This window comes from Caulobacter sp. FG7 (assembly GCF_057808875.1).
Genome location: NZ_JBMDIW010000032.1, coordinates 1 through 55,032, shown reverse-complemented (window position 1 = coordinate 55,032; position 55,032 = coordinate 1). Strand labels below are relative to the sequence as shown.

At 69.2% G+C, this 55,032-nt stretch carries 54 protein-coding genes (1 of these 54 only partly in view); 20 read left to right on the top strand and 34 right to left on the bottom strand.

Features of this window, described 5'->3' with window-relative positions; translation table 11 throughout:
• Positions 1–346, bottom strand: partial view of a LacI family DNA-binding transcriptional regulator gene (locus ACODR1_RS21200; protein WP_488882206.1) — the start only. 707 nt of this gene lie to the left of the window's left edge; 346 of the gene's 1,053 nt are visible here — the first part of the coding sequence; it begins with the start codon at positions 344–346; its stop codon lies off the left edge, out of view.
• Positions 347–1,013: 667 nt separating this feature from the next.
• Here ACODR1_RS21200 and ACODR1_RS21195 point away from each other — a divergent pair.
• The 3 genes from ACODR1_RS21195 to ACODR1_RS21185 all read left to right on the top strand — a co-directional run bounded on the left by ACODR1_RS21195 (position 1,014) and on the right by ACODR1_RS21185 (position 7,445).
• Positions 1,014–4,157, top strand: coding sequence for a TonB-dependent receptor (locus tag ACODR1_RS21195; protein WP_488882205.1), 3,144 nt, complete (start codon positions 1,014–1,016; stop codon positions 4,155–4,157).
• A gap of 166 nt (positions 4,158–4,323) precedes the next feature.
• Positions 4,324–5,877: a tryptophan halogenase family protein gene (locus ACODR1_RS21190; RefSeq protein ID WP_488882204.1), complete on the top strand. Its 1,554-nt coding sequence runs from the start codon at positions 4,324–4,326 to the stop codon at positions 5,875–5,877.
• Between the two features lie 38 nt (positions 5,878–5,915).
• Positions 5,916–7,445 carry a tryptophan halogenase family protein gene (locus tag ACODR1_RS21185; protein WP_488882203.1) on the top strand — a complete coding sequence of 510 codons (1,530 nt, stop codon included), beginning with the start codon at positions 5,916–5,918 and terminating at the stop codon, positions 7,443–7,445.
• A 31-nt stretch (positions 7,446–7,476) separates the two neighbouring features.
• Here ACODR1_RS21185 and ACODR1_RS21180 read toward each other — a convergent pair whose 3' ends face one another.
• From ACODR1_RS21180 to groES, 5 genes are all read right to left on the bottom strand, one after another.
• On the bottom strand, positions 7,477–8,160 hold the full coding sequence (locus tag ACODR1_RS21180; protein ID WP_101718209.1) for a Fe2+-dependent dioxygenase: 684 nt from the start codon (positions 8,158–8,160) through the stop codon (positions 7,477–7,479).
• A 235-nt stretch (positions 8,161–8,395) separates the two neighbouring features.
• Entirely contained in the window at positions 8,396–8,707 is a 312-nt protein-coding gene (locus ACODR1_RS21175) for a hypothetical protein (RefSeq protein ID WP_101715081.1), read from the bottom strand.
• 31 nt (positions 8,708–8,738) lie between these two features.
• On the bottom strand, positions 8,739–9,572 hold the full coding sequence (locus ACODR1_RS21170) for a TonB family protein (protein ID WP_488882202.1): 834 nt from the start codon (positions 9,570–9,572) through the stop codon (positions 8,739–8,741).
• Between the two features lie 163 nt (positions 9,573–9,735).
• Positions 9,736–11,379, bottom strand: coding sequence for a chaperonin GroEL (groL, locus tag ACODR1_RS21165; protein ID WP_488882201.1), 1,644 nt, complete (start codon positions 11,377–11,379; stop codon positions 9,736–9,738).
• 63 nt (positions 11,380–11,442) lie between these two features.
• Entirely contained in the window at positions 11,443–11,733 is a 291-nt protein-coding gene (groES, locus tag ACODR1_RS21160) for a co-chaperone GroES (protein ID WP_058347663.1), read from the bottom strand.
• Positions 11,734–11,950: 217 nt separating this feature from the next.
• Here groES and ACODR1_RS21155 point away from each other — a divergent pair, with 217 nt between their 5' ends.
• The 3 genes from ACODR1_RS21155 (at position 11,951) to ACODR1_RS21145 (ending at position 13,614) form a co-directional block, all read left to right on the top strand.
• On the top strand, positions 11,951–12,334 hold the full coding sequence (locus ACODR1_RS21155) for a VOC family protein (protein WP_488882200.1): 384 nt from the start codon (positions 11,951–11,953) through the stop codon (positions 12,332–12,334).
• 9 nt (positions 12,335–12,343) lie between these two features.
• On the top strand, positions 12,344–12,781 hold the full coding sequence (locus ACODR1_RS21150) for a DUF4345 family protein (RefSeq protein ID WP_101718204.1): 438 nt from the start codon (positions 12,344–12,346) through the stop codon (positions 12,779–12,781).
• 68 nt (positions 12,782–12,849) lie between these two features.
• A complete protein-coding gene (locus ACODR1_RS21145; protein ID WP_488882199.1) occupies positions 12,850–13,614 on the top strand; it encodes a TlpA family protein disulfide reductase in 765 nt (254 codons plus the stop codon).
• Here the strand turns inward: ACODR1_RS21145 and ACODR1_RS21140 are convergent.
• On the bottom strand, positions 13,582–14,109 hold the full coding sequence (locus tag ACODR1_RS21140) for a methylated-DNA--[protein]-cysteine S-methyltransferase (RefSeq protein ID WP_488882198.1): 528 nt from the start codon (positions 14,107–14,109) through the stop codon (positions 13,582–13,584). The two genes, ACODR1_RS21145 and ACODR1_RS21140, sit on opposite strands and share 33 nt — an antisense overlap.
• Positions 14,110–14,410: 301 nt before the next feature.
• Between ACODR1_RS21140 and ACODR1_RS21135 the strand changes: the two genes are divergently transcribed.
• Positions 14,411–15,433 carry a hypothetical protein gene (locus ACODR1_RS21135; RefSeq protein ID WP_488882197.1) on the top strand — a complete coding sequence of 341 codons (1,023 nt, stop codon included), beginning with the start codon at positions 14,411–14,413 and terminating at the stop codon, positions 15,431–15,433.
• A gap of 79 nt (positions 15,434–15,512) precedes the next feature.
• Positions 15,513–16,592, top strand: a complete 1,080-nt coding sequence (locus ACODR1_RS21130; RefSeq protein WP_488882196.1) for a S1C family serine protease — start codon at positions 15,513–15,515, stop codon at positions 16,590–16,592.
• Positions 16,593–16,602: 10 nt separating this feature from the next.
• On the opposite strand, the gene ACODR1_RS21125 is transcribed toward ACODR1_RS21130, so the two are convergent.
• Together ACODR1_RS21125 and ACODR1_RS21120 are read right to left on the bottom strand one after the other, a co-directional pair.
• On the bottom strand, positions 16,603–17,568 hold the full coding sequence (locus ACODR1_RS21125) for a TraB/GumN family protein (protein ID WP_488882195.1): 966 nt from the start codon (positions 17,566–17,568) through the stop codon (positions 16,603–16,605).
• Positions 17,569–17,594: 26 nt separating this feature from the next.
• Positions 17,595–18,593: a TraB/GumN family protein gene (locus ACODR1_RS21120; protein WP_488882194.1), complete on the bottom strand. Its 999-nt coding sequence runs from the start codon at positions 18,591–18,593 to the stop codon at positions 17,595–17,597.
• Between the two features lie 145 nt (positions 18,594–18,738).
• Here ACODR1_RS21120 and mutL point away from each other — a divergent pair, with 145 nt between their 5' ends.
• A complete protein-coding gene (gene mutL, locus ACODR1_RS21115) occupies positions 18,739–20,676 on the top strand; it encodes a DNA mismatch repair endonuclease MutL (RefSeq protein WP_488882193.1) in 1,938 nt (645 codons plus the stop codon).
• 146 nt (positions 20,677–20,822) lie between these two features.
• Here the strand turns inward: mutL and ACODR1_RS21110 are convergent, their stop codons facing one another.
• The 3 genes from ACODR1_RS21110 to ACODR1_RS21100 form a co-directional block, all read right to left on the bottom strand.
• A complete protein-coding gene (locus ACODR1_RS21110) occupies positions 20,823–22,019 on the bottom strand; it encodes a hypothetical protein (protein ID WP_488882192.1) in 1,197 nt (398 codons plus the stop codon).
• Between the two features lie 138 nt (positions 22,020–22,157).
• Complete coding sequence (locus ACODR1_RS21105; RefSeq protein ID WP_488882191.1) at positions 22,158–23,423, bottom strand: hypothetical protein; 1,266 nt, start codon at positions 23,421–23,423, stop codon at positions 22,158–22,160.
• Between the two features lie 157 nt (positions 23,424–23,580).
• Positions 23,581–24,171: a GNAT family N-acetyltransferase gene (locus ACODR1_RS21100; protein ID WP_488882190.1), complete on the bottom strand. Its 591-nt coding sequence runs from the start codon at positions 24,169–24,171 to the stop codon at positions 23,581–23,583.
• A 167-nt stretch (positions 24,172–24,338) separates the two neighbouring features.
• On the opposite strand from ACODR1_RS21100, the gene ACODR1_RS21095 reads away from it, so the two are divergent.
• Positions 24,339–25,643 carry an acyl-CoA dehydrogenase family protein gene (locus ACODR1_RS21095; protein WP_488882189.1) on the top strand — a complete coding sequence of 435 codons (1,305 nt, stop codon included), beginning with the start codon at positions 24,339–24,341 and terminating at the stop codon, positions 25,641–25,643.
• A gap of 139 nt (positions 25,644–25,782) precedes the next feature.
• Here the strand turns inward: ACODR1_RS21095 and ACODR1_RS21090 are convergent, their stop codons facing one another.
• The 6 genes from ACODR1_RS21090 to tipF form a co-directional block, all read right to left on the bottom strand.
• Positions 25,783–26,724 (bottom strand): bifunctional riboflavin kinase/FAD synthetase, encoded by a 942-nt coding sequence (locus ACODR1_RS21090; RefSeq protein WP_488882210.1) that lies wholly within the window; start codon positions 26,722–26,724, stop codon positions 25,783–25,785.
• Between the two features lie 14 nt (positions 26,725–26,738).
• Positions 26,739–27,164: a MaoC family dehydratase gene (locus tag ACODR1_RS21085; protein ID WP_488882209.1), complete on the bottom strand. Its 426-nt coding sequence runs from the start codon at positions 27,162–27,164 to the stop codon at positions 26,739–26,741.
• 57 nt (positions 27,165–27,221) lie between these two features.
• The gene (locus tag ACODR1_RS21080) at positions 27,222–28,082 is read right to left on the bottom strand and encodes a TIGR01459 family HAD-type hydrolase (protein ID WP_488882188.1); all 861 of its coding nucleotides are present in this window, start codon (positions 28,080–28,082) and stop codon (positions 27,222–27,224) included.
• Between the two features lie 117 nt (positions 28,083–28,199).
• Positions 28,200–28,886, bottom strand: coding sequence for a 2OG-Fe(II) oxygenase (locus ACODR1_RS21075; RefSeq protein ID WP_488882187.1), 687 nt, complete (start codon positions 28,884–28,886; stop codon positions 28,200–28,202).
• On the bottom strand, positions 28,883–29,605 hold the full coding sequence (locus ACODR1_RS21070; protein ID WP_488882186.1) for a methylated-DNA--[protein]-cysteine S-methyltransferase: 723 nt from the start codon (positions 29,603–29,605) through the stop codon (positions 28,883–28,885). The genes ACODR1_RS21075 and ACODR1_RS21070 overlap by 4 nt, the downstream gene beginning before the upstream one ends.
• A 134-nt stretch (positions 29,606–29,739) precedes the next feature.
• Positions 29,740–31,008: a flagella assembly cyclic-di-GMP phosphodiesterase TipF gene (gene tipF / locus ACODR1_RS21065; protein WP_488882185.1), complete on the bottom strand. Its 1,269-nt coding sequence runs from the start codon at positions 31,006–31,008 to the stop codon at positions 29,740–29,742.
• A 198-nt stretch (positions 31,009–31,206) separates the two neighbouring features.
• Between tipF and ACODR1_RS21060 the strand changes: the two genes are divergently transcribed.
• From ACODR1_RS21060 to ACODR1_RS21045, 4 genes are all read left to right on the top strand, one after another.
• Positions 31,207–31,518: a FeoA family protein gene (locus ACODR1_RS21060; RefSeq protein ID WP_488882184.1), complete on the top strand. Its 312-nt coding sequence runs from the start codon at positions 31,207–31,209 to the stop codon at positions 31,516–31,518.
• Positions 31,515–33,398, top strand: a complete 1,884-nt coding sequence (gene feoB / locus ACODR1_RS21055) for a ferrous iron transport protein B (protein ID WP_488882208.1) — start codon at positions 31,515–31,517, stop codon at positions 33,396–33,398. Before ACODR1_RS21060 ends, feoB begins: the two co-directional genes overlap by 4 nt.
• A gap of 36 nt (positions 33,399–33,434) precedes the next feature.
• Entirely contained in the window at positions 33,435–33,707 is a 273-nt protein-coding gene (locus tag ACODR1_RS21050; protein ID WP_488882183.1) for a hypothetical protein, read from the top strand.
• A gap of 111 nt (positions 33,708–33,818) precedes the next feature.
• The gene (locus ACODR1_RS21045) at positions 33,819–34,205 is read left to right on the top strand and encodes a type II toxin-antitoxin system VapC family toxin (RefSeq protein WP_488882182.1); all 387 of its coding nucleotides are present in this window, start codon (positions 33,819–33,821) and stop codon (positions 34,203–34,205) included.
• A 10-nt stretch (positions 34,206–34,215) separates the two neighbouring features.
• Here the strand turns inward: ACODR1_RS21045 and ACODR1_RS21040 are convergent, their stop codons facing one another.
• From ACODR1_RS21040 to ACODR1_RS20995, 10 genes are all read right to left on the bottom strand, one after another.
• A complete protein-coding gene (locus ACODR1_RS21040; RefSeq protein WP_488882181.1) occupies positions 34,216–35,094 on the bottom strand; it encodes a 3-hydroxybutyryl-CoA dehydrogenase in 879 nt (292 codons plus the stop codon).
• A gap of 172 nt (positions 35,095–35,266) precedes the next feature.
• Positions 35,267–35,539: a GNAT family N-acetyltransferase gene (locus tag ACODR1_RS21035; RefSeq protein WP_198574062.1), complete on the bottom strand. Its 273-nt coding sequence runs from the start codon at positions 35,537–35,539 to the stop codon at positions 35,267–35,269.
• 155 nt (positions 35,540–35,694) lie between these two features.
• Positions 35,695–38,133 carry a phenylalanine--tRNA ligase subunit beta gene (pheT, locus tag ACODR1_RS21030; protein WP_488882180.1) on the bottom strand — a complete coding sequence of 813 codons (2,439 nt, stop codon included), beginning with the start codon at positions 38,131–38,133 and terminating at the stop codon, positions 35,695–35,697.
• The gene (locus ACODR1_RS21025; RefSeq protein WP_488882179.1) at positions 38,130–38,501 is read right to left on the bottom strand and encodes a hypothetical protein; all 372 of its coding nucleotides are present in this window, start codon (positions 38,499–38,501) and stop codon (positions 38,130–38,132) included. The genes pheT and ACODR1_RS21025 overlap by 4 nt, the downstream gene beginning before the upstream one ends.
• The gene (gene pheS / locus ACODR1_RS21020) at positions 38,501–39,574 is read right to left on the bottom strand and encodes a phenylalanine--tRNA ligase subunit alpha (RefSeq protein WP_488882178.1); all 1,074 of its coding nucleotides are present in this window, start codon (positions 39,572–39,574) and stop codon (positions 38,501–38,503) included. Before pheS ends, ACODR1_RS21025 begins: the two co-directional genes overlap by 1 nt.
• 232 nt (positions 39,575–39,806) lie before the next feature.
• Positions 39,807–40,163, bottom strand: coding sequence for a 50S ribosomal protein L20 (gene rplT / locus ACODR1_RS21015; protein ID WP_101718180.1), 357 nt, complete (start codon positions 40,161–40,163; stop codon positions 39,807–39,809).
• A 15-nt stretch (positions 40,164–40,178) separates the two neighbouring features.
• Positions 40,179–40,379, bottom strand: coding sequence for a 50S ribosomal protein L35 (rpmI, locus tag ACODR1_RS21010; protein WP_058347693.1), 201 nt, complete (start codon positions 40,377–40,379; stop codon positions 40,179–40,181).
• A gap of 147 nt (positions 40,380–40,526) precedes the next feature.
• Positions 40,527–41,747 carry an MFS transporter gene (locus ACODR1_RS21005; RefSeq protein ID WP_488882177.1) on the bottom strand — a complete coding sequence of 407 codons (1,221 nt, stop codon included), beginning with the start codon at positions 41,745–41,747 and terminating at the stop codon, positions 40,527–40,529.
• Between the two features lie 59 nt (positions 41,748–41,806).
• Positions 41,807–42,613 carry a transglutaminase-like domain-containing protein gene (locus ACODR1_RS21000; protein WP_488882176.1) on the bottom strand — a complete coding sequence of 269 codons (807 nt, stop codon included), beginning with the start codon at positions 42,611–42,613 and terminating at the stop codon, positions 41,807–41,809.
• Positions 42,614–42,653: 40 nt separating this feature from the next.
• Positions 42,654–42,842, bottom strand: a complete 189-nt coding sequence (locus ACODR1_RS20995) for a hypothetical protein (RefSeq protein ID WP_488882175.1) — start codon at positions 42,840–42,842, stop codon at positions 42,654–42,656.
• A 216-nt stretch (positions 42,843–43,058) separates the two neighbouring features.
• Between ACODR1_RS20995 and ACODR1_RS20990 the strand changes: the two genes are divergently transcribed.
• Positions 43,059–43,604 carry a cysteine hydrolase family protein gene (locus tag ACODR1_RS20990; RefSeq protein ID WP_488882174.1) on the top strand — a complete coding sequence of 182 codons (546 nt, stop codon included), beginning with the start codon at positions 43,059–43,061 and terminating at the stop codon, positions 43,602–43,604.
• A gap of 12 nt (positions 43,605–43,616) precedes the next feature.
• A complete protein-coding gene (locus ACODR1_RS20985) occupies positions 43,617–44,609 on the top strand; it encodes a GlxA family transcriptional regulator (RefSeq protein WP_488882173.1) in 993 nt (330 codons plus the stop codon).
• Between the two features lie 2 nt (positions 44,610–44,611).
• Here the strand turns inward: ACODR1_RS20985 and ACODR1_RS20980 are convergent, their stop codons facing one another.
• Positions 44,612–45,352: a 2OG-Fe(II) oxygenase gene (locus ACODR1_RS20980; RefSeq protein ID WP_488882172.1), complete on the bottom strand. Its 741-nt coding sequence runs from the start codon at positions 45,350–45,352 to the stop codon at positions 44,612–44,614.
• 66 nt (positions 45,353–45,418) lie between these two features.
• Positions 45,419–45,940, bottom strand: a complete 522-nt coding sequence (gene infC, locus ACODR1_RS20975) for a translation initiation factor IF-3 (RefSeq protein WP_101715116.1) — start codon at positions 45,938–45,940, stop codon at positions 45,419–45,421.
• Between the two features lie 229 nt (positions 45,941–46,169).
• Here infC and ACODR1_RS20970 point away from each other — a divergent pair, with 229 nt between their 5' ends.
• The 4 genes from ACODR1_RS20970 to ACODR1_RS20955 all read left to right on the top strand — a co-directional run bounded on the left by ACODR1_RS20970 (position 46,170) and on the right by ACODR1_RS20955 (position 49,924).
• Positions 46,170–46,799: a YitT family protein gene (locus tag ACODR1_RS20970; protein WP_488882171.1), complete on the top strand. Its 630-nt coding sequence runs from the start codon at positions 46,170–46,172 to the stop codon at positions 46,797–46,799.
• A gap of 82 nt (positions 46,800–46,881) precedes the next feature.
• Positions 46,882–47,733 (top strand): aldose 1-epimerase, encoded by an 852-nt coding sequence (locus ACODR1_RS20965; RefSeq protein WP_488882170.1) that lies wholly within the window; start codon positions 46,882–46,884, stop codon positions 47,731–47,733.
• Positions 47,730–48,149, top strand: coding sequence for a hypothetical protein (locus tag ACODR1_RS20960; RefSeq protein ID WP_488882169.1), 420 nt, complete (start codon positions 47,730–47,732; stop codon positions 48,147–48,149). The genes ACODR1_RS20965 and ACODR1_RS20960 overlap by 4 nt, the downstream gene beginning before the upstream one ends.
• Positions 48,150–48,217: 68 nt before the next feature.
• Positions 48,218–49,924 carry a hypothetical protein gene (locus ACODR1_RS20955; protein WP_488882168.1) on the top strand — a complete coding sequence of 569 codons (1,707 nt, stop codon included), beginning with the start codon at positions 48,218–48,220 and terminating at the stop codon, positions 49,922–49,924.
• On the opposite strand, the gene fixJ is transcribed toward ACODR1_RS20955, so the two are convergent.
• The 4 genes from fixJ to ACODR1_RS20935 form a co-directional block, all read right to left on the bottom strand.
• A complete protein-coding gene (fixJ, locus tag ACODR1_RS20950; protein WP_488882167.1) occupies positions 49,921–50,523 on the bottom strand; it encodes a response regulator FixJ in 603 nt (200 codons plus the stop codon). The two genes, ACODR1_RS20955 and fixJ, sit on opposite strands and share 4 nt — an antisense overlap.
• A complete protein-coding gene (locus tag ACODR1_RS20945; RefSeq protein WP_488882166.1) occupies positions 50,523–52,022 on the bottom strand; it encodes a PAS domain S-box protein in 1,500 nt (499 codons plus the stop codon). The genes fixJ and ACODR1_RS20945 overlap by 1 nt, the downstream gene beginning before the upstream one ends.
• Positions 52,023–52,027: 5 nt before the next feature.
• Entirely contained in the window at positions 52,028–53,674 is a 1,647-nt protein-coding gene (locus ACODR1_RS20940; RefSeq protein ID WP_488882165.1) for an ATP-binding cassette domain-containing protein, read from the bottom strand.
• Positions 53,671–55,032, bottom strand: a 1,362-nt coding sequence (locus ACODR1_RS20935; protein WP_488882164.1) for an ATP-binding cassette domain-containing protein, incomplete at its 5' end; no start/stop codon positions are given. The genes ACODR1_RS20940 and ACODR1_RS20935, both read right to left, overlap by 4 nt.

The following is a 55,032-nucleotide window of genomic DNA, read 5'->3' as shown; positions in this document are numbered from 1 at the left end:
CGCCGTCCTCGATGAAGGCGCGGATGCGCTCGTGCCAGCCGACCACCGGGCCGTCGAACAGTTCCACGGTCAGGTGACGGCCGGTTTCCAGGCAGGCCAGCAGCAGGGCGTGGTGGGTGCGGGTGTGATAGCCGCCGCTGGGATCGCCCATCAGCACGCCGACGGCCGAGGCGCCTTGGGCGCGGAAGTGACGGGCCACGGCGCTGGGCTGGTAGCCCAGGGCGGCCATGGCCTCGCGGACCTTGTCGCGGGTCTTGTTGGTGACGCTGGCGTGGTCGTTCATCACGCGCGAGACGGTCTTGGCCGAGACCCCCGCCCGCTTGGCCACATCGTGAATCGTCGTCATTCGTGAAGACCCGCACCCGACTCGGCCGCGTAGCGCGCATCCCCCGGCAGGGGCGGCGCGGCGGCTCCCGAGGACCAGCCATACCGCAGCTCGACCGGCTTGTCATGCGATGGGACAAGTTCGGGTCAAAAAATGTCTTCGTTGTGGACATTTATCGGGTCATTAAGGGTGTCCGCCTGGTCATTTTGGCCGCCATGGAACCGCTTCCGATTCCCCTTCGATCGAAAATGACGGCGGTCCGTCCTTCGCGAACATTCTGCGGGCGGCTCGCGCCTGGGTAGCTGTTAGCGCTGTCTTTCAGGCTCTGGGTGCGATGGGGTTGGTGAAAATATCCAATGAAAACAATATATAATTTAACTGATCGTCTGACGCCGCAGCGCGGCGTCTCGCAGCGGCAGCGCTTCGAAATCCGCTGATTTCCGAAAATGACAACGTTGACATTCTTGTTGACTTGCCGGGGACATTTGGGAATGTTGCCACCGTGACCGGCGTCTGAGGGCCGGATCGCAGCACCGTTCCGGCGCCGGGGGTCGCCGACAGGACAATCACCGGGTCACGGCCGCCGAAGCAGGTTGGCGTGAAGGTCGAGGCCCGGCTCGAGACCCACCGCGGCGTCAAAAGGCGTCGCGGCCCGAACGCAAGAACAAGACATTGGGGAGCGATCGATTTGACCACACCACGTAGCAAGTCCGTCTGGACTCGCGGCCTGACCCTGGCCCTTCTGGCCGGCGCGTCGCAGGCCGTCATCACCACATCCGCCCTGGCGCAGACCGCCGGTTCGACCGAAGAGACCGCGGTCGAGGAGATCGTCGTCACCGGCGTGCGCGGCTCGCAGCTGAAGTCGGTCGACGTCAAGCGCCGCGAGGCCTCGATCGTCGACGCCATCTCGGCCGAGGACATCGGCAAGCTGCCCGACGTCACCATCGCCGACTCGCTGCAGCGCATCCCAGGCATCCAGATCCAGCGCAACGCCGGCGAAGGCGCCACCGTCAACATCCGGGGCCTGGCCCAGGTCATCACCCTGCTGAACGGCGAGCAGTACCTGAGCGCGGGCAACATGGGCTCGGCCCAGCCCAACCTGCTGGACGTGCCCTCGCAGCTGATGAACCAGGTGCTGGTCTACAAGTCGACCGACCCGAACAACGCCCTGTCGGGCATCTCGGGCACCATCGACCTTCGCACCCGCCGGCCGTTCCAGATGCAGGAAGGCTTCACCTTCGCCGGCGCGGCCGAAGCCCAGCGCGGCGAACGCACCAAGGAAGACGACTACCTGGCCAACATCCTGGCCAGCTGGCGCAACGACCGCGTCGGCCTGCTGGTCTCGGCCGCGCAGAGCAAGTCGAACCTGGGCAACAACTTCTCGGGCGCCGTCTCGCTGTCGGGCAACAACGACTGGGGCGGTTCGAACCCGAACAACTTCCTGTCGCCGCACGGCTTCGAAAGCTTCAACCGCGTCGTCGAGCGCAAGCGCACCGGCGTCAACGTGTCGTTCGAGGCCGACCTGGGCGAGGGCTTCACCCTGGTCGCCGAGGGCTTCTACGCCAAGCTCGACGAATACAACCGCGCCGCCGGCATCAACATCTCCAACCGCTGGGACGGCGGCGCCTTCGGCAACTGGACCCGTCCCACCGACTTCGAGCAGACCGGCGTCAGCGCGCCGCCGCCCGGCCCGGCTCCGATCGGCGGCAACGGCCGTCCGTGGCTGGCGGTCAGCGAGTACGACATCGACGCCTGGTGGGTGAACTCGTTCACCGTCAACCGCGTCACCAAGTCCGAGAGCAAGAACTACAATCTCGAACTGAAGTACGACAACGGCGGCAACTTCACCTCGGAAGTGCGGGCCATCCGCGCCAACGGCGACCGCCTGAGCATGAACGGCCAGGCCCAGGGCGACCTGTCCAACTGGCAGTACGCGCCCGACCGCTTCAACCTGTTCCGCAACGCCCAGGATCGCACCCGCGGCACCTTCTATCCGAAGGCCATCTGCGACCAGTATCCGGCCAGCCAGCGCAGCAACGCCGTCACCGGCTCGGCCGGCGGCTGCTACCTGAACCCGAACCCGCTGGGCTACGGCCAGAACCCGCAGCTGCACTACGACATCAGCGGCAAGAGCCCGGTGTGGAGCGGCTTCGACACCCCGATCTCGGGCGGCCTGGGCGCGGGCAAGACCCTGCGCGACTACATGGCCAACAAGGACAGCTACGCCATCGGGGCCTTCTCGTCGGAAGGCAACAACGAAGTCGAGTCGGACATGAACGTGTTCCGCGCCGACGGCCACTACAAGTTCGACGAGAAGTTCCTGGGCTTCATCACCAAGGTCGACGCCGGCGTTCGCCAGAGCGACCGTTCGGTCAGCGTCGAGCAGTTCCACCTGTTCTCGGGCTTCTACGGCGGGGTTCCCGGCGCGGTGCAGGCCAACGGCACGCCCGTTCCGGCCGGCGGCTGCATGGCCCAGTGGAAGGCCATCGACGTCGTCATGAACCAGAACCAGTGCCAGGCCGGCGAGTTCGTGCCCAACCCGATCACCGGCGTGCCGGAGTTCCAGGGCTACACGGTCAACCGTCCGACCAAGCTGACGACCTACAACAACGCCATCTGGGTCAACAACCTGGGCGGCGTCACCAAGGGCATGCCCGGCTTCTGGGCCATCGACCCGCGTGACTTCGACGACGTGCTGGCCTTCCAGAAGAAGGTGTTCGGCGACGCCGTGCGCGTGCAGGTGCCCGGCCAGACCTACGACGTCGACCTGAAGGAGCAGAGCGCCTACGGCGCCGGCGCCTTCGAGATCGGCCAGCTGTCGGGCGACTTCGGCCTGCGCGTCATCCAGACGGAACTGCTGGTGAAGCAGAACCTGACCGGCGACGTCATGAACTACGGCGACACCAACGCCGACGCCGGCGACACGGTCACCCGCCGCAAATACACGGACTGGCTGCCGTCGTTCAACGCCACCTACGACCTGACCGACAACATCAAGCTGCGCTTCGCCTATTCGAAGACGATGCAGCCGCTCGATCTGGGCAGCTACGGCGGCGGCCTGTCGATCTTCACCGCCGACTGCGGCGCCAGCATGCCGAACGTTCGCTGCGTGACCGGGGCCAGCGCCTCGGGCAACCCGAACCTCGACCCGTGGCGCTCGCAGAACTTCGACGGCGCGATCGAATACTACTTCGGCCGGGCTTCGATGCTGAACATCTCGGCCTTCAAGCTGAAGATCGACAGCTTCGTCACCGGCGGCACCATCAAGGGCAGCTTCCCCGACCAGGACGGCGTGATCCGCCGCGAGGTCGACGTGTCGCTGCCGCTGCAAGGCGACGGCGGCGAGGTCTCGGGTGTCGAACTGGGCGCCAAGATCGCCTTCACCGACATCATCCCGGACGTGCCGATCCTGAAGAACTTCGGCGTCGACACCAACTACACCTACTCGCCCAGCGAGGAGTCGCGTCTGGACCTGAAGGGCGACAAGCTGCCGTTCTTCGACAACTCCAAGCACCAGTTCAACCTGGTCGGCTGGTACCAGGACGACAAGCTGCAGGCGCGCGTGGCCTACAACTACCGCACCGACCGCCTGTCCGGCACCATGGGCGGCGGCGGCCAGCGGGTGATCCCGATCTACCAGGGCTCGACCGGCTATGTGGACGTCAACGTGAGCTACGACGTCCGCGAGAACGTGACGGTCTACTTCAACGGCTCGAACGTCACCGGCGAGATCGAGGACTACTACCTGCGGTTCGCCAAGGGCAAGGAACAGTATTCGTCGCAGAACGAGTTCGAGCCCCGCTACACGATCGGTCTCCGCGCCAAGTGGTGATCTGAAGCCTTCCTCCCTGCGCCCGTCGTGGCGGCCCTCCGGGGTCGTCACGGCGGCTCTTTTTGTTTGGGGAGGCCGCTATCCAAAGGCGCTTTCGGGCGCCAGTTTTCCGGTTCGGCCATCGGCGCCTTCCGGCGTCGATTTTCCGGTTCGGGGAGGACCGGCCATGAGCGAAGACGTCCGCAACGGGCCCATCCGCAGCATCGTCATCGTCGGCGGGGGCACCGCCGGCTGGATGGCGGCCGCGAGCCTGCGCCGCCACTTCGGCAAGGCGCCGATCGACATCACCCTGGTCGAGAGTTCCGAGATCGGCACGATCGGGGTGGGCGAGGCGACCATTCCCACCATCCGCAGTTTCTACCAGTCGCTGGGCCTGGACGACCTGGAGGTGCTGCGCGCCACCCAGGGCACGTGCAAGCTGGGCATCCGCTTCAAGGACTGGATGGCGCCGGGCTCGGCCTTCATCCATCCCTTCAGCCTGTACGGCCAGGACCTGAACGGCGTGCCGTTCCAGCACTATTGGCTGAAGGCCCGCAGCGTCGCCGACGTCGGCGAGATGGGCGAGTATTCGCTGGGCGCCAGCCTGGCGGCGGCGGGCAAGTTTACCGTGCCAGCGGCCAATCCGCCGTCCAGCCTGTCGGTCTTCGACTGGGCCCTGCACTTCGACGCGGCGCTGTTCGCCCAACTGATGCGCCGCGTGGCCGAGGCTAACGGCGTCAGGCGCATCGACGCCAAGGTCGTGAAGGTCAACCTGCGTCCCGAGGACGGCTTCGTCGCCTCTCTGGACCTGCACACCGGGACGAGCCTGGAAGGCGACCTCTTCATCGACTGCTCGGGCTTTCGCGGCCTGCTGATCGAGGAGGCCCTGCAGACCGGCTACGAGGACTGGTCGCAGTGGCTGTTCTGCGACCGGGCCCTGGCCGTGCAGAGCCAGCCTTCTGCCATATCTTCTCAAGGGGGCGCCGAGCCGCCGCCCTATACCGACGTCACCGCCCACAGCGCCGGCTGGCGCTGGCGCATTCCGCTGCAGCACCGCTACGGCAATGGCTATGTCTATTCGAGCCGGCATATCGACGACGAGGCCGCGCGGGCCGAGCTGGTCGCCGCCGTGCCCGACCGCCTGCTGCACGAGCCGCGCCTGATCCGCTTCACGCCCGGTCGCCGCAAGAAGGTGTGGAACCGCAACGTCGTGGCCCTGGGCCTGGCGTCGGGTTTCCTCGAGCCGCTGGAAAGCACCTCGATCGCCCTGATCGAGACGGGCATCGAGAAGTTGAAAGCCCTGTTCCCGGACAGACGCTTCGATCCTGCCGTGGTCGACGAGTTCAACGACTGGTCCAGGCGAGAGATGGAACGGGTGCGCGACTTCGTGGTGCTGCACTACAAGGCCGCCCAGCGCGGCGACACGCCGTTCTGGCGCACGACCCGCGACGCCGACATTCCCGAGACCCTGGCCCGCAAGGTCGATCTGTTTCGCTCGCGCGGGCATATCGCCCGCTATCGCTGGGAGATGTTCCAGCCGCCCAGCTGGCTGGCGATCTTCGCCGGTTTCGACATCCTGCCCGAGGGCTGGGACCCTGCGCTGGACGGGATCGACGGAGCGGCCCTGGCCGCCAGCCTCAACCAGATGCGGACAGGCGTGGCCCGGGCGGTGGCCCAGGCCCCGACCCACGGCGACTTCCTGCGCCGCTATGTCGGCGCTGCGCCGGCGGCGGCCGAATAGACAACAACGACAAGAAACAAGCGTACGGGAGACGGCCGATGGCCAACAATCTGCGGAAGATCGTGATCGTGGGCGGCGGCTCGGCCGGCTGGATCACGGCGGCGATGATCAGCCACTATCTCAAGGACAGCCCCTGCGAGATCGAGCTGATCGAGTCCGAGCAGATCGGCATCATCGGCGTTGGCGAAAGCACCATCCCGCCGTTCCTCCAGCTGATCCGCAGCCTGGGGATCGACGAGAAGGAGTTCATGCAGGAGACGCAGGCCGCCTTCAAGCTGGCCATCCGGTTCGAGAATTGGCGCCAGAAGGGCGAGGTCTACTACCACCCGTTCGGCCTGATCGGCGGCCTTGTCGACGTGCACGAGTTCTACCAGGTGTGGCTGCGTGGCAAGGCCGAGGGGCATCCGTCCAGCCTGCAGGACTTCGCGCCCGCCTCGGTGATGGCCGACCGCTGGAAGTTCATGTCGCCGGCCATGGCCCCGCGCACCATGCTGGCCAACGCCAACTACGCCGTGCACATCGACGCGGCCCTGCTGGCCAAGTTCCTGCGCAAGTTCGCCGAGGCCAGGGGCGTCAAGCGCACCGAGGGCATCGTCAAGGACGTGGCCACCCGCCCCGACGGCTTCATCGAGAAGGTGATCCTGCAGGACGGCCGCGAGGCGTCGGGCGACCTCTTCATCGACTGCTCGGGCTTCCGCTCGCTGCTGAGCGGCAAGACCCTGGGCACCGAGTTCCTCGACTGGTCGGACGTGCTGCTGAACGACCGGGCGATCGCGGTGCAGACCGCCAACATCCAGGACCCGCATCCCTATACCCTGGCCCAGGCCCAGGACGCCGGCTGGCGCTGGCGCATCCCGCTGCAGCACCGGGCCGGCAACGGCTATGTCTATTGCAGCCAGTATTGCAGCGACGACGAAGCCCTGGCCACGCTGATGAGCCAGGTCGAGGGCGAGGCCGTGCGCGATCCCTGGCTGGTGCCCTTCAAGACCGGCATGCGCAAGCAGCTGTTCAACAAGAACTGCGTGGCCATCGGCCTGGCCGGCGGCTTCATCGAGCCCCTGGAATCGACGGCCCTGCACCTGATCTATCGCGGCGTCGACTACCTGCTGCGGTTCTTCCCCGACCGGGATTGCGATCCTGTGCTGGCGTCCGAATACAACAGGCGCATGCAGGTCGACTACGAGGAAATCCGCGACTTCATCGTGCTGCACTACTTCACGACCAAGCGCGACGACACGCCGTTCTGGCGCGCCTACCAGCAGGTGACGCCGCCCGAGAGCCTGCGCGAGCGGATCGAGCTGTTCAAGGCCAGCGGCGTGCTGCGCGACGGCGTCGACGACATGTTCCGCGCGCCCAGCTGGCAGTCGGTGATGGAGGGCATGGGCATCCGGCCCAAGCGCTACCAGCAACTGGTCGACACCCTGCCGGCCGGGGTGGTGAAGGGGCTGCTCGACAAGTCGGCCCCGATGCTCAGCGAACTGGTGGACACCCTGCCCAGCCACGGCGACTTCCTGCGCCAGCACTGCCCCGCGCCGGTGCCCGAGGCGCTGCTGAAGCGGGCGGGGTAGGGACGGAAGACCCTCCCCCAGGGGGGGATTTTTACACCTCGGCCCACATCCGCAGGAGGTTGTGGTAGGTCCCGGTCAGCGACAGCACCGACGGGTCGGCCTGGCCGACCTGTCCGGCCAGCCGCTGGATCGAGACGTCCATGTCCAGCATCAGGGCCCGCTTGGCGTCGTCTCGCACCAGGCTCTGGATCCAGAAGAAGCTGGCGGTGCGGGTCCCGCGGGTGACCGGGGTCACGTGGTGCAGGCTCGAGGCGGGATAGAGGATCAGCGAGCCGGCCGGCAGTTTGACGAGGTGGCTGCCATAGGTGTCGTCGACGACCAACTCGCCGCCGTCGTAGTCGTCGGGATCGCTCAGGAACAGGGTGGCCGAGAGGTCGGTGCGGATCTGGGCGCCCGTGGCGGGATTCCGGCGGATCGAGTTGTCGACGTGGTCGCCGAAGCCCATGCCCTCGCCGTAGCGATTGAACAGCGGCGGCAGGATGGTGTGGGGCAGGGCGGCCGAGACGAACAGCGGATTGGCCTGCAGGGCCTGGACGATGATCGCCCCGACCTCGCGGGCCGCCGGCCCGTCCTGCGGCAGTTGCTGGTTGTTCTTGGCCATGGCCGCCTGGAAGCCCGAGGTGGCGTTGCCGTCGACCCAGGGGGCCGCGTCGATCACCGCCCGGCAGTGGGCGACTTCGTCGGGGCTCAGCACGTCGGGGATCTGCAGCATCATGGCGGGGCGGCTCGCATGGTCTTGTGCTCAGGCTTTAGGCCCTGAGGCCGCGCGCGGCAATGCGAACGCCTCGCAGAGGATTGCGTAAGGGCGAAGGGAGGGCCTGTTCCTCTTCTTCCGTAAAATCCCCGCGAAAGCGGGGACCCAGGCTTTTCTGAGCCCTCGGCGCTCGACGATAAAACACCTGGGTCCCCGCTTTCGCGGGGATTTTACGGGTGGAGGAGCAGGCGCGCGCCTAGAACAACCAACGCCTGGGATACTTGTCGCCCAAGGCCCGGGCCTCGCCGGTCTTCAGGCCGAGCTCGCGCATGCGATAGGCCAGGATCTGGCGCATGGCGTCGACCGGCTCGCGGCCGTCGACGGGGCTGGAGGCGATGGTTCCGGCCTGCTGGGCCAGATCGGTCGCCGCCCACTCGGCCAGGGCCCGGTCGGCCTTGCCGACGGCGAAGTAGTGCGGGACGGGCGTCCGCTCGCCGGGAACCTCGACCATCACGGCGATCACCCAGCCCTGGGGGATCATGTCGGCGTCGGGGCGTTGGCGGAACATGGGCCGGATGTAGCCGGGCAGGGGCCGTCGTTCAATTGCCGCCGTCGTGGGCGGGCTCGTCCTTGCAGATGCCGGTGATCACGCAGAACTCGGCGTCGAGCAGATTGCGAATGGCGGCGGCCGCGGCCTGGGCCTCATTCTGGGCCTGGTAGCGGAACATGCTCTGGGCGCGGACCAGCGACTGGCCTGCGGCGCCTTCGTAGAAGGCGAGCGCGGCCTCCAGGTCCTGTTGGGGCATTTCCCGGGCGAGGGTCAGTCCAGCGGCCTCCACCATGATCTGGCGGGCCTTCGGCCGTGCGCCCTGGACCATCTCGTAGACGGCGCGCCGCTGCTCCGCCGGTATCGGCTTGTCGCCTCCCAGCCCATTGCCGTAGGCGACCATCATGGCTTCGGCGTCGTCGCCGATGCCCAGGGCGATCGCCAGGCGGCGACCGAGCAGTTGGGCGGTCAATTCCGGCATGGCGCCGCCCGCGGTTCTGGGCGCGAGCGGCGGGGAGAAGTTGATCGGAACGGTCACCGCCGAGGGAACCGGCGTGCCGCAACGGAGCTCCGGCGTGAACTGCATCAAGGGACCGAGGCTCAGCGCGGCCTCGCCGAAGCCGGCTCCGGTGGGTGTTTCGGACACGACGAAGCAGTCGCGGGCCTTGCCCTGAACATCGACCGTGCAGTGGATGACGGCCTTGCCGCCCTGGCGAGCGGCCGCGGCCGGGCGGGGATAGGCCCAGACGATGTCGTCGGGCGACAGGGGGGTCTTCCAGTTGGCGCGGACGCGGGGAATGGACGGATCGCCGCCGGCCGGGCACTCGGGCTCCACCTCGGCGGCGGTCACGGCGGCCAAGGCCAGCGCTGCGATCAGAAAGCTCATTCACCCGTCCCCCGACTCCACGCCTCGTTGCTAGTGGAGCTTGACTGCTGGAGCAACCTGAGTGCGAGCATGTGGTCTGTGGCCTTGCGTCATAGGCAAAGAAAAAGGGCGGAGCCTCGCGGCTCCGCCCTTCTCTTTCAGTCTGGGTGACTGGGCTTCTAGATTAGAAGTCCATGTCGCCCATGCCGCCGGGCATGCCGCCCGGAGCAGCAGCGCCGCCGCCCTTCTTGGGGGCTTCGACGATGGCGGCTTCCGTGGTGATCAGCAGGCCGGCCACCGAAGCGGCGTTCTGCAGAGCGGTGCGGACGACCTTGGCCGGGTCGATGACGCCGTCGACGACCAGGTCGACATACTGTTCGCTCTGGGCGTTGAAGCCGAACGAGCTGCTGTCGTTTTCCAGGATCTTGCCGACCACGATCGAGCCTTCGACGCCGGCGTTTTCGGCGATCTGACGGATCGGGGCCTGCAGGGCGCGACGGACGATGGCGATACCGGCGGTCTGGTCGTCGTTTTCGCCGACCACGCCAGCCAGGGCCTTCGAAGCCTTCAGCAGGGCGGTGCCGCCACCCGGGACGATGCCTTCGTCGGCGGCCGCGCGGGTCGCGTTCAGGGCGTCGTCGACGCGGTCCTTCTTTTCCTTCACTTCGACTTCGGTCGAGCCGCCGACGCGGATGACCGCAACGCCGCCGGCCAGCTTGGCCAGACGCTCTTGCAGCTTTTCCTTGTCGTAGTCCGACGTGGTGTCTTCGATCTGGCGCTTGATCTGGGCGATGCGGGCTTCGATCGCTTCCTTCTCACCGACGCCGTCCACGATGGTGGTGTCGTCCTTGGTGATCTGGATCTTCTTGGCGCGGCCCAGCATGTCGAGCGAGACGTTCTCGAGCTTGATGCCGAGATCTTCGCTGACGACTTGAGCGCCGGTCAGGATGGCGATGTCTTCCAGCATGGCCTTGCGGCGGTCGCCGAAGCCCGGAGCCTTGACGGCGGCGACGCGCAGGCCGCCACGCAGCTTGTTGACGACCAGCGTGGCCAGGGCCTCGCCTTCGACGTCTTCAGCGATGATGACCAGCGGGCGGCCCGACTGGACGACGGCTTCCAGCACCGGCAGCAGCGGCTGCAGCGACGACAGCTTCTTTTCGAACAGCAGGATGAGCGGCTCTTCGAGCTGAACTTCCATCTTGTCGGCGTTGGTGATGAAGTACGGCGACAGGTAGCCGCGGTCGAACTGCATGCCTTCGACGACGTCGAGTTCGGTCTCGGCGGTCTTGGCTTCTTCGACGGTGATAACGCCTTCGTTGCCGACCTTGTCCATGGCCTTGGCGATCATCTCGCCGACTTCCTTGTCGCCGTTGGCCGAGATGGTGCCGACCTGAGCGATTTCGGCGTTGGTCGTGACCTTCTTCGACGAGGTCTTGATGTCCTCGACGGCGATCAGGACGGCCTTGTCGATGCCGCGCTTCAGGTCCATCGGGTTCATGCCGGCGGCGACCGACTTGAGGCCTTCCTGGACGATGGCTTGAGCCAGGACGGTGGCGGTGGTGGTGCCGTCGCCAGCCTTGTCGTTGGTCTTCGAGGCCACTTCGCGGATCATCTGGGCGCCGAGGTTCTCGAACTTGTCAGCCAGTTCGATTTCCTTGGCGACCGAGACGCCGTCCTTGGTGGTGCGCGGGGCGCCGAACGACTTTTCGATGACCACGTTGCGGCCCTTCGGACCGAGGGTCACCTTCACGGCGTTGGCGAGGATGTTGACGCCGCGCAGCATCTTGTCGCGCGCGTCGGAGGAGAAGTAGACGTCTTTGGCGGCCATTGCGGATGCCTTTCTAAATCTGGAAAATTTCTGGAGAGGTCAGCGGTCTGGAGGGGAAGCCGATTAGGCTTCGACCACGCCCAGCACGTCGCTTTCCTTCATGATCAGGAGGTCCTGACCGTCGACCTTCACTTCGGTGCCCGACCACTTGCCGAACAGGATGCGGTCGCCGGCCTTCAGGTCGAGAGCGACGATGTCGCCCTTGTCGTTGCGGGCGCCAGGGCCCACGGCGACGACTTCGCCTTCCTGGGGCTTTTCCTTGGCGGTGTCGGGGATGATGATCCCGCCCTTGGTCTTGGTTTCTTCTTCGACGCGCTTCACGAGGACGCGGTCGCCCAGGGGACGAAACTTCATGTGTCTTCTCCGTCGGAACGGTTTCTGTAAAAGGCTTTCGTAGGCCGAGGGAGCGTCGCTGTTAGCAGTCGCTCCCATCGAGTGCCAACGCCGGTCACGAGTTAGGCGCCGCCCCCTGGGGAGTCAAGGACGGCGGTCGCGAAGTTTTTGCGATCCCGGTTAATTGGCCCGGTTAATTGGCCCGGTGAATGGCGAGCGTTTCTGGGAGGAGTTCTCGATGTTCGACCACATGGGGTTCGACGTCGCCGATTTCGAGCGATCGGCGGCTTTTTACGACGCGGCCCTGGCGCCGCTTGGCGTCTCGCGCCTCTACGCCGTGCCCAAGGAATACACCGGCGGAATCGATGTCGTGGGCTACGGCGCCCAGCGGCCGCAGTTCTGGATCTCGGGCGGCGGCAAGACCAGCGGCAAGCTGCACGTCTGCTTCTCCGCCAGGAGCCGGGCCGAGGTCGACGCGTTCTACGAGGCCGCGATGAAGGCCGGCGGCCGCGACAACGGCCCGCCCGGACTTCGCCCTCATTACCACGAACACTACTATGGGGCCTTCGTGCTGGATCCGGACGGGTTCAATGTCGAGGCCGTCTGTCACGCGGCTGCCTAGGAGCCCTGAATGTCGAGCTACGCCCTGTCGCTGATCCTGGCCGTGATCGCCTGCGTCATCGGCGGCGTGCTGGGCGGGCTGGTCTTGGCCCGGCCGGACTCGATGCTGGGCTTAGCGGGGCTGAAGAGTGAGCAGGAGGGCGGGCGCAACACCGCCCTGACCGAAGGGCGCGCGTTCGGCGGCCTGCTGATCGCCTCGCACGGGGCGGCGGCCCTGTTCCTGGGCTGGCAGTCCAGCGCCGGCGCGGCCATGGCCCTGGTGCTGGCCGTCGCCTGGTTCGGCGCAGCCTTCGGGCGGCTGGTCTCGATGCTGCTGCAGAAGGCCGGCGGACGCTTCAACTACGGCAGCGTGGTGCTGGACATCCTGATGGGGATCACCCTGGCCCTGCCGTTCTTCAACGAGGGCAGCCTGCCGCTGCACCGCGTGGGCGGCAGCATGCTGGTCTGAAGCTTCGCCGCAAAAGCGCCGCCGTTCCACTAGAGATTGCGCGCCGGGATTTGGCGACGGAGGGCGGGATGGCGACGTGGACGAGGCGCGGGGCGATGGCCGGCGCGGCGGCCCTGACGGGCCTTGGGACTGGCGCGAGCGGCGCCGGGGCGCAGACGAGGGTTCCGGTTCTGGGCGAGCCGGCCAAGGCGTTCGACACGCCGGCCCTGCGCAACAACCGCATGGCCAGGGCGTTTCGCGAGCCGCCGGCGGGGCTGGCGGTCCCGGCGGTCAACGTCGAGCGCCGCGACGGCGTCGCGCCGCTGAAGCTGCAGCCGGGCCTGACCCTGGTGTCGCTGTGGGCGCCTTGGTGCGCGCCGTGCCTGCACGAGCTTGGCGACCTGGCGATGCTGCAGGAGAAGTTCGGCGGCAAGACCTTCCGGATCCTGCCAATCCTGACCGCCCCGCGCGAGCCGATCACGGCGGCCGAGGCGGGCTTCCTGCTCAAGAAGCACAAGGCCGGCGTGTTCGCGCCGGTGATCGACCGCGGGGCCGACTCCAAGGGCCTGTTTCAAGCGCTGAGCATACGTGAGACGCCGAACGGTCCGGCGCGCCCGGGCCTGCCGTGCAACCTGCTGGTGGCCGCTGACGGCCGGGTTCTGGCCCGCCAGTTCGGCGCGCCGATGAACGGCATGGTTCAGGGCACGGGCGAGGGCGGCAAGGTCACGGCCGCCGATGTCGCCAAGATCGGCACCCTGTGGGCGGCGCCCGACGGCGAGGCGCTGATGAAGGCCCTGTCGCGGGGCGAGATCGCCGGCGGCTCAGCCGCGCGGCCGCGCGCCCTCGTGAGCTAGCAGCCAGGCCTTGCGTTCGACGCCCCCGCCGTAGCCGGTGAGGGCGCCGTTCGCGCCGACCAGGCGGTGGCACGGCACGACGATGCTGAGCGGATTGGCGCCGTTGGCGGCCCCGACGGCGCGCACCGCTTCAGGCTTGCCGATGCGCGCGGCCAGGGCGGCATAGGTCATGGTGGTTCCGGGCGCGACGTCGCCCAGGGCGCGCCACACCGCCTGCTGGAAAGCCGTGCCGCCGGTGGCCCAGGGAATGTTCGCCAGGGCGGCCAGGTCCCCCGCGAAATAGGCGGCCAGCGCGGATCGGGTCGCCGTCGGCGTTGCGCCCGGCTCCAGAACCGTCTCGCCGTAGTGCAGCCGCAGCAGGCGCAGCATCCGCGCCTCGTAATCGTGGAAATCCACCGCCCGCAGGCGACCGTCGGCGTCGCAGGCCAGCAGCAGTTCGCCGATCGGGCTGGGCGCGCGGTCCAGGTGCAGGCGAGTGGGCGCGAGAGTCGACATGGCGACACTATGCGCCGCGCGTCTTTCGTCGTCCGCCCGTTTCTTGCGGACGTCACGATTATTGTCGAGATCGCCTGATGGTTATGGTTTGCGTGTGTTCCAAAGAATTTGCTTGTCGACATTTTTTCGAATGGATTTGTCGTGTCTCAGACTTAAGTGAACTTCACCGTTGTGGGTGCGACATTTTGCGCACGAAAACTGATCGAATACACGAAAGTTAATGGCCGATTCGCCATGGCGATTATGATCTCGGCAACCGCGTTCGCCGCCCAATACGCCCGTAGTCGGGAGGCTTTCGGGCATGGCGTGGAACAAGCATTGGATGGTGGCGGGCGCGGCGGTAGCCGTCCTGGCCATGGGCGGACTGGCGAGCGCTCGCCAGGAGCGTGAGGCGCCGGGCGTCGGCCTGGCGCAGGAGGTCGTGGCCGCAGCCAGCGCCTTCGAAACCTATACGCGGGGAGCGGGCTCGATTTCGCCGGCGGTGTTCACCAACGGCGACGGCGTGGCCAGGGCCCTGGTCGCCGGTTCGGCCTACAAGGCCGATCAGCTGGAGACCGGCATGATCGCCTACGGCGCCATCGCGGCGCTGCAGGAGCCGGCCTTCCTCGACGGCGTGCGCGAAGCGGCCCGCCAGACCTCGCGCGATGCGCTGGTCGAGCTCCTGCTGGCCTCGCCCGAGAGCGTGATCGAGATCGAGGGCGTGGGTCTTGCCGCCGCCCGGGCGCAGATGGCCCTGCAGGGCCGTGGCGCGCCCCTGGCGGTGGCCGGCAGGGCGGTCAAGCAGTCGGCCTACGACATCCAGCGCGAGACCTGGTCGAAGGGCGCGGTGGCAGACACCGCCGGGCGCCTGGCGCGGGTCAAGCAGCTGTCGGCGACCGCGTTCGCGCCTGGGCAGGAAGACGCCGGACGCCTGATCCGGGCCGCCACCGGCGCGGGCGGCGGCTTCGCCGAAGGCGGCCGCGTGTTCACCCCGGTGACGGTGCGGTCGGCGGCCCTGGCGGCCCTGGCCGTGCTCGACGCGGCGGGCGACGCCGACACGGCCCGCCTGGCGCCGGTGCTGAGCGAGAAGAAGGCCAGCTTCTGCATGAAGATCGCCAAGCTGAACCTCTACCAGTGTCTGGCCGTCGCCGGTCCGCACTACGAGGACGTCTTCTGCCTGGGCCAGCACGCGATGATCGACACCGCCCAGTGCGTCAACGACGCGGCCGGCGCCAGCCTGGCCTCGCCGGCGGTCGCGCCGCCTTCGCCGCCGCCAAGGCCGGCGGGCTTCGTGATCCCGGTGGCCAGCGTGGCCCCGTCGGCGATTGCTCAGGCTCCACGTTGAGGCGGACTTGATCGGGGCCCGCTGCCGTCGTTAACCTTCTCCCCGGCGGTGGCCGCCAGTTGCCGTCGGGGGGCGGGGGATGAAGGCGCGCAAGTACGAGCTGTTCGCGAGGGCCAGGCGGCCGCGTCCGATGCGGGCGCGCGAAATCCTGGCCTGGCCGGCCGAGGCCCAGTTCGTGTTCGACGCCGGAACGCCGCCGCCCGCGCCGCCGCGCGTCGACGAGGGCGACCTGCTGGACGCCTATTCCAACGCCGTGGTCCGCGCCGTCGAGACGGTGGGGCCCAGCGTCCTGCGCATCCACCCGATGCTGGACGACGCCAATGTCCAGGGAGTCGGCTCGGGCTTCGTGGTGGCCGAGGGCGGGGTCGTCCTGACCAACAGCCACGTGGTGCAGGGCGCGCGCCGCTTCGTGGCGGTCACCGCCGAGGGCCGCAGCCTGACGGCCCGCTGCATCGGCGATGACCCCGACACCGATCTCGCCCTGCTGAAGATCGACCAGGCCGTCGACCTGCCCGTGGTGCGGCTGGGGAACTCCAAGGCGCTTCGGCGCGGCCAGCTGGTCATCGCCATCGGCGCGCCGCTGGGGTTCGAGGCCACCGTGACCACGGGCGTCGTCTCGGCGCTCGGTCGTTCCTTGCGCGGCGAGCGCGGCCGGCTGATCGAGGACCTGATCCAGACCGACGCGGCCCTCAATCCCGGCAACAGCGGCGGCCCGCTGGTGGCCTCGAACGGCGAGGTGGTGGGTGTGGCCACCGCCGTCATCGCCGGCTATCCGGGCCTGTGCTTCGCCGTGGCGGCCAACACCGCCCGCTTCGTGATCAGCGAGCTTCTGGCCCACGGCCAGGTGCGGCGGGCCTCGATCGGCGTCGTCGCCCAGCAGGCACCGCTGCCGCCTTTGCTGGCCCGCGCGACCGGCGTCGCCCAGGGCTATGCGGTGTTCGTCGCCCAGGCCGATCCGGGCGGTCCGGCCGCCAAGGCGGGGGTGCGGGCGGGCGACCTGCTGGTCAGGGCCGGCGAGCGGCCGCTGACCGGCCTCGACGACCTGCTGCGGGCGCTCGACCACGCCTGCATCGACGTGGCCACGCCCTTCACCCTGATCCGCGAGGGACGGCTGATGACCGCGACCATCACGCCGCGCCTGAGGCGCAGGGGCGGGTAGGAGGTGGCGGCTAGCTGGCGCTGTCGGGCGTGGTCACCTTGAAGCCGCGCTCGCGCAGCTTCTGAAGCACCCCGTCCTCGGCCACCAGGCCGCGCAGCGAGAACACCGCCACCGCCTTGCCGGGGGTCTTCATCGCCTGCGACACCGCTTCGACCTGAGCGGCCGACATGCGGCGAAACTCCTCGGACATGCCGGGCAGGGCCATGACGCAGCGCTGGCCCTGGCGCGGGGCGTGGACGGCGGCGCGGACCTCACCGTTGGCCCAGGCGCGGGCGGCCCGGCGCACCGGCTCGGGGCCGGCTTCGACCTCGTCGATCACGCCCTCCAGGCAGATCAGGCCGGCCTCTTCCGAATGCTGCTTCACCAGCGTCTTGATCATCGGCATGGCCTTGTAGACGGCGGCCGGCTTCGCCTTGACCTTGTGCTTGCGGGCCAGCTTCTCGATCGCCTTTTCGGGCTCGGCGCTGGTCAGGCCGCTGCTCTTGACCGCGTAGCCCGCCAGCATCAGGCCCGTGCCCAGCGGCTTCCAGTCCTTCCAGTCGTCGTCCTTGCGGCCGGTCGCCGCCCAGGCCTTGGCCAGGCGCGGAGCGAGGTCCGGCGCGACCTGATCGAGGGGGCGGTCTGCCTTCAGCTTGCTGCGCATCGACAGCAGGGCGGGCAGGTCGGTCAGGCCCGCTCGGGCCTGGGGCGGCGTGATCAGCGCGAAGGCCCCATCCAGTCGCCGGTCGAGCACCGAGGTGTCCCAGGCCATGCCCTTGGGCACGGCGCCGGGAACGCCCAGGATGTAGACCGTGGTGTCGCCGTCGCTGACCTTCCACCAGGCCGGGCCGGGCAGCTTGGCGTTGACCACCAGTTCCTCGACCACATTGGCCTCGGGGTCGTCGATCACCAGGCTGTCCGGCGGCGCCTGGGCGTGGGTGGAAGAGGCGGTGGCCAAGGCCGTGAGCGCGGCTATGGCCGCCAGGCGCCTACGCATGATGTTTCCCCCTGATCGGCGCCGGATCATTCGTCCGGCGTCGTGACTTTGAACCCCTTGGCCCGCAATTGGTCGAGGACGCCGTCCCGCGCCAGCAGCGAACGCAGTTCGATGACGGCGACCGCCTTTCCGGGCTTTTTCAGGGCGGCCTCGATGGCCTTGACCGCATCGTCGCGGCCCTCGCGCAGTTCGCGGGCGATGGAAGGCGTGGAGTCCAGGCAGCGCTGGAAGCCGCGATCGGCCGCGACCACGTCTCGCACCTGGCCCTCGGCCCAGCGTCGGGCGGTGGTTTGGATGCTGCCTTCGCCGTTTTCGGCCTGGCGCAGGCCCGCGTCGAGGCACAGCGTCTGCAACGGCTGAGGCGCGGTCGCCAAGGCCTTGATGGCGTCGACCAGGCTGTAGCCCGGAAGGTTCTGGATACGGGGACGCTTGGCCAGGTCCCGGCTCCTGGCGATGTCGCGGATGCGGTCGGTGACGCCGCCCACGCTGATCGAGACCTTGCCGTCCTCGGCGTTGGCGACCAGGAAGCCGGCGAAGGCGGGCTTGGTGTCGTCCAACGCTTCGGGCTTATGCTTCATGGCCTGCAATCGCGCCTCGAGGTGGGCGCGCAGCTCTGGTGAGAGAGTCTGGCGCATCGGCTTGTCGGACACGAACAGTTTGCGGCCGCCCGTGGCCAGGGCGATCACGCGTATGATGCTGACGTCGGCCTCCTGTCCCATGATCAGCACGTTGGCCCCGTCCAGGCGACGACGCAGCACCGACTCGTCGGCCCTGGTCTTGGTGGGAACCATGGCCGGCACGCCCAGGACGTAGACGGTGGTGTCGCCGTCGCTGACCTTCCACCAGGCGGGGCCCGGCAGGCGGGCGTTGACCACCAGTTCCTCGACCAGGTTCTCGTTGGGGTCGATCCGCTGCAACTCGATCGGCCCGGAGGCGTCGACCGCCTGCTGGGCCATGGCGGGACCGACGGCGGTCGCCAGCAGGAAAGAGGCGAGTGCGAGGGTAGGGGCGACGCGGCGGATCACTATCTCTCGTCCTCGGCGGGTCTGGAATCGTTCTAGGATGACGGGTCGCCGCAAGCTGAACCGTTCTCAACCGGGGCGGTCAAATTAAGTCGCCGCAATGCAGGGCTCGCCCGCGCTGCCCGGCTGCGCTGAAAGTCCGATTTCGATGCCGATCCGCCGCCTGCCGCCCGAGACCGTCAACCGCATCGCCGCAGGCGAGGTGGTCGAGCGGCCCGCGAGCGCCATCAAGGAACTGGTCGACAACGCCATCGACGCCGGCGCCACCCGCATCGAGGTCGAGGCCCATGGCGGCGGCCTGACCCGCATCATGGTCGCCGACGACGGCTGCGGCATGAGCGCCGAGGAACTGCCGGTGGCCATCGAGCGCCACGCCACCTCCAAGCTGGCCCCCGACGACGAGGGCCTGTGGGACCTCTTGCGCATCCACACCATGGGCTTCCGGGGCGAGGCCCTGCCGTCGATCGGCTCGGTGGCGCGCCTTCAGATCAGCTCGCGAGCCAAGGGCCAGCGCGAGGCCTGGTCGATCCTGGTCGAAGGCGGCCGCGTCGACGACGTCGCCCCCGCCGCCTTCGCAGGCGACAACGGCACGCGCATCGAGGTGCGTGACCTGTTCTACGCCACGCCCGCCCGCCTGAAGTTCATGAAGTCCGAGCGCGCCGAGGCCCAGGCGATCACCGAGGAACTGAAGCGCCAGGCCATGGCCCACGAGTCGGTGGGCTTCTCGCTCGACATCGACGGCCGCCGCATCCTGCGCCTGCCGCCCGAGCATCCGGGGCCGCAGGGACGCCTGGCGCGCCTGGCCGCGGTGCTGGGGCGCGACTTCCAGGACAATGCGCTCGAGATCGACCAGGTCCGCGACGGCGTGCGGCTGTCGGGCTTCGCGGGGCTGCCGACCTACAACCGCGGCAACGCCGCCCACCAGTACCTGTTCGTCAACGACCGTCCCGTGCGCGACCGCCTGCTGCAAGGCGCGCTGCGGGCGGCCTATGCCGATTTCCTGGCGCGCGACCGCCACCCCAGCGCGGCGCTCTATGTCACGCTCGACCCGACCGAAGTCGACATCAACGTGCACCCCGCCAAAGCCGAAGTGCGCTTCCGCGATCCGTCGCTGGTGCGCGGCCTGATTGTCGGCGCCCTGCGCCACGCCCTGGCCGGGGCCGGCCACCGCGCCTCGACAACCACGGCGGCCCAGGCGCTGGACAGCATCCGCCCGCAGAGCGTGTTTCCCGGCTATCAGCCGGGACCCAGTCCGGCCGGCTTCTCGGCCTGGCGCGAGGGCGGCTGGACGCCGCCGACCCAGCGGCCGATGAACCTGCCTGGCCTGTCGGATGTCTCGGCCCGCCACGAGGCGCGGCCGGAGGAAGCCTACCAGACGCTCGGCGGGGGTTTGGGCGGCGTCGCCGACGCCGTGCGCGAGGCGGCCTATGGCGACTACGACGCGCCGCCGTCGATTACCTATCCGGGTCAGGATCAGGCGCCGGCCCAGCCCTTCGATCCGATCGACTTCCCGCTGGGCGCGGCCCGGGCCCAGGTGCACGAGACCTACATCGTCTCGCAGACCCGCGACGGTGTCGTGATCGTCGACCAGCACGCCGCCCACGAGCGCCTCGTCTACGAGCGCATGAAGCACGAGATGGAGGCCGGGGGCGTCGCCCGCCAGGCCCTGCTGCTGCCCGAGGTGGTCGAACTGGATCCGGCCGAGGCCGAGCGGGTGGTGGCCCGCGCCGAGGAGCTGTCGGCCCTGGGTCTCGTCCTGGAAAGCTTCGGTCCCGGCGCGGTGCTGGTGCGCGAGACGCCGGCGCTGCTGGGCAAGGCCGATGCGGCGGGCCTGGTGCGCGACATCGCCGACGACCTGGCCGAGAACGGCCAGGCCCTGGCCCTGAAGGAGCGACTGGAAGAGGTCTGTTCGACCATGGCCTGCCACGGCAGCGTCCGCGCCGGCCGGCGCCTGGCCGCCGCCGAGATGAACGCCCTGCTGCGCGAGATGGAGGCCACGCCCCACTCGGGCCAGTGCAACCACGGCCGCCCCACCTATGTGGAGCTGAAGCTTTCCGACATCGAGAAGCTGTTCGGGCGGCGCTGACAGATCCTCCCCCTGAAGGGGGAGGTGGCCCGAAGGGCCGGAGGGGGAAGTCCCCTCAGAGGTCGATGAAGTCGCAGGCGGGAGCCGTCACGTCCCCCTCCGTCGGCTTCGCCGCCACCTCCCCCTTCAGGGGGAGGATCTGTGGGTCAGGCCGCGGCCTCGGCCGTCCAGCCGTAGAGCGGCAGCTGGCCCTTGGCGTAGGGCGCGACGCTGACCGGCGTTTCCAGCAGGTCGGTCACCATCGGGCCGCTGATGAACGGCGCGCCCTGGTCGAGGGCGGCGAGCAGTTCGCGCGGGCTGCGCAGGTCGCTGACGCCCTGCCAGACCTGGCGGCGGCGATAGGCCGGGGCGTCCTTCAGGAAGCGGCTGATGGCGGCGATGCGGCTGGCCTCGACCTCGCCCTCGGGGGTGAAGGTGACGCTGGCGGCCAGGCCCGGGGCCAGGTCGTCGACCTTGAAGGCCGGGTCGCTGATGCGCAGGTCCACGCGGCTGAAATAGGGATCCAGGAACGCCTTCATCTGGCCCAGAGCCACGAAGGAGGGGGCGCGCGGCACGCCGTAGACGCCCGCGGCCAGCCGGCCGCGCAGGTCGCGGGGCAGGGTGCGCAGGCAGGCCTCGAGTTCGGCGCGCAGCGAGGGCTTCAGCGCCGAGGAGAAGCCGATCGGCAGGTAGGTGACCCCCGAATTGGGGCCGATGGCGGCGATGGCGGCCTTGAGGATCGCCAGGTCGTGCTGCTGGCGCTGGCCGTCGACATAGATCTCGTAAGGACGCCCCGCGAGCCCGGCTTCGCGCCAGACCCCGACATTGCCGACGAACAGTTCGCGGCCGACGTGATAGACGCCGCGCCAGGCCACGCGGGCCGGCGGCGGGCGCGGGCACAGCCGCGCCAGGGCCTCCATGGTCGGCACGCCGGCGATCGGCCCGCCGAAGGGCATGACCGAGCGCACGTCGCGCGGAGTGATGCGGCAGACCCGCCCGGCCAACGAGGCGTCCTCCTCGCCTGCCAGCAGCAGCGACAGCTGGCGGGGCGGTAGGCCGGCGAAGCGCATGACCTCGTGCTGGTCGCCCTCGAACATCAGCATGACGATCTCGCCGTCGTCGTCGTCTCCGAACAGCTTGTGTTGCAACGCCCGGGCCAGGGCCTGCAGTTCGCGGGCGTCCAGGCGCGTAGCGCGCGGATCGGCCAGCACGAACGAGAACGGCGCGACCAGGCCGTGGCGGCGCGGGGCCAGCCACGCACGCTTCAGATAGTCGCCGGCGACCTTGGCGATCAGGGCTGCGTTACGCTCGGTCTCGACGGGGTCTTCGCCGACGAAGACCTTCAGGCAGGCGATGGCGGTCATGCCGCCTAGGTTGCGCGATGGTGGTTATCACGCGTTATAGGTCGGCTGCGACCCAGCGTCGCGAACGCTGGTTTCTGAGGGCGTGGCAGCCGAAAGTGTCGGCGGCTTCGGCGTTCGCCACGCGTCAGAATGAAGCCGCTAGGCCGCCTGGAGCGGCAGGGCGTCGGCCGGATTGGCGCCCAGGGCCGGCGGCTTGTCGAGCAGGGCGCTGACGGCCAGGCCGGTGACGTAGGCGAGCCCCGCGGCGCGGCAGGCGTCCAGTTCCTTGGCGTTGCGCACGCCCAGCACGCCCTGGTGCACGCCCTTGGCGCGATAGACCGACTGGCGCGAGGCGAAGAGGGCGATGGCCTTGATCCGCTCGGCGTCGGGCTCGTCGCGCAGCTCCAGGGTGATGCTGGAGGCGATGTCGCCCGGCAGGGTGTTCACCGGGAAGTTCGGGTCGGAGATGCAGAGGTCGATATAGGCGAACGAGCCCTGCAGAAAGGCGCGGATCTGCTGCAGCAGGCCCATCGAGGGCTCGCGCGGGGTGTCGTAGATGGTGGCGCCCAGGCGCGGCTGCAGGTCCAGAGGATAGCGCGACAGGCGGCGCTTGTAGGCCTCCTGCGAGGCCGGGGTCGTCAGGTTCCAGAAGCTGAGCGGCAGGAAGAGGGCGCCTTCGCCGGTCTTCACCGTCGGGAAGCCGAACTGAGCGTCGTTGAGGCCGGTCAGGTCGCGGGCCAGGAGCTCGCCGTCCTCTTCCGGTCGCGGGGCGGACAGGTCGGCCCTGTGGCCCAGGACCGCGCCGACGACGCTCTCGGTGGGCAGGTGGTAGATCGCGCGCCAGCCGGTGGTCAGCGGCGCGGCCGACTTGGGCGGCGGGACGGCGGCGACCGGACGGGCCGGTGCGGCGGGCTTGGTCGCCGCCGGCCTGGCCTTGGGCGGCGTCTCGATCGGCGCGGTGGTCGCGGCCGGCCTGGCCTGCGGCGCGGGCGCGGCTTCCGGCGGAGCGCTGGGGACGGCGCGAATCTCTTCGGCGGTGATCACCTGCACGTGGCCCGGAGCGCCGGAATAGCCGCGACCGGCCATCAGCCCGGCCAGTTCGCCCTGCGACAGGCTGGCGAATTGCAGCACGGCGTTCTCGTCGCCCTCGAAGGTCATCAGGCAGACCTGGCCGCTCTTGCGACCGGGGAACAGCGAGGTTTCCAGCTCGACGGCCAGGGCCTGCATCTCTTCCGGATCGAGACGCTCGGCCTTGGTGTCGGCCAGCACGAAGGCCAGGGGCGCGACCACGCCGTAGCGGCGCGGGTGCTTCCAGCGATGCTTGAGATAGAGGTCGGCGGCCGCCTCGACATGGGCGGGGGGAACGCTGGCGCCCGCCGTCTCCGCGGCGGTGAGCAGGATACGCAGGCAGGCAATGGCCGTCATGGCCGGTAATTTGACCGCCAATGCTTGGCGAAATCCTTACGAGAGAAGGATAACGGCGGTTTTTTATGTATTGCTCAGGTATAGGTGCGGCAGGGTGTCGCAATCGCTTTCGCCTATGGCGCTTGCGACACCGCGGTTTTCCCGGTCGCCGCGAGCTTTAGACGAAGTCTTCGCTGAGGCGGAACTCCAGGCGCTGCTTGACGCCCGGCCAGTCGAAATCGGTGATCGAGAACACGGCCGTGTCGCGGACGTGGCCGGTCCAGGTGATCTTGTGGCTGCGCAGCACGCCTTCCTTGCTGGCGCCTAGCTTCTCGACGGCGGCCTGGCTGCGGGCGTTGCGCACGTCGATCATGAACTCGACCCGGATGACGCCGGCGTCGAAGGCGTGGCCCAGCAGGAGGCGCTTGGATTCGGGGTTCACCGGGCCCGAGCGGGCGTCGGGATGCAGGAAGGTCGAGCCGATCTCCAGGCCCTTGTGCAGGCGGCGGATGTTCAGATAGCTCGAGGTGCCGACGATCTTGCCGTCCGACTTGCGGCGGATCGCGAAGCCGACGCGCTCGCCCCGGTCGCTTTCGCCCAGCAGCGCGCCCCACCAGTCCTCGAAGCCCTCGCCGCAACCGTTGACCGACATGATCTCCCAGCTGTCGGGATCGCAGTCGATGGCGCCGCGCAGCTCGTCGCGCAGGTCGGGGGTGATCGGTTCCAGCCGGACGTAGCGGCCTTCGAGGGGCTTGATGGTCAGGTTCATGACCGGTGTTTTCCGCTAGGAGCGGGCGGCTGGCAAGCCGTCTGGCGACCATGTGGGCGCAAGACGACGCGAACGTTCAAACCGGCCGCAACGCCCGCTTGCCGCGCCCGTCAACTCGGTGCTACACATGCTTCAAACAAGTGTTTGAACCAGGGATCGGGAACGCCATGGACTTCGACATCTCTCCTCGCCAGCGGGAATTCCTCGACCGGGTGAACGGCTTCATCGACGCGCACGTGCGTCCGGCCGTTCCCGTCTACGAAGCCGAGATGGACGTTCCCGCCGACCAGCGTTGGAAGGTCGTCCAGGTGCTGGAGGAGCTGAAGCAGAAGGCCAGGGCCGAAGGGCTGTGGAACTTCTTCATGCCGCCCCACAGCGGCCAGACCCATGTCGACGACACGTTCCAGTTCGAGGGCGTGCAGCTGACCAACCTCGAATACAGCCTGATCGCCGAACAGCTGGGCAAGATCGGCTTCGCGTCGGAGGTCTTCAACTGCTCGGCGCCCGACACCGGCAACATGGAAGTGCTGATGCGCTACGGCACGCTGGCGCAGAAGGAACGCTGGCTGCGGCCGCTGATGAACGGCCAGATCCGCTCGGCCTTCCTGATGACCGAGCCGGCGGTGGCCAGCTCCGACGCCACCAACATCGAGACCCGCATCGAGCGTGACGGCGACGACTACGTCATCAACGGCCGCAAGTGGTGGTCGTCGGGCGTGGGCGATCCGCGCTGCAAGGTCGCCATCGTCATGGGCAAGACCGACCCGACCGCTTCCACCCACCAGCAGCAGAGCCAGATCCTGGTGCCGATGGATGCGCCGGGAATCGAGGTGGTGCGCATGCTGCCGGTGTTCGGCTTCGACGACGCTCCGCACGGCCACGCCGAGGTGATCCTGAAAGACGTCCGCGTGCCGGTCGAGGACGGGTTGATCCTGGGCGAGGGCCGCGGCTTCGAGATCGCCCAGGGGCGCCTTGGTCCCGGCCGCATCCACCACTGCATGCGCACCATCGGCGCCGCGGAAGTGGCGCTGGAGAAGATGGTCAAGCGCCTGATGACCCGTAAGGCCTTCGGAAAATACATCTCCGAGCACTCGGTGTGGGAGCAGCGCATCGCCGAGGCCCGCATCGACATCGAGATGTGCCGTCTGCTGTGCCTCAAGGCCGCCGACATGATGGACAAGGCCGGCAACAAGGCCGCCCGTCTCGAGATCGCGATGATCAAGGTCGCCGCCCCGCGCATCGCCCTGAAGGTGATCGACGACGCCATCCAGGCCCACGGCGGCGGCGGCGTCACCACCGACTACGGCCTGGCCAAGCTCTATGCCGGCATCCGCACCCTGCGCCTGGCCGACGGCCCCGACGAGGTGCACTGCCGCACCATCGCCCGGATGGAGTACGCCAAGTACGGCGATCTGGCCTTCAAGCAGAAGGCGGAGCGCGAGGCCGCCCTGCACGTGCCGGGGATCAGGTAGCGTCGGGGGAAGGCCCCCTCAGTCGCTCCGCGACAGCTCCCCCAGAGGGGGAGCATCTGTTCCGCCAAATCCTCCCCCTCTGGGGGAGGTGGCCCAGAGGGCCGGAGGGGGAGGTCGCCGTGAGGCGGCCTTCTCTGTTTTAAAACTGCGGAGCCACGATCGCTCGCGCCTGGGTCTCGTCGCAGCGGATCTGGTCGATCATCAGCTCGATGCTGTCGAATTTGAGCTCGGGACGCAGGAAGGCGATCAGCTGGGTTTCGATGACCTGGCCGTAGAGGTCCTCGTCGAAGTCGAACAGCCAGGTCTCCAGCCGGGTCTCGACCTCGCCCGTGGTCGGGTTGTTGCCGAGGTTGGCGACGCCCGGGATCACCCGGCCGTCGGGCAGGCGGGTGCGGGTGGCGTAGACGCCGAGTTTGGGCACCACGTAGTCGACGATCTCGACATTGGCGGTGGGAAAGCCCAGTTGGCGGCCCAGCTGCTGGCCGCGGCGCACCACGCCCTCAATGGCGAAGGGGCGGCCCAGGATCCGGGCGGCTTCCTCCGGGTGGCCGGCGCGCAGCGCCTCGCGCACGCCGGTGGACGAGAACTTCTCACCGTCGCGATTGGCCACGGGCTCGGCGACCGAGACCGAGAAGCCCAACTCCTCGCCATAGGCCTTCATCGCCTGCGGGCTGCCGGTGCGGCCCTTGCCGAACGAGATGTCGAAGCCGACGGCCACGTGGCGGATCCCCAGGCCCTGGTGCAGGACGCGCTCGGCAAAGGCGCGGTCGTCCAGCGTGGCCATTTCGAAGTCGAACGGCAGCAGGTAGAGGAAGTCGACGCCCAGATCGCTCAGCAGGCGGGCCTGCTGCTCGATGGTCATCAGCCGAAAGGCCGGCTCGGTGGGGCGGAACAGACGCCGGGGATGCGGGTCGAAGGTGACCACGCCCAGCGGGACCTTCAGCTCGCGCGCCGCCTTGGCGGCCTCGGCGATCACCTGCTGGTGGCCGCGATGGACGCCGTCGAAATTGCCCAGGGCGACAGCCGCGCCCTTCTCTTCGGGCGGCACGTCCTTCCAGCCGTGGACGATCTTCAGGCGCACGCGCTGATCCATGCTCAGGCGCCCTTCTTCGGAACCAGGACCACGGCCTCGCCGTCGACCACGGCCTTCTTGCCGACGATGCAGGTGGTCGACAGGGTCACGCGGCCCTTGGCCTCGTCGATGGCGGTGACGGTGACCTTGACCACCACCGTGTCGCCGATGCGCACCGGCCGCTTGAAGTTCAGCGACTGCGAAAGATAGACCGCGCCTGGGCCGGGCAGGGTGGTGCCCAGCGCCGCCGAGATGTAGCCGGCCGACAGCATGCCGTGGGCGATGCGCTCGCCGAAGCTGGTCGTGGCGGCGTAGTCGGCGTCGAGGTGGACGGGGTTGGTGTCGCCCGTGACGTCGGCGAAGGCCTGGATGTCGGCTTCGCCGACCGTGCGGCTGAACTCGGCGGCCTGGCCGACGCTCAAGTCCTCGAGAAAGAGACCCTGCATGATCCCCGATCCTGCGTTCTTATGATTGTCGTTGGGGTTTTGTAGCGCGCCGGGCGGTCTTCACCAGACCAGATCGGCGATGGCGTGGGTCGCGCCGACGCTTTCGGCGGCCAGCAGCTTGGCCACCGCCTCGGGCGCCAGCAGGCCGTCGGGGCCCAGGGCCTTGTCGCCATGGATGCCCTTGGCGACGAACAGGCAGGCCAGCTTCTGGTTCTCGGCGCCCAGGACGTCGGTGATGATCCCGTCGCCGATGCACAGCACGCGCGAGCGATCCACCGGACCGCCCTTCAGGCGCTCGGCTTCGGCGAGGGCGAGGTCGTAGATCGCCGCGAACGGTTTGCCGGCCATCACCACCTTGCCGCCCAGCTCTTCATAGAGGTCGGCCAGGGCGCCGGCGCAGAAGATCAGCTTGTCGCCGCGCTGCACCACGCGGTCGGGATTGGCGCAGATGAACAGCAGGCCGCGATCGGCGGCCACCTTCAGGCGGTCGCGATAATCCTCGGGGGTTTCGGTCTCGTCGTCATAGAGGCCCGAGCACAGGATGAAGTCGGCGTCCTCGCAGCCGGCGAGCGTCAGGTCGAGGCCGGCCCACAGCGGCGCGTCGCGCTCGGGGCCGATCTTCCAGACCTTCTCGCCCGCACGAGGCGTCAGCAGCGAGCGGGTGGCGTCGCCGCTGGTGACGAAGGCGCTCCAGGCCTCGCGCTGGACCTTCAGGCCGTCCAGCTGGGACAGCACGTCCTGCGAGGGGCGGGGGGCGTTGGAGATCAGCACCACCGGCCCGTGGTCCTTGTTGAACCGCTCCAGCGCCTCGCAGGCCTCGGGGAAGTTGCGAACCCCGTTGTGGATGACGCCCCAGACGTCGCAAAGCACCACGTCATAGCGGTCGGTGAGGGCGGAGAGGCCAGCGGGAAAGTCGATCATGGATTGGGCGGGTACCGGTCATAGGCGGGAGCGTCAATGGCGTCGCGCCGGCCATCCCGCAGGACCGCGCGCCCGCTCATATGGTGTGCGGGCGCGATCCAGCAACGGGTTCGCACCTCACGTCGCGTCGTGGAAGATGACGCCCAGCGTCCGCCGGGTTCCGCTGCGCACCTCGCTGACGCCATGGCGCAGGATGCGGCGATGGACGCCGCGCGATCCTTCGGCCGGCCGTTCGCGCACGGCGAAGATCACGCCCTCGCCCTGGGCCAGGGGCACGACCTGGGCGGCCGACTGCTGGCGGGGGCGCTGTTCGACGATGACGAACTCGCCGCCTTCGAAGTCGCGCCCCGGCTGGTCGAGCAGAAACGCGGCCTGTAGTGGAAACACATGCTCGCCGTAGAGGTCCTGGTGCAGGCAGTTGTAGTCGCCGGGACCGTAGGTCAGCAGCAGGGGCGTCGGCCGCGCCTGGCCGGCGGCGTGGCAGCGCTCCAGCATGCCGTCCAGCGCCTCCGGGAAGCGCTGCTCCTCGCCCAGCCGCGCCATCCAGCCGTTGGCGATCTGGGCCAGCGGCGGATAGAGCGCGGCGCGCAGTCGCTGGACCGCCTCGGGCAGGGGGTAGGCGAAGTACCTGTATTCGCCGCGCCCGAAGCCGTGGCGTGCCATGACCACCCGACTGCGGAACGGCGCGTCCTCGGCATAGAGGCCCGCCGTCCTGGCGCAGGTGTCCGGTGTCAGGACCGGGCCGGTCAGGGCCCAGCCCCGGGCGTCGAGCTCGGCGGCGATGCGCGTCCAGTCCAGGTTCAAGCGGCGCGCTCCCGCTCCAGCAGCGCGCGCTTGCGCTCCATGCCCCAGCGATAGCCGGAAAGGCCGCCGTCCGAGCGCACCACGCGGTGGCAGGGCGTCAGCACGGCCAGCGGGTTGGCGCCGCAGGCCTGGGCCACGGCGCGCACGGCTTCTGGCCGGCCGATGGCGTGGGCGACCTGGGCGTAGGAGGCGGTGGTTCCGACGGGGATGTCGCGCAACGCTCCCCAGACGGCGCGTTGCAGCTCGGTGCCGCGTTCGTCGAGCGCGAGGCCGGCGCCCGCGCCGCTTTCGATCGCCGTGGTCAGGGCGGCCAGGGCCGCGGCGGCGCTGTCGTCATCCTCGACCAGCCGGGCGCGGGGGAAGCGGGTGGCCAGGTCCTCGACCATCGTCGCGCGGTCGTCGCCAAGGATCAGCAGGGTCAGGCCCGCCTCGGAATTCGCAGCCAGGGCCAGGCCCAGCGGCGTGTCGCCGAAGCCGTAAGCCAGGGTCTCGATCGGCTCGTCGGGGCGGCAGCGCAGGCAGGCGCGCAGGCCGGCGGCGCGGGCGGCCTCCCGGGTCTCGTAGAAGGCGACGTTGTGGCGCAGCGGCCGGCCCGCGCAGCTGGGGCGGCAATAGACGCCCGTGGTGCGCACGCCGCAGAAGAAGGCGCCGTCGGCGGCGCGGTCGCGACGCTCGATGGCGGCCCATCGGTCATCGTCGGTCAGGTAGATGGGAGTCATGTCGGTCTCCTTTCGGATCTGCCGACAGGATCGCGCCGTCGCCGCCGCGCGTCATTCCGATGCTTGCGGTCAAACGAAAACCGCCGCCGAGGCGGAGCCCCGGCGGCGGTCGAAGTTCGAAATTGAAAGGCGGTCTACCAGTTGGCGGCGCGGCGGCGCAGCGGGGCCTGGACGAAGTCGGCCGGCGGATCGGTCTCGGCCAGGACGGCGTCGCGGATGGCGCGCGGCTCGCCGAACAGGTGGCCCTGGCCGTAGCCGATGTCGAGATCGAGGATCTCGGCGATCTGGCGCTCGCCCTCGACCTTCTCGGCGATCACCTCGACGCCGTAGCGGCGCATCAGGGCGGCGAAGTCGGCGGCGTTGAGGTCGGGCAGGGAGCTCAGCACCAGCTTGCCGTCCTGCTCTTCCAGCTGGTCGAGGATCAGCTGGGCGCCGACCTTGACGTACTTGACGTCGGCGCGAGCCAGATCCTGGAAGTCGAGATCCAGGTCCACGACCTTGTCTAGGCTGAACTGGAAGCCGAGGCTGGCGAGGCGGGCCATGTGGCGGGCCTCGACCGGGCCGCGCTGGTTGAAGGCGGTCTGGCCCAGTTCGAAGATCAGCGAGCCGGCCAGGTCCTTGTTGCCCTGCAGGAACTCGAGGAACTGCGGGAAGAAGGTTTCGTCGGCCAGGCTGGCCAGCGAGATGTTGCAGAAGATGCCGACCTTGCGGTCCTGCTTGGCCAGGCGCCGCACGATCTGCACGCAGCGGAACAGCAGCAGGTTGTCGACCGCCGTCATCAGGCCCTCGGGCTCGGCCACGGCCAGGTACTCGGCCGGCATCATCACACGGCCGGTCTCGTCGCGCAGGCGCGAGAAGCTTTCGTAGAAGACGGTGCGGCGCTGGGGCAGGCTGACGACCGGCTGCAGGTATAGGTCGACGCGGTTTTCGGCGAGCGCGTCCTGAACGGCTTCCAGCACGGCGTTGACCGGGGCGGCGGCGCCGCGGCCGCGGGCGTCGTGGCGGGCGGCCGCGACCTGGTGGGTCAGCTGGCTTTCCAGACGCTCGCTCATGCGCTGCATCAGGTCTTCGAGCTGGTGGACCTCGCTGGTCAGCTCGGCCGAGCGCTTCTCGGCGTCCTCGGCGACGCTCTCGACCAGGCTGGTCATGCGCGCGTCGATCTTCTCGATCTGCTCGACCAGGATGCCATGGGCTTCGCGCACGGTCTCGATGTCCAGCTTCAGCTGGGCGCTGTCGAACATGCCGCCGATGATGCTGTGGAACGCAAAGCACAGTCCCAGCGACCCGATGAAGGCCGACAGGCCGACAGCCGGGGTCGCCCCCATGCGCCACAGCAGCAGGGAGACGATAAGAGCCAGGCAAAGATAGGCGCCGGTCAGCAGAGCCAGCTTGAGCCTTCGCATTTCGGGTCCCTACGAATCGCTTGCAAAAATTAATGCAACCTGTGCGGCCTTGAGTCGAATAGATTAACGCTGCTGGGCCATTACGCCGCGCCATGTCTGTTAATTTTTCCGCGACCGGCGTTCTAAGGGGGCATCTTTCATCGACAGTGGCGGTTGGGGCTGATAATCGTTCGCAACTTTTCGCCGCGAGGCCCAAGAATGTCCGACGCCGTCCTCACCGCCGATGACGCCCTTGCTTCCGACGCGCCGACCCGCGCCCTGAGCACGGCCGCGCGCGGCGAGACGGGCGTGATCGTCGCGGTGCGCGGCGACACCGGCGCGGCCGAGGCCGTGGCGTCCGACGAGCTGGAGCGCCGCTTGCTCGAGATGGGCTTCGTCGAAGGCGCGCGCATCGAGATCCTGCAGGAAGGCCTCTTCGGCCGTGACCCCATCGCCGTGCGGGTGGACGACACCCGCGTTGCCCTGCGCCGCCGCGAGGCGCGCGCCGTGACCGTTCAGTTCGACGGATAGACGCTTTGACCGACACCGCTATCCGGCCCGCGCGCATCGCGCTGGTCGGCAATCCGAATTCCGGCAAGACCGCGCTGTTCAACGCCCTGACCGGGGCCCGCCAGAAGGTCGCCAACTACGCCGGCGTCACCGTCGAACGCAAGGAAGGCCAGCTGGTCACGCCGGGCGGCCGGACGATCCGCGTCCTCGACCTGCCGGGCACCTATTCCCTGCGCGCCCGCAGCCCCGACGAAGTGGTCACCCGCGACGCAGTGCTCGGCCGCCTGTCGGGCGAGACTGCGCCGGACGTGCTGGTCTGCGTGGCCGACGCCACCAACCTGCGCCTGGTGCTGCGCCTGGTGCTGGAGCTGAAGCAGGTGGGGCGGCCGTTCGTGCTGGCCCTCAACATGTTCGACATCGCCCAGCGGCAGGGCCTGCGCATCGATCTGGAGCAGCTGTCGCGCGAGATCGGCGCGCCGATCGTCACCACGGTGGCGACCCGCAAGCGCGGCCTGGACGAGTTGCTCACCCAGGTCGACACCCTGACGCTGACCCACTCGAACGCCGGCGACAACACCTGGCGCGAGCCGAGCGCGGCCGAGATCCGCGCGGCGCACGCTGAGGCCCAGCGCATCTATCGCGACTGCGTGCGCCCGCCCGAGCGCCCCGACACCCTCACGGGCAAGATCGACGCGGTGCTGCTGCACCCCGTGGCCGGCCTGCTGATCCTGGCGGCCCTGATGTTCACCGTCTTCCAGTCGGTGTTCGCCTGGGCGACCGTGCCGGCCGACGCCATCGACGCCGGCTTCGCGGCCCTTGCGGGGCTGGTCTCCGAGCATCTGCCCGAGGGCCTGCTGGCCAGCTTCATCGCCGACGGCCTGATCGCCGGCGTGGGCAGCGTGCTGGTGTTCCTGCCGCAGATCCTGGTGCTGTTTTTCTTCATCCTGATCCTGGAAGACAGCGGCTACATGACCCGCGCGGCCTTCCTGCTGGACAAGCTTATGGGCGTGGCCGGCCTGCACGGTCGGGCGTTCATCCCGCTGCTGTCGAGCTTCGCCTGCGCCATCCCGGGGATCATGTCGACGCGGGTGATCGACAACAAGCGCGACCGCCTGACCACCATCCTGATCGCGCCGCTGATGACCTGTTCGGCGCGCCTGCCGGTCTACACCCTGATTATCGGCGCCTTCGTGCCGCGCGAGAAGGTGGCGGGCGTCTTCAACCTGCAAGGCCTTGTGATGTTCGGCCTGTTCGCGACCGGCATCGTCTTCGCCCTGCTGGTCTCGGCCATCATCCGCCGCATCTTCTGGCGCGGCGCGGCCGAGCCGCTGATGATGGAGCTGCCGACCTATCGCTGGCCCGAGCCGCGCAACGTGGCGCTGAACCTCTGGACCCGCGCCAAGATCTTCATGAACCGCGCGGGCCGCATCATCCTGCCGCTGATGGTGCTGGTCTGGGTGCTGTCGACCTTCCCCTATCCGCCGGAAGGCGCGACGGGGCCGGCCATCGACTACAGCATCGCCGGCCGCGTGGGTAAGTTCATCGCGCCGGTCATGGAGCCCATCGGCTTCAACTGGCAGATGACGGTCGCCCTGATCCCCGGCATGGCCGCCCGCGAAGTGGCCGTGGCGGTGCTGGGCACGGTCTATGCCGTCGGCGGCGACGCCGACTCTCACGACGCGCTCAGCACCCTGCTGTCGCAGCAGTGGTCGCTGGCCACCGCTCTGGCCTTCCTGGCCTGGTACGTCTTCGCGCCGCAGTGCATGCCCACCCTGGGCGTGGTCAAGCGCGAGACCAACAGCTGGATCTGGCCGACGGTGATGTTCGTCTACATGGTCGGCCTGGCCTATCTGGCGGCCTTCGTCGTCTATCACACGGCCGTGGCGCTCGGGGCGGGGTGAGTCGTCGGACGGGCGAGGCCGTGTTAGGCTTCACCCATGACGATCCAGTTCGACATCGCCAAGCTAAACAGCCTCGACGAACTCCTGGCCGTGATTGACGCGGGCGAAGACATGACGCTTGTCCGCGATGGCAAGATCATCGCTACGGTGAATGTCGAGAAGAAGCCGGAAGGGCTTGATGGGCCCAAGGCGCAGCGCCGGCTGGGGGCTTGGGAACACCTCAAGCTGGATCTCCCGGATGATCTTTTCATCGGCCCGGATCCTGAAATCGAGGCCCTGATGGACGCCCCGATAATTCCTCGCACATAGCGAAGCTCAGACACGCCAGTTCGATCCTGCGCGGTTCTCGCGAAGTCCCGCGTATCCGTGGGACTTGGATGGGCCTGTTTGATAGCTTTCGGCCCGACTTAGGGGGCTGAAATGCGTTTGCTGATCGATACCCACGTCCTGATCTGGAGCCTGACTGATCAGGCGAAGCTTTCGCCCGCAGTGGCTGGGGCGATGCTCGACCTGAACAACGAGATTTTTGTCAGCGCGGTGTCGATGTACGAGGTTCACTACAAGCGACTGAGGGCGCGTGGAGCGTCCCTCGAACGCATGCCGGTTGATCTTGAAAAGGTGGTGCAGGATCAGGGGCTGTCCTGGCTGCCGATCCTCCCGGGTGATTGCGCTGCCGCGGCCGCGTTACCCGATCATCATCGTGATCCGTGGGATCGCATCCTAGTCGCGCAGGCGAACAGGGGCGACCTCCTCCTGGCCACCGTGGACGAGGCGGTACGCGCCTACGACGTCCCGATCCTCTGGTAGCCGACGCGCCTCAGCGCGTCGGGACCGGAACCTCGCCACGGTAGTCATAGAAACCGCGGCCAGTCTTTTTGCCAAGCCACCCGGCCTCGACATACTTCACCAGCAGCGGGCAGGGGCGGTACTTGCTGTCGGCGAGGCCCTCGTAGAGCACGTTCATGATGCTCAGCACGGTGTCCAGGCCGATGAAGTCGCCCAGTTCCAGCGGGCCCATCGGATGGTTGGCGCCCAGCTTCATGGCGGTGTCGATGGCCTCGACGGTGCCGACGCCTTCGTACAGCGTGTAGATCGCCTCGTTGATCATCGGCACCAGCACGCGGTTGACGATGAAGGCGGGGAAGTCTTCGGCGTTGCTGGTGATCTTGCCCAGCGACTTGGCGAAGGCCACGGCCGTTTCGTAGGTCGGCACGTCCGTGGCGATGCCGCGGATGATCTCGACCAGCTTCATCAGCGGCACGGGGTTCATGAAGTGCAGGCCGATGAACCGCTCGGGGCGGTCGGTGGTCGAGGCCAGGCGGGTGATCGAGATCGACGAAGTGTTCGAAGCCAGCAGCGTTTCGGGCTTCAGGTGCGGCTGGATGCTGCGGAAGATGGCCTTCTTGACCTCTTCGTTTTCGGTGGCCGCCTCGATGGCCAGGTCTGTCTGGCCGATGGCCTCGACGTTCTCGGCGGCGGAGATCCGCGCCAGGGCGGCGTCGGCCGCGTCCTGGTCGATGATGTTGCGGCTCACCTGGCGGGCGAGGTTCTTGCCGATCAGCGCGATGCCGGCGTCGATACGCTCGCGCGAAACGTCGTGCAGGCGGACGTCGTAGCCGCCCAGCGCGCAGACATGGGCGATGCCCGAACCCATCTGGCCAGCGCCGATCACGCCGACCGTCTTGATATCAACCATGAAAATCCAAGCCTTCGCTCACGGTCGCACGGGCTCCCGGCAGGGCGCGCTGGACCGTCACGAAAGTTCTAGCACGAGTAGCCGCACGCTCGACAAGGCTTTGCTGCGTTGCAAACGTTCACGGGGCGCCAGTTTGGGCGGCGATCTGAAACTATCCGCCTGGCGAGGCCGCTCAGGCGATCAGTTCGGGGTCGTTTCGCCGCAGCCAGGCGGCGGCGTAGGAGCACAGCGGGGTGATCCGCATGCCCTCGGCCCGGGCCACCTCGGCGACCTTGACCATCAGGCGACCGGCCGCCCCCGTGCCGCGCAGGGCGGGATCGGCCTCCACGTGCGGGATGACCAGGCGATGGCCGCTGCGCTGGTAGTCGGCGAAGGCGATCAGGCCGTCGACCTCCAGTTCGTAGCGGCTCTTGGCGGGGTTGTGGCTGAAGAGATCGTCGCTCATGGGGCCTGAAACGCGAAAGGGGCGAAGGTGGATGCAGCGCAGCATCACCTTCGCCCCTCACATGGGCCTTTGGCATTTTCACTCAAGAGCGTGGCGGGCGCCGAAACCGGCATCCACTTTCGGCTGCCACGCTCTGTAGGCTTGAAGGATCAAGCCTAGGCGCGCAGCTTGCCGCCCGCCTTCTCGACCGCGGCGACGACCTTGGCCGACAGGGCCTCGATCTCGGCGTCGGTCAGGGTGGCGTCGCGCGGCTGGACCAGGACCTCGATGGCCACCGACTTGGAGCCTTCCGGCACGCCGGGGCCCTCGTAGACGTCGAAGACCCGAGCTGAGGCGATCAGGGCCTTGTCGGCGCCGATCGCGGCCTTGACCAGATCGCCGGCCGCCTTGGCCTTGTCGGCCACGAAGGCGAAGTCGCGGGTCAGCGGCATCAGGGCCGACGGCGTGAACGCCGCCTTGGTCTTGACGGCCTTCTTCTTCGGCTCGGGGATCGCCTCGAGGACGATCTCGAAGCCGTAGACCGGGCCGGCCACGTCCAGCGCCTTCAGCACCGCCGGGTGCAGTTCGCCGAACTCGGCGACGACGGCCTTGGGGCCCAGCTGCAGGCGAGCCGAGCGGCCGGGGTGCCACCAGGACGAGGCCGAGCCTTGTGCGGTCTGCAGCGAGGCGACCGGCGCGCCGATCTCCTCCAGCAGGTTCATCAGATCCGTTTTGATCGTGAACACGTCCTCGGCTGGGCGCTTGTCCCAGGCGCGCGGCGGGCGCGGGGCCAGGATGCCGGCGACCACCGTGCGCTGGTCCTTGGGACCATCGCCCAGGAACACCGGACCGACCTCAAACAGGGCGACGTCGGCGAAGCCGTGGCGGGCGTTGCGGCCGGCCGCCTCGATCAGGTTGGGCAGCACCGAGGGGCGCATGCAGTCCAGTTCAGAGGCGATCGGATTGGCCAGCACCAGCTCGGCGGCGCCGCCGCCGAACAGCTGGGCGGTGGCGCGGCTGGTGAAGCTCCAGGTCACGGCCTCGGCGTAGCCGGCCGCCGCCAGGGCGCGGCGAGCGGTGCGGGCGCGGGCCTGGCGGGCGGTCAGCACGCCGCCGACGGCGCGCGGAACTTCCGGCAGGGGCGTGGAGGGCAGGGCGCCGAAGCCGGCGATGCGGGCCACTTCTTCGACCAGGTCGGCCTTGCCGTGCACGTCGCGACGGAAGGTCGGCGGCGTCACGCAGACCACGCTCTCGGCATGGGTGGCGAACTCGGCGACCGGCACGTCCTTGGGCGGCTCGATCTTGAAGCCCAGGGCCTGCAGGATCGACAGGCTCTTCTCGGGCGCGATGTCCAGGCCCGACAGGCCCTGCACATAGGCCGGGTCGAACAGGATCGGACCGGGCGCGGCCGGAGCCTCGCCGGCCACGAACACGTCGGAGGCCTCGCCGCCGCACAGCTCCAGGATCAGCTTCGTGCCCAGCTCCAGGCCCGGAACCACCGAGCCGGTGTCGACCGTGCGGGCGAAGCGGTACTGGGCGTCGCTGTTGATGCCGGTGTCGCGGCCGGTCTGGGCGATGCGGATCGGCTCGAACCAGGCGCTTTCCAGGAACACGTCGACGGTGGCTTCCGAGCAGCCGGTGCTTTCGCCGCCCATGACGCCGCCGATGCCGATCGGGCGCTCGCCGTCGGCGTCGGCGATGACGCTCATGGCCGGGGTCAGCTCGTAGGTCTTGCCGTCGAGCGCGATCAGGTGCTCGTCGCCATGAACGCCGTGATGGCCGAAGCGCGCCACGATCTTCGAGCCCGACAGCAGGGCCGCGTCATAGACGTGCAGCGGCCGGGCGCGGTCGTAGGAGACGTAGTTGGTGATGTCGACCAGGGCCGACTTCGGATTGATGCCGATGGCCTTCAGGCGGTCCTGCAGCCACTTGGGCGAGGGGCCGTTCTTGACGCCCTTGATCAGGCGGCCGGAGAACACCGGGCAGGCCTCGCCGTCCACCGCGACCGTGATCGGGCAGGGGAAGGTTCCCGGAACCGGGGCGATCGACAGGTCCTTGAGCCTGCCCAGGCCAGCGGCGGCGAGGTCGCGGGCGATGCCGGCGACGCCCAGCCAGTCGGGGCGGTTGGGGGTGACTTCGAAGTCGATGACGGCTTCGAGGCCCAACGCCACGGCGGCGGGCACGCCCACCGCCAGGTCGTTCGACAGTTCCAGGATGCCTTCCGAACCGTCGTCGGCTTCCAGCTCCGAGCCCGAGCACAGCATGCCGTTGGAGACGACGCCGCGCACCGGCTTCTCGACCAGGGTGACGCCCAGGCCCGGCACATAGGCGCCGATCGGGGCGTAGATGGTGGTCAGGCCGACGCGGGCGTTCGGGGCGCCGCAGACGATTTCCTTGCGGCCGTCGATCGTGTCGACCTGGCAGACGCGCAGGCGGTCGGCGTTCGGGTGCTGAACGGCCTCGACGATCTTGGCGACGCTGAAGGCGGCCAGCTTGGCGGCCGGGTCGGTGACGTGCTCGACCTCGAGGCCGGCCATGGTCATGGCGGCGACCACCTCGGCGGCGGTCGCTTCGGTGTCGAGGTGATCCTTGAGCCAGGAAAGGGTGAACTTCATTGCGTGGTTTCCAACGCCAGGATCTGCTGCAGGAAGGGTTCGGGGCCGGTGAAGCCGACCGCGAAGAACTGGCAGCCGATGAAGGCGCAATCCTTGAAGGGGAGGGCGCCGATGACTTTCTCACCGGCCGGGCGCATCACGAGGTTGGCGACATTTCCGCCGTGGAAGCCGAAGTTGGTCGAGTCGAAGGTCACGCCGTCGAGCACCAGCATCACCACCGGCCCGTGCAGGCGGCAGTTCTTGAAGGTGCGGCCGCTGACCATGTTCACGCCGCCCTGGAGCTGGGCGCGGAACAGGTCGATCAGCGAGATCTCCAGGTTCTCGAAGACCTTGGCCGAACCGTCGATGGTCGGACGCGGAGCGTTCATCACGACAGCCCCGAGGCCGGGTTCGGCGCGGCGAAGCCCGAGAAGCCGTAGTGGGCCAGCCAGCGGCTGTCCGAGGCGAACATGTCGCGCAGGTCCGGCATGCCGTACTTCAGCATCCCCAGGCGATCGACGCCCATGCCGAAGGCGAAGCCCTGGTACTCGTCCGGATCGATGCCGCAGGCGCGCAGCACGTTCGGGTGGACCATGCCGCAGCCCAGGATCTCAAGCCAACTGGAGCCCTGGCCGATCTTGATCTCGCCGCCCGAGCGGTCGCACTGCACGTCCATCTCGGCCGAGGGCTCGGTGAACGGGAAGTGATGCGGGCGGAACTGGGTCGTCACCGCGTCGGTCTCGAAGAACCGGGCGATGAAGGTCTCCAGGGTCCACTTCAGGTGGCCCATGTGGATGCCCTTGTCGATCACCAGGCCCTCGACCTGGTGGAACATCGGCGTGTGGGTGGCGTCGCTGTCGCAGCGATAGGTGCGGCCCGGCGCGATGATGCGGATCGGCGGCTTCTGCGAGACCATGGTGCGCACCTGCACGGGGCTGGTGTGCGTGCGCAGCAGCATGCGTTCGCCCGTTTCCTTCGGTTCGAAGAAGAAGGTGTCGTGCATTTCGCGGGCCGGGTGCTTCTCGGGGAAGTTCAGGGCCGTGAAGTTGTGGAAGTCGTCCTCGATGTCCGGACCTTCGGCGACGGCGAAGCCCATGTCGGCGAAGATCGAAACCATCTCGTCCATGACCTGCATGGTCGGATGGACCGATCCCTTGCGGCGATAGGGGCCGGGCAGGGTGAGGTCGAGGGTCTCGCGGGCGAGGCGCGCGTCGAGCTCGGCGGTTTCCAGCGAAGCCTTCTTCTCGGTGATGGCCGCCTGCACGCGGTCGCGCAGGGCGTTGATCGCCGCGCCGCGTTCCTTGCGCTCGTCGGGGCTCATCGCGCCCAGGGTCTTGAGCAGGCCCGAGATCGAGCCGGTCTTGCCGACGGCGGCCACGCGGACGGCGTCGAGCGCTGAAAGGTCGGCCGCGCCGGCCACCTGGGCCAGGACGTCGGATTCGAGGGTGTTGAGATCGGTCATGACGGGCATCCGTCTAGAGGATTTGCGGCCGGGGGGCGACCCCCTCAGTCGCCTTCGGCGACAGCTCCCCCAGAGGGGGAGCATCTTGGTGGTGCGGACCCCAATCCTCCCCCTCTGGGGGAGGTGGCCCAGAGGGCCGGAGGGGGCCGCCGACAGGCGGACAGCAAAAAGCCCTCCGGCTCGCGCCGAAGGGCTTTTCAAAGGATAGGTGAGCGGTGAGGCTCAGATGTCCTTAGGCCAGGGCAGCGCGAACCTTGTCGGCGATGGCCTTGAACGCAACGGCGTCGTTGCCGGCGATGTCCGCCAGGACCTTACGGTCGATCACGATACCCGCCACGTCCAGGCCGTGGATGAATTGCGAGTAGGTGAAGCCTTCGGTGCGGGCGCCGGCGTTGATGCGCTGGATCCACAGCGAACGGAAGGCGCGCTTGCGCACCTTGCGGTCGCGGTAGGCGTACTGGCCGGCCTTGTCGACCGCGGCCTTGGCCGTACGGATGGTGTTCTTGCGGCGGCCGTAGAAGCCCTTCGCCTGTTCAAGAACCTTCTTGTGCTTGGCGTGGGCGACGACGCCACGTTTAACGCGAGCCATGTGTCAGCGCTCCTCTTACAGGCCGTAGGGCAGGTACGTACGGATGATCTTGGCGTCAGCCTCGCTCATCACCTTCGTGCCGCGGTTTTGGCGGATGTACTTGCCGTTGTGGCCGATCAGGCGGTGGCGCTTGCCGGCGACGCCGGCTTTCAGCTTGCCCGTGGCGGTGATCTTGAAGCGCTTTTTGGCGCCCGACTTCGTCTTCAACTTAGGCATTTCGCGTCGGAGCGTTTAACGGCCCCGTCCTCTGGATAGCGAGACGAACCGCCATGGCATGCCAAATTGGCCAGGCGGTTCCGGAAAGGCGGGGTGAATACTGGAGCCCCGGGAGAAAAGCAAGGCCCGACGGACTCTTAAGTCCGATCAGGGCGCGGCCTTGGCCCGGCGTCCCACCGTCACCGCCAGCACGACGGCCGGAACCGTCAGCAGGGCGCCCACCCAGTAGGGCGCGCCGGTGGCCAGGCCGAACAGCGGACCGGCCAACATCGGGCCGCTCATCCGCGCCAGAGAGCCGCTGGCCATGTTGAGGCCCAGCATCGCGCCCTGCTGGTCGGGCGGGGTGGCGCGCGAGATCAGCGCCGCGATGCACGGGAACACCAGCGACTGGCCAAAGGCGGTGAAGCCCACGAACAGCGGCACGTAGGCGGCGCTCGGCACGAACGGGGTCGAGGCCATCGAGACGCAGATGATCAAGAGGCCCGCGGTCAGCACCTTGGGTTCGCCGAATCGACGGGCCAGGCGTCCGGTCAGCACGCCCTGGCCCAGAGATGCCACCACGCCGATGACGGCGAAGCACAGGCCCACCTGCTGGGGCGTCCAGTCGAACCGCGCCTGGGTCCACAGGCCGAAGGTCGCCTCCATGCCCGAGAAGGCGGCGGTGGAGACGAAGGTGACCATCAGCACCCGCGACAGCACCGGATGGGCGAACGCGGCCTTCAGGGCCTCGCGCCGGGGTGGCGGGGGCGGGGCGTCCTTGCGGGGCGCGCGACTCTCGACCACGAACAGGAAGACGCCCAGGGCGGCCGTGGCGGCCAGGCCCGCGGCGACCAGCAGCGGCAGCTGGAAGCCCAGTCGTCCGGCGTCCGGATGAGCCAGCAGGCCGCCCAGGGCCGGGCCGACCACGAAGCCGGCCCCGAAGGCGCTGCCCAGCAGGCCCATGCGGGCGGCGCGCTTCTCGGGCGGGGTGACGTCGGCCATGTAGCCCTGGATCGTCGAGATGTTGCCGCTGGCCGCGCCGCTGAAGAAGCGGATCACGAAGGCGATCGCGATGGTCGGGGCGAAGGCCAGGGCGACGTACGAGGCGGTGTTGGCCAGGATGGTGACGATCAGCACCGGCCGCCGGCCGATGCGGTCGGACAGGCGGCCCCAGAAAGGCTCGGCCAGGAACTGGCCCAGTGAGTAGGCCGAGAACAGCGCCGTCACCTGCCAGGGGCTGGCGCTCAGCGCCTTGGCGTAGAAGGGCAGCAGCGGGATCACCAGGCCGAACCCGACCAGGTTGATGAACACCACCAGCAACAGGACGTAGAGCGCGCGGGCGCTGTGGACGGGCGCCGGCGGCGTGGTCGGAGCAGCAGGCATGGACATGACGGGAACCTTCGAGGCGGCTCCTCTACGCCCGATGGTCCGAAAAAGCGACTGAAATTTCAGTTTCCGGGTGCGGAGGATGTTTCCAACTGCCGGATGGCGATGGACTTGGCCTCGAAGCGCGCGTCGCCGAAGGTCGCCGCGAAGGCCACGTCGGCGGCGTCACGGCCAAAGCCGATGGGAACAAGGCCCGCCAGCGGCGCGCGGCGGGTCGGGTCGAAGGTGCGCCAGGCGCCGCCGAGATAGACCTGGAACACCGCGTGGAAGTCCGGCGGCCGCAGGTCCAGGGCATAGCAGGAGACGAAGCGCGCGGGCATGTCGAGCGCCCGGCACAGGGCCACGCCCAGGTGGGCGAAGTCGCGGCACACGCCGACACGGTCGACCAGGGTGTCGAGGGCGCTGGTGGCGCCGCTGCTGGTTCCGGCTTCGTAGGCGATCGAGGCGGCGATCCAGTCGGTGATCGCCTGCGCCTGGCCCAGGCCCTGGGGGCGGGCCCCGAAGGTCTGGCGGGCGAAGGCGGTCAGGCGATCGGATGGGCAGTAGCGGCTGGGATTGAGATAGGGCAGCGCCGTGAGCGGCAGGTCGTTGACCACCTCGCCGCCGATGAAGTCGCGCTGGTCGACGATCGAGCGCCGCTCGACCTCGGCGACATAGCCGATGTCGAGCGGTCCGGGCTGGGCCAGGAAGCGGATGAAGCGGTTGCCGGCGAAGGCGTCGACGAAGAAGTCCGCCGTGATCCCCGGGGGCAGCAGGATGGTCTCGTCGTGCACGTCCTGATCGGCGCCGTCGGCGGCCTGGATCGCCAGGATGAAGCTCGTGGGCGCCCGCACGTCGTAGCGCAGGCGGCAGTCGATCGAGAGACGCATGGCGCGGGTTCCAAGGGAGGGCAGCGTGAGGGCGGCGTCCCTAAACGCCCGACGGCGGCGTTTGGGCCCGGGCCTCCATGCGGGCGTCCTCGGCGTCGGCCAGTTCGCTCCACGTGCGGGCGGCCTGCTCGTGCTTGGCCTGGACGTGCGGCAGCGAACTTGCGCCGGCGGCCTCCAGGGCCGTGGCGGCGAGCGCGCGGTACTCCGGCGCGCGAAAGGGATGTCTCAAGGGGGAAGCTCCTGCCGAAGGCAAAGTCCAGGGCGGGCTTCACGCTCATTATATGGGGACGAAGCGCGACGATTGCGAATTCGGAGCTCGACAAGGCCCTGAAGGCAGCGGTCTATGAATGTCTTTTTCTGTCCGTTCTTCGTCCGTCGCCTCGCTTACCTGGCTTGAAGCCGAAGCCTAGCTTGCGCCATCTTCCAAGCCATGGAGACGCAAGAAATGTCCGCCGCCACCGCCCTCATCGTCGTCGACGCCCAGGATTCCTTCCGCCAGCGGGCTTCGTGGGACCCGGCGATCGCCGGCGCCTATCTTGAGCGCCAGCAGGCCCTGATCGACGGGGCCAAGGCCAAGGGCCTGCCGGTCGTGCAGATCCTGCACGTCGAGGCCGAAGGGATCTTCAGCCTGGCCTCCGGTCACGTACGCACGGTCGAGGGCCTGTCGCTGGCGCCCGACGTCGTCTTCCACAAGCCCAGCCACAGCGCCTTGGTCGGCACGGGCCTGCTGGTCTGGCTGATCCAGAACCGCATCGGCCGGATCATCGTCAGCGGCATCCGCACCGAGCAGTGCTGCGAGACCACCACGCGCCACGCCTCGGACCTGGGTTTCGCCGTCGACTACGTCACCGAGGCCACCCTGACCTTTGACATGACCGACCGCCACGGCCGGGTGTTCACCGTCGACGAGATCAAGGCCCGCACCGAGCTCGTGCTGCACGAGCGCTTCGCCCGCATCGCCACCGTGGAAGAGGCTCTCGAAGCCGCATAGGAAGCCCGCCGCATGACCGATCCGTCGCCCGCCGTCATTCCCGTCTATGTCGTCCTGCCGCCGCGCACCCTGTTGCTCGACGTGGCCGGACCCATGGAGGTGCTGCGGCGGGCGGCGATGGAGCCAGGCGCGCCGGGCTTCGCGGTGACCTATGTCGCCGCAAGGCCTGTGGTCGACAGTTCGGTCGGCCTGGCCCTGGCCGGCCTGGCGCCGTTGCCGGACGCCTTACCGGACGGCGCGATGGTCGTGGTGTCGGGAAACGTCGACCAGGTGCTGGGCGGTCCCGGCCCGACGGACCAGGACGCCGCCGACGAGGACGCCATCGTCGCCTGGCTGGCCCGCGTCGTGCGACCGGGCGTGACCCTGGCCTGCATCTGCTCGGGCGCGCTCCTGGCGGCGCGGGCCGGACTGCTGGCCGGAAAGGCCTGCACCACCCACCATGTCTGCATCGAGGACCTGACGCGGCTGGCGCCGAGCGCCCGGGTGCTGGAAGACAGGCTGTTCGTCGAGGACGGCGAGCGCCTGACCAGCGCGGGCGTCACCTCGGGCGTTGATATGATGCTGCATCTGGTGGCCCGGCTGCGTGGGCCGGCCCTGGCGGTGTCGATCGCCCGCCAGATGGTGGTCTATCTGCGGCGCGGGCCGGCCGATCCGCAGCTGTCGCCATGGCTGCAGGGGCGCAATCACGTTCACCCCGCCGTCCATCGCGTGCAGGACGCCGTCGCCGCCGATCCGACCCGCGACTGGAGCCTGGAGGTGCTGGCCGATCTGGCCGCCGCCAGTCCGCGCCATCTGTCGCGGCTGTTCAACGCCCATGCCGGCATGAACCTGACCGACTACGTCAACCGCCTGCGGCTGGCCCTGGCCAGCGAGATGCTGTCGGCGACCCGGCTGGACATGGAGAGCGTCGCCGAGCGGGCGGGCTTCGCCTCGACCCGCCAGCTGCGCCGAGTCTGGCGACGGCACAATCCGACTTCGCCCAAGGCCGCTCGAGCGACCGGCTGAGTTCAGCCGCGCGTGCGGATCCAGCCGGTCAGCGACAGGCGCGGCCCGGCCGCCTGGGGGGTGACGTAGCTGACGGCGTGCTTTTGCGGCACGCGGAAGATGTTCAGGGCGTTGAAGCTGGGCGTGTAGCCCTCGGCCACGTGGCCGTCGCCGTCGAGGAACAGCAGCAGGCCGCCCCAGTCGCCGCGCCACTGCGGCGTCAGGTTCAGGACGTAGGCGTAGAGTCGGTTCTTGCCGTCGGCGTGGTCGTCGTGTTCGGTCAGGAAGTGGCCGGGCCGATAGCGAGTGGCCTGGCAGTCGCAATATTCGGGGCGATCGTCGCCCGTCAGGTCGCGCACGAAGCCCAGGAAGGCCTCGCCGTTGATAAGATCGTAGGCGGCCTCCAGCAGCCGGCCTTCTCGGCGGCCGGCCTCGACCTCGTCGCTGACCCGGAAATTGTCGAACCGGAAGCCGAAGCCGGCGCGGGTCTCTTCAGCCACCTGGCGGTCGAGGGCGGCGTCGTCGGCCGTCGACAGGGCGCCGGGGCCGTCCAGCGGCAGGTTCCAGAGCTTGGTCCCCACGCCGACTACGCCGCTCCACGGCGTGTCGATGGTCAGGGCGGCGTGCAGGCGCGAGGCCGAGTCGGCGGTCAGGAAGCCCGGCACGTGCAGCCGGCCGCCGGCGGCGAAGGCCTCGCGCCAGGCCTTGGGCGTCAGGCCGGGGTCCAGGGAGAGGGGGTCTTGCTTGACGGCGGGCTGTGACATCGGGGCGAACCAGAAACGAAAAACGCCCCGGCGAGGCCGGGGCGTCTTCGAAGATAGGGCCTAAGCTTAGCGGGGCGCCAGGATCATGATCATCTGGCGGCCTTCCATGCGAGGCTCGTACTCGACCTTGGCGACCTCGTCGAAGTCGGCCTTGACCTGCTGCAGCAGCTTCATGCCGAGTTCCGGGTGAGCCATTTCGCGACCGCGGAAGCGCAGGGTGACCTTCACCTTGTCGCCTTCCTCGAAGAAGCGGAACATCGACTTGGCCTTAACGTCATAGTCGTGCTTGTCGATGTTCGGGCGGAGCTTGATTTCCTTGAGCTCGACGACCTTCTGACGCTTGCGGGCCTCGTTCTTCTTCTTCTGTTCCTGGAACTTGAACTTGCCGTAATCCAGGATCTTGCAGACGGGCGGGTTCGCGTTCGGAACGATTTCAACCAGGTCCAGGCCAGCTTCTTCGGCCGCTTCCATGGCGGAGGCGGTCGGCATCTCGCCCTGCTTCTCGCCGTTCTGGTCGATCAGCAGCACGCGGGGGACGCGGATTTCATCATTGATACGCGGTCCATCCTTGACGGGCGGCGCTTGCATGGGACGGCGAATAGGGGCGGCTCCGGAATTGTTGTAGAGGATTTCGCGCGGCGCCCATGGGGCGTCGCGTTGAGATGATATATGACGTTAGACACGGGCGCTATCAAGCGTCTGACGCGACAAGAACGTTCCACGCGGCCGAGGATCGGCGGCGGAAGGGGCGGCAGGGCGGGAACGTGATCGGGACGGACGGCCGTTTCCCATTCCTCCAGACGACGATTCGACGCCCTTGAACGCCGCCGCCGCCTCCATTTCCCCCATGCCCGCCACGCGCCACACGCTCATCGAAGACGTCCACGCGCTGCTGATCGGCACGAGCTTCATCGCCGTGGGCCTGACCCTGCTGAAGACCGCCGGCCTGGTGACCGGCGGCATCGCCGGGATCGCCCTGATCGTCTCCTATCTCGGCGGCTGGCCGGTAGGGGTGGTGTTCTTCGTGCTGAACCTGCCGTTCTACATCTTCGCCCAGCGGGCCCTGGGCTGGACCTTCGCGTTCAAGACCCTGGCGGTGAACGTGACCCTGACCGGCCTGACCCTGGCCCTGCCGCACTGGCTGAAGCTGAAGGGCGTGGACCCGATCTTCGCGGCGGTGTTCGGGGGCACCATCATCGGCATGGGCATTCTCGCCCTGGCGCGCCACCGCGCTTCAGTCGGCGGCATCGGCGTGCTGGGCCTGTGGCTGCAGGAAAAGCATGGGATCAGCGCGGGCAAGGTGCAGATGGGCACCGACGTTCTGGTGGTGGGCGCGGCCTTCATGGTGGTCAGCCTCGACAAGCTGCTGCTGTCGGTCCTGTCGGCCGTGGCGCTGAGCATCGTCATCATCGCCAACCACAAGCCCGGCCGCTACGCCGGCTATTGACGGCGATGTTCATTGCCCCTGTGGGGGCAAGCTGGCATACGACGCGCGACGTAGCGCGCGTTAGCGCTACCAGGAGTTCCGCATGACCCGTCCCGTCCTGGCGACCGCCCGCGCCCGCGTCGAACTGCTGCCCGAGGTGGGCGGTTCGATCGGTCGCTTCGTGTTCGACGGCCGCGACGTGCTGCGCCCGACGCCGCAAGGCGCGACCGACGCCCTGGACGTCGGCTGCTTCCCGCTCGTGCCGTTCTGCAACCGCATCCCCAATGGCCGCTTTTCCTTCCAGGGGCGTGACGTCGTTCTGGCCCCAAACCTCGGCGGTCACCCGCATCCGCTGCACGGCCAGGGCTGGCGCGCCGCCTGGACGGTGACGGGCCTGTCCGACACCCGCGCCGTGCTGACCTACGACCACGCCCCGTCCGACTGGCCCTGGGCCTACCGCGCCGAGCAGATCCTGGTGCTGTCCGACGAGGGCCTGCGCATCGAACTGTCGGTGACCAACACCGGGACCGAGGTGATGCCGGCAGGCCTTGGCCTGCACCCCTATTTCGCCGCCCGTCCGGGCGAGGCCCTGAAGATGGACGTCGACGGCGTCTGGATGGTCGACGCCGACGTCCTGCCGACCGTTCACCACCAGGGTCCCTGGGTGCGTGACTGGACCGTGGGCGCGCCGACCGCGACCGACAGCCTGATCGACAACTGCTGGACCGGCTTTGGCGGCAAGGCCGTGCTGTCGGCGCCGGAAGGGACCTCGACGATCATCGAGGCCTCGGACAACTGCCGCTGGGCCCATGTCTATTCGCCGCCGGGCGCCGACTTCGTCTGCGTCGAGCCGACCTCCAGCCGTCCCGACCCGTTCGGTGAAGGCGACACGGGTATCGTCGCCCTGGCCCCGGGCGAGAAGGCGTCGGTCTGGATGACCCTGACGATCGCATGATCGCCGACCTGCTCGATTTGCGCCGGATCAAGGCGCGCTGGACCGACACGGGCTTGAATGGCGCCATGTGCGCCCCTTCGCCCGCCCGTCCGCTGGTGATCATCGTCGAGCCCGACGAGGCCCTGCGCGAGGCCCTGGCCTTCGCACTGGAGACCGAGGGCTACTGGCCGCGCGCCTTCGCCGGCGTGGCCGAGGTCCCGCTGGCCGAACTGATCGCCGCCGACTGCCTGGTGCTGGATGTCGACCTGCTGGCCCTGGCCTCGCTGCGCGGCAAGGGCGTGCGTACGCCCGCCGTGCTGGTGGCCGAAGGCCCCGTCGACCTGACCGTCACCGACGCCCTCTGGGCCGGCGTGGCCCACAAGCCGCTGATTACCGACGCGCTGAGCGTGCAGGTGAAGAAGGCGGTGGGGGCCTGATCGTTATTCGATTACGGTTGTAAATACTCCGCTCGTCTGCTTAGCCTTGCCCAGAACGGGGGTGAGGCATGCGGCATAGATGGTTGATCGGCCTGGCGGCGACGCTGTCGCTGGGCGCGGGAGGGGCGGCCAGAGCCTGTTCGCCGGTTCCAGGCTACGTCCGGCCCAGCAATTTCGAGCTCGTGCAGATCGCCGACGCCATCGTCGTCGCCACGCCGTTGTCGGCGCCGCCCGTCGGACAGGACGACGATCCCTTCGAGACGCCGATGCGGCTGCGGGTGACCGAAACCCTGAAGGGCGATCTGGCCGGCGAGATCGAGGTCCGGGGCCTGATGTTGGGCTCCACCAGGCGCAGCGATCCCAAGGATATCTTCTTCTCGCACCCCGAAGGCCACATGGGCCCCTGCAACCGCATGACCCTGGCCAAGGGCGGCAGCTACCTGCTGTTCCTGGGCCGCACGGGCGAGCGCCTGGGCGTGCTGGGCTTTCCGTTCTCGCGCGTCAACGAGGACTATGCAGGCCCGGATTCGGCGTGGTCGCGCACGGTGCGGACCTATCTCGACATCCAGCGCGAGCCCGATGGCGCGGTCGAACTGGCCAGGCTCGAGGCCCTGAAGGCCGAGCTGGAGGCCAAGCGCGGGCGGACGCGGGACGAGGCCATGCTGGCCGCCGATATCGAAGGCCACCTGGGCTCGGTCTCGCCATGGAAGCCGACGGCCTACCTGCTGGCGGCGTATGACGACCTCAAGGCCGGACGTCCGCCCCGCCATGCACCGCGCAACCCCGCCTACGACCAGGAGCAGTCCGGCGCGGCGATGTTCTCGGACATGATCCTGCGGGCGTCCGGCGACGAGCCGGAAAAGCCGGCCCGAGACCCGCGTGAGACAGCGATTCTCGAGGCCCTGATCGAGCCTGGTCACGCCGACGCGGGGGCGGTGTTCGAGCCCTTCCTGCGCGACGAGGCGCCGGCCGGCGACCTGGACCTGGCGTTGCGCTTCCTGGCCAACAACGGCCAGTTCCGTCGCGCCTACGACGTGATCGAGGCCCGCGTGCCGGCGCGTCTGGCGAGCGCGGCCTCGGCCGACGAGGCCCGCGGCCTGCTGTGGACCACGGCGAAGGTGGTGGAGGATCCTTACGGCGGCGAGCCGCCGCGCTGGCGGACCGATCCGTCGGTCGAAGCCCGCTGGCCTCGCCTGGCGGTGGCGCTGGCCCGGCAGGCGCTGGAGCGCTTTGGCGTTGAGGCCAGTTTCGCGGAGGGGCCCAAGGCCCTGCTGGGCGCGGACTACCGCGCCGATCCCGAACTGACCCTGATGGTCTCGGGGCATGACGAGGCGATCACCAACTGGGCTCGATCCCAGTTGGTGCAGGCGGGCGCCGCGCAGACGCCGGCGGATGCGGCCGACGATCCGCTGAAATTGCCGATCGAGGTCACCTTGCGGTGGGCCGGGCTCGGCGCTCCGGGCGAGGAGGTGGGCCTGAACCGGATGTTCTGCGCGGGTCCGGCGCGGCGGGCGATGCTGATCCAGACCTGGGGGCTGCGCAGCCGCTCCCTCGGCGCAAGCCTGGCCAAGCGCATGGCCGCGTCGCCCCAGCTGGACGACGTCGAACGCGCGCATCTGGCCGAAGCCGTCCGGACCTGGGATGCGCGCCTGACCCGATCGGGGGAGCTGAGGCTGCTCGACGAGGACGCGGTCATGGCCAAGCTGGCGCGCGGCGAGCGTCCGACGGCGCAGGACCTGGGATCGCTGCACCCGCTGACCTGCCCGTCGGTCTAGGCGCGCACCGACAACGTCATCCGGACCAGGGCCGCCAGGTTGTCGGCGTGCATCTTGCTCATCAGCTTGGCGCGGTAGATCTCGACCGTGCGCGGGCTGATGCCCAGGTCGCGGGCGATGATCTTGTTGGGATGGCCGGCCACGACGCCGTCCAGCACCTGGCGCTCGCGCTCGGACAGGGTCTCCATCCGGGCCAGCACCTGGGCCTGGTCGTTGCTGACCGCAGGCTGAGGCGCGGCGGCCAGGGCGCGCTCGAGGGCCGCCAGGATCCGGGCTTCGGAGAACGGCTTTTCGATGAAGTCGACGACCCCGTCGCGCATGGCCTCGACGGCCATCGGGATGTCGCCGTGGCCGGTAATCATCACCACGGGCAGGGACGCGCCCTCGGCCTTCAGGCGGCGCACCAGCTCCTGGCCGGTCATGCCGGGCATGCGCACGTCGGTGATCACGCAGCCGGGCTCGACCTCGGAGAGGTCAGACAGGAAGGCCAGAGCGCTGGCGTAGGTGCGCACGCGGAAATCGGCGGTCTCCAGCAGGAAGGCCAGCGAGTCGCGGGCGTCGGCGTCGTCGTCGACCACGTGCACAACGGCGTCGCTCATCAAATCGTCTCCTGGTCGGCTGCAGGCTTGCGGATCTTGGAGGGGTCTGGGGCCGGGGCGGGCGGCAGGGTGAAGCGGAACACCGTGCCGCCGCCGAGATTGGCGTCGGCCCAGATGCGGCCGCCGTGCGCCTCGATGATCGAGCGCGAGATCGACAGGCCTACCCCCATGCCCTCGGCCTTGGTGGTCATGAACGGCTGGAACAGGCGCTCGCGGAACTCGTCGTCGACCCCGGCGCCGGTGTCGGCCACCGAAACCTCGACCGTTCCGTCGTCCAGCCTGCGGCTGGCGAGCGTGAGGCGGCGCACGGCCTGGCCGTCCATGGCCTCAAGGGCGTTGCGGATCAGGTTGACCAGCACCTGCTGGATCTGCACCCGGTCGGCGAAGACGGCGTCGCAGGTCTCGTCCAGGGCGATGCGAACCTCGGCCTGGCCCTCGCGCACCCCGATCAGGGCCAGGGCGCGGGCGTCGTCGACCAGTTCCGACAGGCTCTCGACGTCGCGCTCGGTGGCGCCGCGGCGCACGAACTCGCGCATGCGGTGGATGACGTCGCCGGCCCGCAGCGCCTGGTCGGAGGCCCGGTCGATGGCGTCGCGCACCTTGGCCTGGTCCTCGGGACGGCCGCGATCCATCAGCCGGCGCGAGCCGGTCAGCAGGTTGGCGATGGCCGACAGCGGCTGGTTCAGCTCGTGGGCCAGGGTGGTGGCCATCTCGCCCATGGCGGTCAGGCGCGAGACGTGCACCAGTTCGCCCTGCAGTTCCTGCAGGCGGGCCTCGGTGGCGTGGCGTTCGGTCAGGTCGCGGATGAAGCCGGTATAGGCGCGGGTCGGGCCCTTGGTCTCGCCCACGGCCAGTTCCATGGGGAAGGTGGTGCCGTCGCGGCGCAGGCCGGTGACGACGCGGCCGACCCCGATCACCCGCTTCTCGCCGGTCTGCTCGTAGCGCGACAGATAGTCGTCATGGGCGCTCTGGTGCGGCTCGGGCATCAGCATGCTGACGTTCCGGCCCACGGTCTCGGCGGCGGTCCAGCCGAACAGGCGCTCGGCCGCCGGGCTGAACGAGGTCATGATCCCGCGCGGGTCGATGACGACCACCGCGTCGGGCACGGTGTCGAGGATCGAGCGCAGGTGGCTGGTCATGGCCACGGTGCGATGGCGGGCGGCGTGGAACCAGCCGCCGCCGATCGACATGCCCACGCCGATCATCAGGAACACGATGCTCGACACCGCCGTGGCCTGGTCGGGATGGGGCGAGAAGGTCAGGAACCAGACGATGGCCGAGGCCGCGACCGTCGAGATCAGGCCGGGCACGAGGCCGCCGAGCGCGGCGCTGACCAGTACCGCCGGCACGAACAGCAGGAAGGCGGCCGGGGCGGCGTAGCGGCTGGGCAGGGCGAAGAACAGCAGGGCGCAGGCGGCGATCATCGTCGCCGAGGCCAGGAACACGCCGGGGCGCAGCTCGCTGTGCAGCGGGCCGGGAGCGCGCGGGGGAGCGGCCATGGGCCTCAAGGCTTCGCCGGTTCGGTCATGGGGCGGCTTATAGCCGACCCGGCGGGGCGCGACACCGTTTCCACCGCCATCGCCTGTTCGCACAGCGTCAGCGGCGCCTTGCGGTGGCTGACCAGCACCAGGCCTTGCCCGGTCCGGCGCAGGCGGGCGTCCAGCCGCGCGATCACCTGGGCCTCGGTGGCGGGGTCGAGGCCCTCGGTCGGCTCGTCGAGCAGCAGCCAGGGGGCGTCGCGCAGCAGGGCGCGGGCCAGGGACAGCCGCCGGCGCTCGCCGCCCGACAGCCGCTCGCCCGCCTCGCCCACCCAGGCGTCCAGGCCCTGGGGCAGGGCGCGGACCCGCTCGGCCAGGGCCGCGTCGTCGAGGGCGGCCCAGAGGGCTTCGTCGGTGGCTGTGGGCGCGGCCAGTTTCAGGTTCTCGCGCACCGTGCCGGCCAGCAGGGCGGCGTCCTGCGGCGCGTAGGCGAAGGCTGGGCGCAGGGCGGCGGGCGACAGCCCCGCGCCGTCCTGGCCGTCCAGGGCGAAGGCGCCGGTCGGGGCTGGGCGCAGGCCGACCAGCTGTTCCAGCCGGGTGGTCTTGCCGCTGCCGGTGGGGCCGGTGAGGGCCAGGCGCGCGCCGGGGGGCAGGTCCAGGCCTTGCAGGCGCAGGGCGGGGCGGCCGGGCTTGGCCGGCGGCGCGTCTTCGGGCGTGTGGCGCAGCAGGGCGTCCAGCCGCTCGCCGGCCGCCTCGGCCGCGCCGTCCTGTTCGAAGGCGCGGGCGATCGGGGCGGCGGCCTCGATCGCCATGACGGCCGCCAGCGCGGCCAGGGCCGCCAGCGGGGCCGAGGCCGGGGCGGCCAGGGCCAGCACAGAGGCGACGGCCAGGCCTGTCAGCGCCCCCTCGGACAGGCCGAGGATCCCCTGGGCCCGCGCGGCGCGGACCTTCAGGGCGTCCAGCCGGTCGCCGAGCACGGCGATGCGGTCAAGGGCGGGTCCCTCCGCCCCATAGACCTTCAGTTCCGGCGCGGCGGCGGCGAAGGCGGCCAGGGCCGCCTTCAGTTCGCCCGCCGCCGCCTGGATCGCCGCCCCGGCCGGGGCGCTGAGCCGCCGGGTCAGCAGGCGGGCGAGGACGAGGTGGGCGGCGACGGCGACCAGCATGGCCAGGGCCGGGCCGATCCCGGCCAGGGCGGCCAGCGCCACGGCCATGGCGATCCCAGCGCCGGCGCCCCAAGGCGCGGACAGGCGCACGAAGCGGGTCTCGACGGCGTCGACGTCCTGCACCAGGCGGGCGGCGGCTTCCCCGCGCGAGATCGCCAGCGCCTCGCGCGGCGGTGCGGCGGCCAGGGCGGCGAACAGGCGGGGGCGGATGGCGGCCAGGGCGTCCAGAGCGGCGGCATGGCCCTGCAGGCGCTCGCCGTAGCGGGCGACGGTGCGCAGTATGGCCAGCAGGCGGATCGTGGCGCTGGGCAGCAGCACGTTGAAGGCCTGGGCCGTCGCCAGGCCCGCGACGCCGGCCAGGGCCGCGCCGGTGATGAACCAGCCCGACAGGCCCAGGAGGGCGGTGGAGGCGGCCCCGACCACGGCGGCGGCGACGGCGGCCACGATCAGCGGGCCGGCCTGGCGGCGGCGCTGCTCGGCGATCAGCTTGGAAAGCGGGCTCTTGGTCACAGGCGCACCACCTGGTCGGCGACGGCCGCCAGGGCCTCGGAATGGGTGGCGATCAGGGTCGTGCGGCCGGCGACGGCCTGCCGGATGGCGGCGATCATCGCCGCCTCGGCCTGGGCGTCGAGATCGGCCGTCGGTTCGTCCAGCAGCAGGATCGGCGCGCGCTTGAGCAGGGCGCGGGCTATCCCCAAACGTCGGCGTTCGCCGCCCGACAGGCCGCCGCCGCGCTCGTCCAGGGGCGCATCGAGGCCGCCGCGGCGGTCGAGCAGGTCAGACAGGCCCGCGCGGCGGGCGGCGGTTTCCAGGTCGTCGCGCGAGGCGTCGGGCCGCGCCAGCGCCAGGTTGTCGGCCAGGGTTCCAGCCAGCAGCAGCGGCGACTGCCCGGCCCAGGCCAGGTCGGCGGCGAAGGCGCCGGCCTCCGAGAGCCTGGCCTCGCCCACATGCACCTCGCCGGCGCTCAGCGGGGCAAGGCCGGTCAGCAGGTTCAGCAGGGTGGTCTTGCCGCAGCCGCTGGGGCCGAGCAGGGCGGTGATCTTTCCGGCCGGGGCGACGAGGTCGAAGCCGTCGAACACCGCCGCCTCGCCGTCGGGATAGGTCACGCCCACGCCCTCGAAGCGGATCTCCGGCGCACCCGGCAGGGATAGCGGCGCAACGGCCGGGGCGGGGACGGGCAGGCGGGCCAGGGTCAGCGCCGCTGTCTCGGCGGCCTGGCGGTCGTGATAGGCGGCGGCCAGCCGGCGCATGGGGGCATAGACCTCCGGCGCCAGGGCCAGGGCGAAGAAGGCCCGCTTTAGGTCCAGCGTCTCGGGCACGGGGAAGGGCAGCAGGCGCAGCAGGTTGAAGCCGCAGTAGACCGCCGCCAGCGCTACAGACAGGGCCGCGAAGAACTCCAGCGCCGCCGACGAGAAGAAGGCCACCCGCAGCACCGCCTGGGTGCGCTTGGAAAGGTCGTGGGCGGCCCCCGCCAGGCCCGCCGTGACCCGGTTCTCGGCCTGGAAGGCCAGCACCACCGGCAGGGTCCGCACGCGGTCGAGGAACAGGGTCGACAGCCGCTCCAGGGCCAGGAACTGCCGGCGAGAGGCGTCGGCGGCGGCCATGCCGGCCAGGGCCATGGCGGCGATGAACGGCAGCAGGGTGAAGAGCTGGATCCCCGCGCAGACCGGGCTGGCGATGGCGGTCAGGCCGATCAGCAACAGCGGCGCGACGGCCGAGGCGCTGCGGGCCGGGGCGAAGCGCGAGAAGTGGCCGTCCAGCGCCTCGACCCCTTCCATCACCGCGGTGACGGCCGCGCCGCCGCGCGGCGCGCCGGGCGCCAGCAGCGAGGCGGCGGCCTGGCGGCGGGCGTGGGCCTTGGCCTGGGC

Bases quoted from the DNA above. Each gene is read 5' to 3' on its own strand.
- tipF (WP_488882185.1), bottom strand. From the start codon at position 31,008: ATGCGAAGGCTCAAGCTGGCTCTGCTGACCGGCGCCTATCTTTGCCTG.
- ACODR1_RS21095 (WP_488882189.1), top strand. From the start codon at position 24,339: ATGGACTTCGACATCTCTCCTCGCCAGCGGGAATTCCTCGACCGGGTG.
- ACODR1_RS21060 (WP_488882184.1), top strand. From the start codon at position 31,207: ATGTCCGACGCCGTCCTCACCGCCGATGACGCCCTTGCTTCCGACGCG.
- mutL (WP_488882193.1), top strand. From the start codon at position 18,739: ATGCCGATCCGCCGCCTGCCGCCCGAGACCGTCAACCGCATCGCCGCA.
- ACODR1_RS21105 (WP_488882191.1), bottom strand. From the start codon at position 23,423: ATGACGGCCATTGCCTGCCTGCGTATCCTGCTCACCGCCGCGGAGACG.
- ACODR1_RS21100 (WP_488882190.1), bottom strand. From the start codon at position 24,171: ATGAACCTGACCATCAAGCCCCTCGAAGGCCGCTACGTCCGGCTGGAA.
- ACODR1_RS21050 (WP_488882183.1), top strand. From the start codon at position 33,435: ATGACGATCCAGTTCGACATCGCCAAGCTAAACAGCCTCGACGAACTC.
- ACODR1_RS21045 (WP_488882182.1), top strand. From the start codon at position 33,819: ATGCGTTTGCTGATCGATACCCACGTCCTGATCTGGAGCCTGACTGAT.
- ACODR1_RS21040 (WP_488882181.1), bottom strand. From the start codon at position 35,094: ATGGTTGATATCAAGACGGTCGGCGTGATCGGCGCTGGCCAGATGGGT.
- ACODR1_RS20965 (WP_488882170.1), top strand. From the start codon at position 46,882: ATGACCCGTCCCGTCCTGGCGACCGCCCGCGCCCGCGTCGAACTGCTG.
- ACODR1_RS20985 (WP_488882173.1), top strand. From the start codon at position 43,617: ATGACCGATCCGTCGCCCGCCGTCATTCCCGTCTATGTCGTCCTGCCG.
- ACODR1_RS21110 (WP_488882192.1), bottom strand. From the start codon at position 22,019: ATGACCGCCATCGCCTGCCTGAAGGTCTTCGTCGGCGAAGACCCCGTC.
- ACODR1_RS21145 (WP_488882199.1), top strand. From the start codon at position 12,850: ATGGCGACGTGGACGAGGCGCGGGGCGATGGCCGGCGCGGCGGCCCTG.
- ACODR1_RS20980 (WP_488882172.1), bottom strand. From the start codon at position 45,352: ATGTCACAGCCCGCCGTCAAGCAAGACCCCCTCTCCCTGGACCCCGGC.
- ACODR1_RS21150 (WP_101718204.1), top strand. From the start codon at position 12,344: ATGTCGAGCTACGCCCTGTCGCTGATCCTGGCCGTGATCGCCTGCGTC.
- ACODR1_RS21170 (WP_488882202.1), bottom strand. From the start codon at position 9,572: ATGAGCTTTCTGATCGCAGCGCTGGCCTTGGCCGCCGTGACCGCCGCC.
- ACODR1_RS20990 (WP_488882174.1), top strand. From the start codon at position 43,059: ATGTCCGCCGCCACCGCCCTCATCGTCGTCGACGCCCAGGATTCCTTC.
- ACODR1_RS21185 (WP_488882203.1), top strand. From the start codon at position 5,916: ATGGCCAACAATCTGCGGAAGATCGTGATCGTGGGCGGCGGCTCGGCC.
- groL (WP_488882201.1), bottom strand. From the start codon at position 11,379: ATGGCCGCCAAAGACGTCTACTTCTCCTCCGACGCGCGCGACAAGATG.
- groES (WP_058347663.1), bottom strand. From the start codon at position 11,733: ATGAAGTTTCGTCCCCTGGGCGACCGCGTCCTCGTGAAGCGCGTCGAA.
- ACODR1_RS21130 (WP_488882196.1), top strand. From the start codon at position 15,513: ATGAAGGCGCGCAAGTACGAGCTGTTCGCGAGGGCCAGGCGGCCGCGT.
- ACODR1_RS21125 (WP_488882195.1), bottom strand. From the start codon at position 17,568: ATGCGTAGGCGCCTGGCGGCCATAGCCGCGCTCACGGCCTTGGCCACC.
- ACODR1_RS20960 (WP_488882169.1), top strand. From the start codon at position 47,730: ATGATCGCCGACCTGCTCGATTTGCGCCGGATCAAGGCGCGCTGGACC.
- ACODR1_RS21180 (WP_101718209.1), bottom strand. From the start codon at position 8,160: ATGATGCTGCAGATCCCCGACGTGCTGAGCCCCGACGAAGTCGCCCAC.
- ACODR1_RS21190 (WP_488882204.1), top strand. From the start codon at position 4,324: ATGAGCGAAGACGTCCGCAACGGGCCCATCCGCAGCATCGTCATCGTC.
- pheT (WP_488882180.1), bottom strand. From the start codon at position 38,133: ATGAAGTTCACCCTTTCCTGGCTCAAGGATCACCTCGACACCGAAGCG.
- ACODR1_RS21135 (WP_488882197.1), top strand. From the start codon at position 14,411: ATGGCGTGGAACAAGCATTGGATGGTGGCGGGCGCGGCGGTAGCCGTC.
- ACODR1_RS21000 (WP_488882176.1), bottom strand. From the start codon at position 42,613: ATGCGTCTCTCGATCGACTGCCGCCTGCGCTACGACGTGCGGGCGCCC.
- ACODR1_RS21025 (WP_488882179.1), bottom strand. From the start codon at position 38,501: ATGAACGCTCCGCGTCCGACCATCGACGGTTCGGCCAAGGTCTTCGAG.
- ACODR1_RS21155 (WP_488882200.1), top strand. From the start codon at position 11,951: ATGTTCGACCACATGGGGTTCGACGTCGCCGATTTCGAGCGATCGGCG.
- rpmI (WP_058347693.1), bottom strand. From the start codon at position 40,379: ATGCCTAAGTTGAAGACGAAGTCGGGCGCCAAAAAGCGCTTCAAGATC.
- ACODR1_RS20955 (WP_488882168.1), top strand. From the start codon at position 48,218: ATGCGGCATAGATGGTTGATCGGCCTGGCGGCGACGCTGTCGCTGGGC.
- ACODR1_RS21080 (WP_488882188.1), bottom strand. From the start codon at position 28,082: ATGATCGACTTTCCCGCTGGCCTCTCCGCCCTCACCGACCGCTATGAC.
- ACODR1_RS21035 (WP_198574062.1), bottom strand. From the start codon at position 35,539: ATGAGCGACGATCTCTTCAGCCACAACCCCGCCAAGAGCCGCTACGAA.
- ACODR1_RS20945 (WP_488882166.1), bottom strand. From the start codon at position 52,022: ATGGCCGCTCCCCCGCGCGCTCCCGGCCCGCTGCACAGCGAGCTGCGC.
- ACODR1_RS21005 (WP_488882177.1), bottom strand. From the start codon at position 41,747: ATGTCCATGCCTGCTGCTCCGACCACGCCGCCGGCGCCCGTCCACAGC.
- infC (WP_101715116.1), bottom strand. From the start codon at position 45,940: ATGCAAGCGCCGCCCGTCAAGGATGGACCGCGTATCAATGATGAAATC.
- ACODR1_RS21140 (WP_488882198.1), bottom strand. From the start codon at position 14,109: ATGTCGACTCTCGCGCCCACTCGCCTGCACCTGGACCGCGCGCCCAGC.
- rplT (WP_101718180.1), bottom strand. From the start codon at position 40,163: ATGGCTCGCGTTAAACGTGGCGTCGTCGCCCACGCCAAGCACAAGAAG.
- ACODR1_RS21070 (WP_488882186.1), bottom strand. From the start codon at position 29,605: ATGACTCCCATCTACCTGACCGACGATGACCGATGGGCCGCCATCGAG.
- fixJ (WP_488882167.1), bottom strand. From the start codon at position 50,523: ATGAGCGACGCCGTTGTGCACGTGGTCGACGACGACGCCGACGCCCGC.
- ACODR1_RS21175 (WP_101715081.1), bottom strand. From the start codon at position 8,707: ATGTTCCGCCAACGCCCCGACGCCGACATGATCCCCCAGGGCTGGGTG.
- pheS (WP_488882178.1), bottom strand. From the start codon at position 39,574: ATGACCGATCTCAACACCCTCGAATCCGACGTCCTGGCCCAGGTGGCC.